The 56,529-nt window shown below is 66.6% G+C and carries 59 protein-coding genes and 1 riboswitch (1 of these 60 running past the window's edge); of the genes, 18 read left to right on the forward strand and 41 right to left on the reverse strand.

What is annotated here, in order from left to right; translation table 11 throughout:
- Positions 1-51 precede the first annotated feature (51 nt).
- Positions 52-627, reverse strand: a complete 576-nt coding sequence (locus ACFQZZ_RS09965) for a TetR/AcrR family transcriptional regulator (protein ID WP_378677205.1) — start codon at positions 625-627, stop codon at positions 52-54.
- 74 nt (positions 628-701) lie between these two features.
- Between ACFQZZ_RS09965 and ACFQZZ_RS09970 the strand changes: the two genes are divergently transcribed.
- Positions 702-1,862 (forward strand): agmatine deiminase family protein, encoded by a 1,161-nt coding sequence (locus ACFQZZ_RS09970; protein WP_378677208.1) that lies wholly within the window; start codon positions 702-704, stop codon positions 1,860-1,862.
- A 91-nt stretch (positions 1,863-1,953) separates the two neighbouring features.
- On the opposite strand, the gene ACFQZZ_RS09975 is transcribed toward ACFQZZ_RS09970, so the two are convergent.
- From ACFQZZ_RS09975 to ACFQZZ_RS10000, 6 genes are read right to left on the reverse strand one after another with little or no spacing between them, the layout of a single operon-like run.
- On the reverse strand, positions 1,954-3,126 hold the full coding sequence (locus tag ACFQZZ_RS09975) for a lipid-transfer protein (RefSeq protein ID WP_378677210.1): 1,173 nt from the start codon (positions 3,124-3,126) through the stop codon (positions 1,954-1,956).
- Positions 3,119-3,538 carry a MaoC family dehydratase gene (locus ACFQZZ_RS09980; protein ID WP_378677213.1) on the reverse strand — a complete coding sequence of 140 codons (420 nt, stop codon included), beginning with the start codon at positions 3,536-3,538 and terminating at the stop codon, positions 3,119-3,121. Before ACFQZZ_RS09980 ends, ACFQZZ_RS09975 begins: the two co-directional genes overlap by 8 nt.
- On the reverse strand, positions 3,535-4,479 hold the full coding sequence (locus ACFQZZ_RS09985) for a bifunctional MaoC family dehydratase N-terminal/OB-fold nucleic acid binding domain-containing protein (protein WP_378677215.1): 945 nt from the start codon (positions 4,477-4,479) through the stop codon (positions 3,535-3,537). The genes ACFQZZ_RS09980 and ACFQZZ_RS09985 overlap by 4 nt, the downstream gene beginning before the upstream one ends.
- Before the next feature lie 22 nt (positions 4,480-4,501).
- On the reverse strand, positions 4,502-5,662 hold the full coding sequence (locus ACFQZZ_RS09990) for an acyl-CoA dehydrogenase family protein (RefSeq protein WP_378677218.1): 1,161 nt from the start codon (positions 5,660-5,662) through the stop codon (positions 4,502-4,504).
- Complete coding sequence (locus ACFQZZ_RS09995; protein ID WP_378677220.1) at positions 5,647-6,747, reverse strand: acyl-CoA dehydrogenase family protein; 1,101 nt, start codon at positions 6,745-6,747, stop codon at positions 5,647-5,649. Before ACFQZZ_RS09995 ends, ACFQZZ_RS09990 begins: the two co-directional genes overlap by 16 nt.
- Positions 6,748-6,772: 25 nt before the next feature.
- Positions 6,773-9,001, reverse strand: a complete 2,229-nt coding sequence (locus ACFQZZ_RS10000; protein WP_378677223.1) for an acyl-CoA dehydrogenase family protein — start codon at positions 8,999-9,001, stop codon at positions 6,773-6,775.
- 148 nt (positions 9,002-9,149) lie between these two features.
- On the opposite strand from ACFQZZ_RS10000, the gene kstR reads away from it, so the two are divergent.
- From kstR to ACFQZZ_RS10025, 5 genes are all read left to right on the forward strand, one after another.
- Complete coding sequence (gene kstR / locus ACFQZZ_RS10005) at positions 9,150-9,800, forward strand: cholesterol catabolism transcriptional regulator KstR (protein WP_378677226.1); 651 nt, start codon at positions 9,150-9,152, stop codon at positions 9,798-9,800.
- Positions 9,801-10,086: 286 nt separating this feature from the next.
- Entirely contained in the window at positions 10,087-12,657 is a 2,571-nt protein-coding gene (gene otsB / locus ACFQZZ_RS10010) for a trehalose-phosphatase (protein ID WP_378677228.1), read from the forward strand.
- A 298-nt stretch (positions 12,658-12,955) separates the two neighbouring features.
- Positions 12,956-13,837: a metal ABC transporter solute-binding protein, Zn/Mn family gene (locus tag ACFQZZ_RS10015; RefSeq protein ID WP_378677231.1), complete on the forward strand. Its 882-nt coding sequence runs from the start codon at positions 12,956-12,958 to the stop codon at positions 13,835-13,837.
- Complete coding sequence (locus tag ACFQZZ_RS10020) at positions 13,792-14,832, forward strand: metal ABC transporter ATP-binding protein (protein WP_378677233.1); 1,041 nt, start codon at positions 13,792-13,794, stop codon at positions 14,830-14,832. The genes ACFQZZ_RS10015 and ACFQZZ_RS10020 overlap by 46 nt, the downstream gene beginning before the upstream one ends.
- A 29-nt stretch (positions 14,833-14,861) precedes the next feature.
- On the forward strand, positions 14,862-15,698 hold the full coding sequence (locus ACFQZZ_RS10025) for a metal ABC transporter permease (protein ID WP_378678330.1): 837 nt from the start codon (positions 14,862-14,864) through the stop codon (positions 15,696-15,698).
- 40 nt (positions 15,699-15,738) lie between these two features.
- Here the strand turns inward: ACFQZZ_RS10025 and ACFQZZ_RS10030 are convergent, their stop codons facing one another.
- Complete coding sequence (locus ACFQZZ_RS10030; RefSeq protein WP_378677234.1) at positions 15,739-15,915, reverse strand: hypothetical protein; 177 nt, start codon at positions 15,913-15,915, stop codon at positions 15,739-15,741.
- Positions 15,916-16,004: 89 nt separating this feature from the next.
- Here ACFQZZ_RS10030 and ACFQZZ_RS10035 point away from each other — a divergent pair, with 89 nt between their 5' ends.
- Together ACFQZZ_RS10035 and ACFQZZ_RS10040 are read left to right on the forward strand one after the other, a co-directional pair.
- Positions 16,005-17,180 (forward strand): acyl-CoA dehydrogenase family protein, encoded by a 1,176-nt coding sequence (locus ACFQZZ_RS10035; RefSeq protein WP_378677235.1) that lies wholly within the window; start codon positions 16,005-16,007, stop codon positions 17,178-17,180.
- 338 nt (positions 17,181-17,518) lie between these two features.
- Positions 17,519-18,328, forward strand: coding sequence for an enoyl-CoA hydratase/isomerase family protein (locus ACFQZZ_RS10040; RefSeq protein ID WP_378677237.1), 810 nt, complete (start codon positions 17,519-17,521; stop codon positions 18,326-18,328).
- Between the two features lie 10 nt (positions 18,329-18,338).
- On the opposite strand, the gene ACFQZZ_RS10045 is transcribed toward ACFQZZ_RS10040, so the two are convergent.
- The 6 genes from ACFQZZ_RS10045 to carD form a co-directional block, all read right to left on the reverse strand.
- Positions 18,339-18,617, reverse strand: a complete 279-nt coding sequence (locus tag ACFQZZ_RS10045; RefSeq protein ID WP_378677239.1) for a DUF4190 domain-containing protein — start codon at positions 18,615-18,617, stop codon at positions 18,339-18,341.
- Positions 18,618-18,695: 78 nt separating this feature from the next.
- On the reverse strand, positions 18,696-19,676 hold the full coding sequence (rlmB, locus tag ACFQZZ_RS10050; RefSeq protein WP_378677241.1) for a 23S rRNA (guanosine(2251)-2'-O)-methyltransferase RlmB: 981 nt from the start codon (positions 19,674-19,676) through the stop codon (positions 18,696-18,698).
- Positions 19,676-21,103 (reverse strand): cysteine--tRNA ligase, encoded by a 1,428-nt coding sequence (cysS, locus tag ACFQZZ_RS10055; protein WP_378677243.1) that lies wholly within the window; start codon positions 21,101-21,103, stop codon positions 19,676-19,678. The genes rlmB and cysS overlap by 1 nt, the downstream gene beginning before the upstream one ends.
- A gap of 66 nt (positions 21,104-21,169) precedes the next feature.
- Positions 21,170-21,637, reverse strand: coding sequence for a 2-C-methyl-D-erythritol 2,4-cyclodiphosphate synthase (ispF, locus tag ACFQZZ_RS10060; protein WP_378677246.1), 468 nt, complete (start codon positions 21,635-21,637; stop codon positions 21,170-21,172).
- Positions 21,638-21,639: 2 nt separating this feature from the next.
- Positions 21,640-22,338, reverse strand: coding sequence for a 2-C-methyl-D-erythritol 4-phosphate cytidylyltransferase (gene ispD / locus ACFQZZ_RS10065; protein ID WP_378677248.1), 699 nt, complete (start codon positions 22,336-22,338; stop codon positions 21,640-21,642).
- A 2-nt stretch (positions 22,339-22,340) separates the two neighbouring features.
- Positions 22,341-22,829 (reverse strand): RNA polymerase-binding transcription factor CarD, encoded by a 489-nt coding sequence (gene carD / locus ACFQZZ_RS10070; RefSeq protein ID WP_011206964.1) that lies wholly within the window; start codon positions 22,827-22,829, stop codon positions 22,341-22,343.
- Positions 22,830-23,292: 463 nt separating this feature from the next.
- On the opposite strand from carD, the gene ACFQZZ_RS10075 reads away from it, so the two are divergent.
- Complete coding sequence (locus ACFQZZ_RS10075; RefSeq protein WP_378677250.1) at positions 23,293-23,955, forward strand: hypothetical protein; 663 nt, start codon at positions 23,293-23,295, stop codon at positions 23,953-23,955.
- Between the two features lie 113 nt (positions 23,956-24,068).
- On the forward strand, positions 24,069-25,475 hold the full coding sequence (gene radA, locus ACFQZZ_RS10080; protein WP_378677253.1) for a DNA repair protein RadA: 1,407 nt from the start codon (positions 24,069-24,071) through the stop codon (positions 25,473-25,475).
- Between the two features lie 310 nt (positions 25,476-25,785).
- Here radA and ACFQZZ_RS10085 read toward each other — a convergent pair whose 3' ends face one another.
- Together ACFQZZ_RS10085 and ACFQZZ_RS10090 are read right to left on the reverse strand one after the other, a co-directional pair.
- The gene (locus ACFQZZ_RS10085; RefSeq protein ID WP_378677256.1) at positions 25,786-26,460 is read right to left on the reverse strand and encodes a hypothetical protein; all 675 of its coding nucleotides are present in this window, start codon (positions 26,458-26,460) and stop codon (positions 25,786-25,788) included.
- Positions 26,461-26,582: 122 nt separating this feature from the next.
- Positions 26,583-27,206: a carbonic anhydrase gene (locus ACFQZZ_RS10090; protein WP_378677259.1), complete on the reverse strand. Its 624-nt coding sequence runs from the start codon at positions 27,204-27,206 to the stop codon at positions 26,583-26,585.
- A gap of 153 nt (positions 27,207-27,359) precedes the next feature.
- Between ACFQZZ_RS10090 and ACFQZZ_RS10095 the strand changes: the two genes are divergently transcribed.
- Positions 27,360-28,253 carry an A/G-specific adenine glycosylase gene (locus ACFQZZ_RS10095; RefSeq protein WP_378678335.1) on the forward strand — a complete coding sequence of 298 codons (894 nt, stop codon included), beginning with the start codon at positions 27,360-27,362 and terminating at the stop codon, positions 28,251-28,253.
- Between the two features lie 38 nt (positions 28,254-28,291).
- Here the strand turns inward: ACFQZZ_RS10095 and ACFQZZ_RS10100 are convergent, their stop codons facing one another.
- The gene (locus ACFQZZ_RS10100; RefSeq protein ID WP_378677261.1) at positions 28,292-29,035 is read right to left on the reverse strand and encodes an alpha/beta fold hydrolase; all 744 of its coding nucleotides are present in this window, start codon (positions 29,033-29,035) and stop codon (positions 28,292-28,294) included.
- Positions 29,036-29,135: 100 nt separating this feature from the next.
- Here ACFQZZ_RS10100 and mhuD point away from each other — a divergent pair, with 100 nt between their 5' ends.
- The 4 genes from mhuD (at position 29,136) to ACFQZZ_RS10120 (ending at position 31,326) form a co-directional block, all read left to right on the forward strand.
- Positions 29,136-29,450, forward strand: coding sequence for a mycobilin-forming heme oxygenase MhuD (gene mhuD, locus ACFQZZ_RS10105; RefSeq protein ID WP_040686177.1), 315 nt, complete (start codon positions 29,136-29,138; stop codon positions 29,448-29,450).
- Between the two features lie 78 nt (positions 29,451-29,528).
- A riboswitch (cobalamin riboswitch) is annotated at positions 29,529-29,695 on the forward strand.
- Positions 29,696-29,725: 30 nt separating this feature from the next.
- A complete protein-coding gene (locus ACFQZZ_RS10110) occupies positions 29,726-29,920 on the forward strand; it encodes a CbtB-domain containing protein (RefSeq protein ID WP_378677264.1) in 195 nt (64 codons plus the stop codon).
- Between the two features lie 80 nt (positions 29,921-30,000).
- Positions 30,001-30,783, forward strand: a complete 783-nt coding sequence (locus ACFQZZ_RS10115) for a CbtA family protein (RefSeq protein WP_378678338.1) — start codon at positions 30,001-30,003, stop codon at positions 30,781-30,783.
- Positions 30,784-30,819: 36 nt separating this feature from the next.
- A complete protein-coding gene (locus ACFQZZ_RS10120) occupies positions 30,820-31,326 on the forward strand; it encodes a hypothetical protein (RefSeq protein ID WP_378677266.1) in 507 nt (168 codons plus the stop codon).
- 63 nt (positions 31,327-31,389) lie between these two features.
- Here the strand turns inward: ACFQZZ_RS10120 and ACFQZZ_RS10125 are convergent, their stop codons facing one another.
- The 3 genes from ACFQZZ_RS10125 to ACFQZZ_RS10135 form a co-directional block, all read right to left on the reverse strand.
- Positions 31,390-31,830, reverse strand: coding sequence for an OsmC family peroxiredoxin (locus ACFQZZ_RS10125; RefSeq protein WP_378677268.1), 441 nt, complete (start codon positions 31,828-31,830; stop codon positions 31,390-31,392).
- 174 nt (positions 31,831-32,004) lie between these two features.
- Positions 32,005-32,325, reverse strand: a complete 321-nt coding sequence (locus ACFQZZ_RS10130; protein WP_378677271.1) for a DMT family transporter — start codon at positions 32,323-32,325, stop codon at positions 32,005-32,007.
- Between the two features lies 1 nt (position 32,326).
- The gene (locus ACFQZZ_RS10135) at positions 32,327-32,974 is read right to left on the reverse strand and encodes an FMN-dependent NADH-azoreductase (RefSeq protein WP_378677273.1); all 648 of its coding nucleotides are present in this window, start codon (positions 32,972-32,974) and stop codon (positions 32,327-32,329) included.
- 110 nt (positions 32,975-33,084) lie between these two features.
- Here ACFQZZ_RS10135 and ACFQZZ_RS10140 point away from each other — a divergent pair, with 110 nt between their 5' ends.
- Entirely contained in the window at positions 33,085-33,723 is a 639-nt protein-coding gene (locus tag ACFQZZ_RS10140; protein WP_378677275.1) for a TetR/AcrR family transcriptional regulator, read from the forward strand.
- Between the two features lie 11 nt (positions 33,724-33,734).
- On the opposite strand, the gene ACFQZZ_RS10145 is transcribed toward ACFQZZ_RS10140, so the two are convergent.
- Both ACFQZZ_RS10145 and ACFQZZ_RS10150 read right to left on the reverse strand, forming a co-directional pair.
- Complete coding sequence (locus ACFQZZ_RS10145) at positions 33,735-34,598, reverse strand: ABC transporter permease (RefSeq protein ID WP_378677278.1); 864 nt, start codon at positions 34,596-34,598, stop codon at positions 33,735-33,737.
- Positions 34,595-35,497: an ABC transporter ATP-binding protein gene (locus ACFQZZ_RS10150; protein WP_378677281.1), complete on the reverse strand. Its 903-nt coding sequence runs from the start codon at positions 35,495-35,497 to the stop codon at positions 34,595-34,597. The genes ACFQZZ_RS10145 and ACFQZZ_RS10150 overlap by 4 nt, the downstream gene beginning before the upstream one ends.
- Before the next feature lie 147 nt (positions 35,498-35,644).
- Here ACFQZZ_RS10150 and ACFQZZ_RS10155 point away from each other — a divergent pair, with 147 nt between their 5' ends.
- On the forward strand, positions 35,645-37,033 hold the full coding sequence (locus ACFQZZ_RS10155) for a sensor histidine kinase (RefSeq protein ID WP_378677284.1): 1,389 nt from the start codon (positions 35,645-35,647) through the stop codon (positions 37,031-37,033).
- Positions 37,034-37,067: 34 nt separating this feature from the next.
- A complete protein-coding gene (locus ACFQZZ_RS10160) occupies positions 37,068-37,730 on the forward strand; it encodes a response regulator (RefSeq protein WP_378677287.1) in 663 nt (220 codons plus the stop codon).
- A 278-nt stretch (positions 37,731-38,008) separates the two neighbouring features.
- On the opposite strand, the gene ACFQZZ_RS10165 is transcribed toward ACFQZZ_RS10160, so the two are convergent.
- The 19 genes from ACFQZZ_RS10165 to ftsH all read right to left on the reverse strand — a co-directional run.
- On the reverse strand, positions 38,009-40,576 hold the full coding sequence (locus ACFQZZ_RS10165; RefSeq protein ID WP_378677290.1) for an ATP-dependent Clp protease ATP-binding subunit: 2,568 nt from the start codon (positions 40,574-40,576) through the stop codon (positions 38,009-38,011).
- Positions 40,577-40,844: 268 nt separating this feature from the next.
- Positions 40,845-41,786 carry an esterase/lipase family protein gene (locus ACFQZZ_RS10170; protein WP_378677292.1) on the reverse strand — a complete coding sequence of 314 codons (942 nt, stop codon included), beginning with the start codon at positions 41,784-41,786 and terminating at the stop codon, positions 40,845-40,847.
- A 74-nt stretch (positions 41,787-41,860) separates the two neighbouring features.
- Complete coding sequence (locus ACFQZZ_RS10175; RefSeq protein WP_378677294.1) at positions 41,861-42,523, reverse strand: DUF1772 domain-containing protein; 663 nt, start codon at positions 42,521-42,523, stop codon at positions 41,861-41,863.
- A 156-nt stretch (positions 42,524-42,679) separates the two neighbouring features.
- Positions 42,680-43,303, reverse strand: coding sequence for an FHA domain-containing protein (locus ACFQZZ_RS10180; protein ID WP_378677297.1), 624 nt, complete (start codon positions 43,301-43,303; stop codon positions 42,680-42,682).
- 222 nt (positions 43,304-43,525) lie between these two features.
- Positions 43,526-43,885 (reverse strand): Lsr2 family protein, encoded by a 360-nt coding sequence (locus ACFQZZ_RS10185; protein ID WP_378678341.1) that lies wholly within the window; start codon positions 43,883-43,885, stop codon positions 43,526-43,528.
- A 116-nt stretch (positions 43,886-44,001) separates the two neighbouring features.
- Complete coding sequence (lysS, locus tag ACFQZZ_RS10190; protein ID WP_378678344.1) at positions 44,002-45,468, reverse strand: lysine--tRNA ligase; 1,467 nt, start codon at positions 45,466-45,468, stop codon at positions 44,002-44,004.
- 297 nt (positions 45,469-45,765) lie between these two features.
- Entirely contained in the window at positions 45,766-46,188 is a 423-nt protein-coding gene (locus tag ACFQZZ_RS10195; protein WP_378678347.1) for a rhodanese-like domain-containing protein, read from the reverse strand.
- 8 nt (positions 46,189-46,196) lie between these two features.
- Complete coding sequence (locus tag ACFQZZ_RS10200; protein WP_378677300.1) at positions 46,197-46,817, reverse strand: cysteine dioxygenase; 621 nt, start codon at positions 46,815-46,817, stop codon at positions 46,197-46,199.
- 179 nt (positions 46,818-46,996) lie between these two features.
- The gene (locus ACFQZZ_RS10205) at positions 46,997-47,794 is read right to left on the reverse strand and encodes a type III pantothenate kinase (RefSeq protein WP_378677302.1); all 798 of its coding nucleotides are present in this window, start codon (positions 47,792-47,794) and stop codon (positions 46,997-46,999) included.
- Between the two features lie 5 nt (positions 47,795-47,799).
- Positions 47,800-48,219 (reverse strand): aspartate 1-decarboxylase, encoded by a 420-nt coding sequence (gene panD / locus ACFQZZ_RS10210; RefSeq protein WP_378677305.1) that lies wholly within the window; start codon positions 48,217-48,219, stop codon positions 47,800-47,802.
- Between the two features lie 15 nt (positions 48,220-48,234).
- Positions 48,235-49,188, reverse strand: a complete 954-nt coding sequence (gene panC / locus ACFQZZ_RS10215; protein ID WP_378677308.1) for a pantoate--beta-alanine ligase — start codon at positions 49,186-49,188, stop codon at positions 48,235-48,237.
- On the reverse strand, positions 49,188-50,126 hold the full coding sequence (locus ACFQZZ_RS10220) for a Rossmann-like and DUF2520 domain-containing protein (protein ID WP_378677311.1): 939 nt from the start codon (positions 50,124-50,126) through the stop codon (positions 49,188-49,190). Before ACFQZZ_RS10220 ends, panC begins: the two co-directional genes overlap by 1 nt.
- 158 nt (positions 50,127-50,284) lie before the next feature.
- Positions 50,285-51,277 (reverse strand): DUF6779 domain-containing protein, encoded by a 993-nt coding sequence (locus ACFQZZ_RS10225; protein ID WP_378677313.1) that lies wholly within the window; start codon positions 51,275-51,277, stop codon positions 50,285-50,287.
- A gap of 70 nt (positions 51,278-51,347) precedes the next feature.
- Positions 51,348-51,824, reverse strand: coding sequence for a DUF3180 domain-containing protein (locus ACFQZZ_RS10230; protein WP_378677316.1), 477 nt, complete (start codon positions 51,822-51,824; stop codon positions 51,348-51,350).
- The gene (folK, locus tag ACFQZZ_RS10235) at positions 51,821-52,366 is read right to left on the reverse strand and encodes a 2-amino-4-hydroxy-6-hydroxymethyldihydropteridine diphosphokinase (protein WP_378677318.1); all 546 of its coding nucleotides are present in this window, start codon (positions 52,364-52,366) and stop codon (positions 51,821-51,823) included. The genes ACFQZZ_RS10230 and folK overlap by 4 nt, the downstream gene beginning before the upstream one ends.
- Positions 52,367-52,560: 194 nt before the next feature.
- Positions 52,561-52,932, reverse strand: coding sequence for a dihydroneopterin aldolase (folB, locus tag ACFQZZ_RS10240; protein WP_378677321.1), 372 nt, complete (start codon positions 52,930-52,932; stop codon positions 52,561-52,563).
- Positions 52,929-53,756 (reverse strand): dihydropteroate synthase, encoded by an 828-nt coding sequence (folP, locus tag ACFQZZ_RS10245; protein ID WP_378678350.1) that lies wholly within the window; start codon positions 53,754-53,756, stop codon positions 52,929-52,931. Before folP ends, folB begins: the two co-directional genes overlap by 4 nt.
- Positions 53,757-53,818: 62 nt before the next feature.
- On the reverse strand, positions 53,819-54,430 hold the full coding sequence (gene folE / locus ACFQZZ_RS10250; protein ID WP_378678353.1) for a GTP cyclohydrolase I FolE: 612 nt from the start codon (positions 54,428-54,430) through the stop codon (positions 53,819-53,821).
- 175 nt (positions 54,431-54,605) lie between these two features.
- Positions 54,606-56,529 carry the 3' portion of an ATP-dependent zinc metalloprotease FtsH gene (gene ftsH / locus ACFQZZ_RS10255; RefSeq protein WP_378677324.1) on the reverse strand. Its footprint extends 476 nt past the window's final position, so only the last 1,924 of its 2,400 coding nucleotides appear in the window; its start codon lies beyond the right edge, outside the window; it ends in the stop codon at positions 54,606-54,608.

A 56,529-nucleotide genomic window follows, 5' to 3' on the forward strand; every position in this document is an offset into this window, starting at 1 on the left:
CTCCTCATAAGGCAGTGGTGCCGCTCCAACTTACGCAGACCGGCCCGATGCTCAGGATCCGATACCGAGTTCGAGTGGAATCGCGCCACGCAACAGGGCGTGGGCGCGGTCCAGGTCCATCGAGCCGCTCAGCCAGCGCATGCTGAGGCCTTCGACAAGGACGGTGAGGCGCTCGGCAGCGTCCTCGGGCGATACCACTGACGGGACACGTCCTGCGCGCTGCGCGCCACGAATGACCTCGCTCAGATAGTCGTTCCAGCGTGCGGTGGCGGCGCGAAGCTGGTCACGCAGTTCCGGCTGGAAGACAGCGGTCGCGCGGGATTCGCCCCACGCGGTGCTGTTCTCCACGATCAGCGGGGTGTCCTGCAATTCCAGGAGCAGCACCTCCTCGAGGTGACCGAGCGGATCGCCCACCGCATCAATCGACGGCTCGGTGTATCGCTCGGCCCGATTGCTGATGAAGTCCACGGTCTGGCTGAGCAATCCCGCCCGGTCCCGGAAGTGGTAGTAGATCAGCGAGGTCGAGACGCCGGCCGCTTCGGCAAGCTCCTCCACCCGCAGGCCTCGGATACCGCGCTGTGCGACTACCCGGGCCGCGGATTCCAGGATGTGATCGCGACGAGACATGATCCGATGCTACCGTGATCCTGACTGAAATTTTAGTCAGGAATTGAATCGGAGCCGACGCCATGGAGAACCACGTGTCCCGCCGCACTGCTTTGAGCGCCATCGCCGCGACCGGCATGCTCGCCGCCGGCGTCTCGGCATGCGGATCAGCCGACCCGTCCGACAGCGCAGCGCCCACTTCCCGCCGAGGAGCCACCCCGGCTTCGACCGATCCGTCGAGCTCTGGCCGCCGATTCGGTGCCGAGTGGGACAGTCACGCACGCACCTTCATGGCATGGCCGGCGCTCGAGTCCGTCTGGGGTCCGTACCTCGGCGGCGTCCGCGAGAACATCGCGGAGTTGGCGGCGGCCATCGCGGACTACGAATACGTCGTGATGCTGGCCAGGGCCGATCAGCGAGACGCGGCCCAGCGGGCGTGCGGCTCCGGTGTCGAGGTCATTTCGCTTGCGGTGGACGACCTCTGGGCCCGCGACACCGTGCCGGTTTTCGTCGAGCAGTCGGGCGAAGTCGTCGGCGTCGACCTCAACTTCAATGGCTGGGGCAACAAGCAGGTTCGCGACAATGACGGAAACATCGGCCGAAACCTTCTGCCGCAGTTCGGGATAACACGCGAGCAGGCCCCTTTGGTCTCCGAAGGCGGCGCGTTGGAAACCGACGGTGATGGCACCCTGTTGGTCACCGAGAGCTCGATCGTCAACGACAACCGCAACCCGGGCAAGAGCCGCGATCAGCTCGAGGCCGAGCTGAAGCAGGCCCTCGGCATCGAAAAGGTGATCTGGTTCGCGGGTGTCCGCGGCGAGGATGTCACCGACGCCCACATCGACTGCCTCGTCCGCTATGTCGCACCTGGAATCGTCCTGCTGAACAACCCCTTTCCCGGCGCACCCGCCGACTCCTGGTCCCGCTCGGCGGATCAGGCGCGGGCCGTCCTCGCCGAGTCCACCGACGCGCGCGGTCGCCGACTCGAGGTCATCGACCTACCCGAGCCCGACCCCGGCCGAATCACCGGCGAGGGCGACGAGTTCGTATCCAGCTATGCGAACTTCTACATCGGCAACGGTGCGGTATTCCTCCCCGAATTCGGCGACAAGCGCGCCGACGACCGCGCCGAGGGCATTCTGCGCGACCACTTCCCCGGCCGCGACGTTGTTGCGATACCGATCGACGACATCGCCGCGGGCGGCGGCGGCATCCACTGCGCCACCCACGACCAGCCGGGCCGACCGGCCGCTTGATCGCGAGCCGGGCTCGACGCCGGGACAGCGGCAGACACCTTCCCGCCACCCGGCGACGGCCATGCAATCCCGGCCTACGCCGGGATCGGAGTCAGTTGGCGCTGAGCACCAGGCCCGAGGTCGGCACGCCGGTTCCCGCGGTGACCAGGATGTTCCGCAGGTCTTGGACCGGGTTGACGGAGGTGCCACGGATTTGGCGGACGGCCTCGGCAATGCCGTTCATGCCGTGGATATACGCCTCACCGAGCTGGCCGCCGTGCGTATTCAGCGGAAGGCGGCCGCCCATTTCGATGGCACCGTCGGCGATGAAATCCCGTGCCTCGCCGCGCCCACAGAAACCGAGCTCCTCCAACTGCATGAGGACGAACGGGGTGAAGTGGTCGTAGAGGATGGCGGCCTGCATGTCGTCGGGCTGTAGTCCGCTCTGCGCCCAGAGCTGCTCGCCGACCAGACCCATTTCGGGGAGACCCGTCATAGCGTCGCGGTAGTAGCTGGTCATGACGTATTGGTCGGCGCCGGAACCCTGTGCGGCGGCGGCGATTACGGCGGGACGCTGTGGCAGGTCGCGCGCGCGTTCGGCGCTGGTGACGACGATCGCGACACCGCCGTCGGACTCCTGACAGCAATCGAGCAGGTGCAGCGGTTCGGCGATCCAGCGCGAATTCTGGTGGTCTTCCAGCGTGATCGGCTTGCCGTAGAAGAAAGCGTTCGGGTTCACCGCGGCGTGCTTGCGGTCCGCGACTGCCACCCGACCGAAATCCTCGCTCGTCGCGCCATAGACATGCATGTAGCGGCGGGCGACCATGGCCACCTGCGCGGCGGGCGTGCCGAGACCCTGCGGATACGACCAGCCCGCGTCGATACCCGAGGAGGTCGGCGCGGTGGCGAGGGCCGTGGAGAACTGGCCGAAGCGCGACACCGAACGCTCGTTGAACGCCCGATAGGCGACCACCACATCGGCAACGCCGGTGGCGACCGCCATCGCCGCCTGCTGGACGGTGGCGCATGCCGCGCCGCCGCCATAACCGATGTGACTGAAGAACTTCAGCTGCGGGATCCCCACGGCGCGGGCGACCGCGGCCTGGGTGTTGGTATCCATGGTGAACGTGGTCAGGCCGTCGACGTCGGCCGGGGTCAAGCCCGCATCGGCCAGCGCGGCGGTGACCGCCTCCGCGGCCAGCCGGAGTTCACTGCGCCCGGAGTCCTTGGAGAAGTCGGTGGCTCCGATGCCGACGATGGCGGCGCGGCCGGAAAGCTCAGTCATTCGAACTCCGATAGGCGATAACGGCTTTCGCCGTGATGTGGTCACCGAGGCTGTCGCGGCCGACGACGTCGATATGGATGTCGTCGCCGGAGACCTCGGTCACCGTGCCGGAAAGGGTCAGCGTGTCACCGGCATACAGCGGCACACCGAGCCGCAGCGCGATCGATTTCACGATGGCGCGCGGTCCGGCCCAGTCGGTGACGAAGCGCTGCACCAACCCGGTGTCGGTGAGGATGTTGACGAAGATGTCCTTGGAACCGCGGGCCACCGCCTTGTCCCTGTCGTGGTGCACATCCTGAAAATCCCTGGTGGCCAGGGCGGTGCTGATCACGAAGGTCGGATCAGCGGTGATGACCAACTCCGGCAGCACGGTGCCCACCTGTGCGGCGGCGGGTTCGACGGTGGCGGTCATGCCGTCACCCGCCAGACCGGCAGCACGACCTCGTCGTCGAGCTTGTCGAACTCCACCTCGACCGGCAGCCCGACCCGCACCTGCGCGGGGTCGATGCCGCGCAGTTCACCGAGCATGCGCACGCCTTCCTCCAATTCGACCAGTGCGACGACGAACGGCAGTTGCCGACCAGGCACCTTCGGCGCGTGATGGACGACGTAGCTGAATACTTCGCCGCGTCCCGAGGCGACCACGTAGTCGGTCTGTTCGGACTTGTCTTTCCAGATCGCCGGGATCGGCGGATGCCGCAGCGTGCCGTCCGGCAGCTGCTGGATTCGTAGCTCGCCCGCTGTGGTTCCGGCCCAGAAGAATTCGGTGTCCCAGGAAACCAGGGGTTTGACGCGGTCTCCGGCGGGCTCTTTCGGTGCGGGTGCGGCAGCGGTGCCTGGCACGAACTTCAATAGGCGGAAAAGCATCTCGGCGACGACCTCGTCGCCCACCTGCCAGCTGGTCTGGAAGGTGACGAACCAGCCCTCCCCCAGTGCGGTCCGCTTCGGGCCGCGGATGTCGTCCAGTCTGCTGGTGACGGTCAGCTGCTCACCGACATTCAGATACCGGTGGTAGGTCTGCTGGCAGTCGGTGGCGACCACCGAGGTGTAGCCCGCACTGTCGAGCAAGTCGGTGACCTGTGCCATCGGATCATCGGCAGGTCGAGAACCCTTGAGCCCGAACATGGTCCACACCTGCGCCATCGCCGGCGGCGCCACGATGCCGGGGTGGCCCGCGGCGATGGCAGCCGCCTCGTCGACGTAGATGGGATTCGAATCTCCCAGCGCCTCCACCCAGTTGTTGATCATCGACTGGTTCACCGGGTCCCGCCCGGGACGGGGCGCGCAGTCCCCCGCCGCGATAATGTGCTCGGCGGCGGCGGTGATCGCTTCCGGGGTCAGGGTTTCCGGCACGCGCGGCTCCTTTGGTTGTTCACTATCTCGGTACTCGCGGCAGTTGCAGCCCAGACGAGGCAACCAGCTCGCGCATCACTTCATTGACGCCGCCGCCGAAGGTCACCACCAGGTTCTGCTTGGTTCTGCGATCCAGCCAGATCAGCAGTTCGGCGGTGGCCGGATCGGCCGGATCGCCGTAACGGCCGATGATTTCCTCCGCCAACCGGCCCGCTTCCTGCAGTGATTCGGTGGAGAACACCTTGGTGGCCGACGCATCGGCGATGACGGTGGACTGGTCACCGTCGACGGTCGCGGCTACCTGCCAGTTCAGCAGTTCGTTCAGCCGGACCATGGCGTGGATGCGGCCGAGCGAGCGGCGCACGTCGGCCTCGGCGAGCACGCCGCGCGGCTGCGCCCAGTCGTGCACCTTGTCGTAGAGCTGCTCGATCTTGCCGGAGGGACCGAGGCTGACCCGCTCGTGATTGAGCTGGGTGGTGATCAGCCGCCAGCCTCGATTTTCCTCGCCGACCACCATGTTCGCCGGAACCCGGACATTGTCGAAGTAGGTGGCGTTGGTGTGGTGCGCGCCGTCACAGGTGATGATCGGAGTCCAGGAGTAGCCGGGATCCTTGGTGTCCACGATCAGGATCGTGATGCCGCGGTGGCGCGACTCGACCGATCCGGTGCGGCAGGCCAGCCAGACGTAGTCGGCCTCGTGTGCGCCGGTGGTGAAGATCTTCTGTCCGTTGATGATCCAGTCACCGGACTCGTCGCGAACGGCGCTGGTGCGCAGCGACGCGAGATCGGTGCCCGCCTCGGGTTCGGAGTAGCCGATCGCGAAATGGATATCACCGGAAAGGATTCCCGGCAGGAACTGCTGCTTCTGCTCGTCGGTGCCGAACTGCTGCAACGTCGGTCCGACCGTCAGCAGCGTGACAAGCGGCAGCGGCACATCGGCGCGCACCGCTTCGTTGAAGAAGATCTGCTGTTCCATCGGCCCGAAGCCCTGGCCGCCGTACTCCTTCGGCCAGCCGACGCCCAGCCTCCCGTCGCGGCCCATCCGGCGGACGACCGCGCGATAGGCGTCGCCGTGCCGGTTCACCGCCATCTCGGCCTCCTCTTCGGGAGTCACGAGATCGGCGAAGTACGCACGCAATTCGGCGCGCAGCAGGCGCTGTTCCTCGGTCAGGTCGATGAACATCTTGCCCCCAATCGATCGAGTCGGAACGATTCGCCACCGAGCCAGCGGGCGATGTCCTTGGCCTGTGAGTAGTAGCGATGCATCGGGTGGGTGATATCCACTCCGAGCCCGCCGTGCAGGTGATGGCACTTCTGCATGGCGGCGGGTAGTTCCGACGCCACGGTGTAGGCCAGGACATCGAGATCGTCGTCGATCCGCTCCTGGTGCGCGGTGCCGGCATCGTCCTGAGCCAGCGCCCAGTTCGCCGATACGGCGGCGGCGTGCAGGGTGCGCGAGACGACATACACATCGGCGATCTGCTGTGCCACCGCCTGGAATTCGGCAAGCGGCCTGTTGAATTGCCTGCGTGTACGCACATGCTCGGCGGTCAATGCGAGGGCGCCCTTCAGCAGCCCGTCCGCGACGGAGCCGATCGCGGCGACCGCGAATCGATGCAGCTCCGCGATGCCGCCGGGCAGCAACCGCTCGGCCGGAATCTCGACCTGATCGAGCCGCACGCTGCATTCGGGTATTCCGCCGGATACCGGTGACGGCGTCAGCGTGAGTCCCTCGGCATCCGATTCGACGAGCGCGATACCGGAATTTGTGGGAATCAGCAGCCAGCGCGCCTGCTCGGCGTAGGGCACGGCGACCTTGTGGCCGGTAATTCGCACCGAATCACCTTCGGAAACCGCTGTGCCGTTTCGAGCGCCCTGCAAGCAGACGCTAGCGGTCGTTTCCGGCTTGACCACGAACGGGTTGGCAGGCTCGCTCAACGCCGCCGTTAACACGGCACCCTTCGCTACCTCGGGGAATACCCGCTCGGCAACGCTGTCGGGCAGCATCGCCAAGAGCGGCAGCAGCCCGAAGCCGAGCGTCGACACGGCGGGCACCGCCACCGCTTCGGTGGCCAACTCGGTCAGCAGCACCGCCACTTCCGGCAGGCCCATGCCGTCACCGCCGAAACGCTCCGGCAACGCGACCGACAGCAAGCCGCTGTCGACGAGCTTCGGCCACAGCTCGATATCACGTGCCGGTTCATGTTCCAGCAAACTCACGACGACCTCGGCCACGGCGTCCTGGCCCTCGTCCCTGGTGAAGTCCACGCTTTTCTCCCAGTTGACTAGTCGACTAGCTGTCCGTGTCGCGGGGTAGTCCGAGGATCCGCTCACCAGCCACGGTCAACAGAATCTGCTCGGTCCCTCCTGCGATCGACAAACAGCGTGTGAGCAGGAACTCTTTTACCACTTCCGAGTCCTGCGCACCGATAGGACCTGCCGTTTCCACGGCGAATTCGGCAACCGCCTGGCGATGGCGGACACCGACGAGCTTGCGCACACTGCTCTGCGCGCCCGGATCACCGCCCGCCAGCATCCGCACTGCTGCGCGTTGCTCCAGCAACAATCCAGCGATCGCATCGGATACGAACCCGCCGAGCCGATCGTTCAGCAGCTCCGCGCCGGGGCCGGTCGCGGGCAGTTTGGCGATGAGCTCCTCGAGCACAGGCCCGATTCCATTGCCGCCCATGGCGACCCGCTCGGTCGACAGGGTCGAGCGGGCGATCTTCCAGCCGTTGTTCAGCGCGCCGACCACACAGTCGTCAGGCACGAAGACATCGTCGAGGAACACCTCGCTGAAGCGCGCCTCACCGGTGATCTGCACAAGCGGGCGTACCTCGAGCCCCGAGCTGCGCATATCGACAACGAAGTAGCTGATACCACGGTGCTTGGGCAGTTCGGCGTCGGTGCGGGCCAGGCAGATACCCCAGTTCGCCTTGTCGCCCAACGACGTCCACACCTTCTGGCCACGCAGCACCCAGCCGCCGTCGACCTTCTTGGCGGTGGTGCGCAGCGCGGCCAGATCCGAACCGGCCCCCGGTTCGCTGAACAGCTGACACCAGACGACCTCGCCGCGCAGTGTCGGCCAGGCGAATCGTTCGATCTGCTCCGGGGTTCCGTGTTGCAGCAGGGTGGGCACCGCCCAGCCACCGATCGCCAGATCCGGGGATTCCAGCCCCGCACGGCGCAGTTCTTCCGAAATCACCAGACCCGTCATCGGATCCGCGCCACGGCCGTACGGCGCGGGCCAGTGCGGCATGACAAGCCCGGCTTCGACCATGGCATCGCGGCGCTGCTCGGCGGGCAGCGCCGCGATCGCGGCCACCTCGGCGGCCAGTTCGTTCGCACTGGTGTCGTCGACGGCGACACCGTCGGCAGTGTTCGATTGGCGGCGTTCGCGGGACCCTTCGCGGTCACGCTCCGCTACCTCCTCCGGGTCCGTCGCTCGCGCCGCGGCGAAAACCCGGTCCGCTCCGGTGGTTCGGCGGCGTCCGGCGCGGGTCAGCTCGGTCACCCTGGCCCGCCAACGCGCGGAACCGCCGAGCAATTGCCGCAGGGCCACCGCTCGGCGCAGATAGAAGTGCGCGTCGTGCTCCCAGGTGAATCCGATGCCGCCGAGCACCTGGATGCAGTCCTTCGCGGTCTCGACCGCGGCATCCAGGGAAATGGCCGCGGCGATCGCGGCCGCGATGGACAGCTCGGCGCCGCCTTCGTCGACCGCGGCAGCGGCATCGGCCGCGACGGCACGGATCAGCTCGGCGCGGCAGAGCATCCAGGCGCACATGTGTTTGACCGCTTGGAAAGACCCGATCCGACGCCCGAATTGCTCACGCACCTTGGCGTATTCGACCGCGGTCTCCAGGCACCAGCCGGCCAGCCCGGCGAGCTCGGCGGTGACAAGCACCACCACGAGATCCTCGACCGGGTACGGCGACTGGAACATTCGCGCGGCCGGCACCCGCACCTCGGCGCAGTGCACCCTGGCCAGCGGCGTACTCGGATCCAACGGCGGCAGTGGTTCGACTCGCAGACCTTCGGCATCCGCTGGAATCAGGCACCAGCGCTGCCCATTCGGGGTGTGCACCGATAGCAGCACCGCGGTTTCCGATGCGGCACCGAGTACCGAATCCCAGACACCGGTGAGCAACAGCTCACCGGACGCTGCCGGTACGCTCACTCCGGATTCGACAAGGAAGTCGAGCGCGACTCCGCACGGCACGTCCTCATCGATGGCGCCCGCGGTGACCAGATTCGCCAATGCCGTTGCCAGCACCGGTCCACCGACCAGATCGTGTGCCGCCTGTTCGACCAGAACGGCGAGGTCGGCGACCGATCCACCCGCGCCGCCCGCATCCTCGGCGACCGCGACCCGGAAGATCCCGAGGTCTGCGAGCGCGGGCCAGTACGCGCGCCAGAAGTTTGTGGCGTCGTCGCGCATTGTTGCAATTGGACGGACCGATCCAGCCCATCCATGCATCGACTCCTGAACGGCTTTATGCTCGTCAGTGGTGGCGATGGTCACACTCCGTACCGCCTTTCCGGCGTGACTCCCACACCTAGAACATGTTCTAATATCCTAGCTGGGCGGAAGTCAAGAGACGACCTCGCCTTGCAGATCGAAAGCGCACGCAAAGCTAACGAAACGACGTTTCCGGAAAGGGCTCTCATCAATGGCCAGTCCCTCCCGATCCCAGCCTGCCGACTCGAGCACGGCACCGCCTACCGCGACGGTCACCACGCTCAGCGAGGACGAGCTGAGTTCGGCCGCACAGCGGGAACGCCGGAAACGAATTCTGGACGCGACCCTGGCGCTGGCCTCCAAGGGCGGATACGACGCAGTGCAGATGCGCGCGGTGGCCGAACGTGCCGATGTCGCGGTCGGCACGCTGTATCGGTATTTCCCGTCCAAGGTGCATCTGCTCGTCTCGGCGCTCTCGCGCGAATTCGAGCAGATCGAGGGCAAGCGCAAGCCTCTTGCCGGACAGTCGCCGCGCGAACGCATGCACCTGCTGCTCACCCAGATCACCAGAATGATGCAGCGCGATCCGCTGCTCACCGAGGCGATGACCAGAGCATTCATGTTCGCCGACGCGTCGGCGGCCGCCGAGGTCGACCGGGTCGGCAAGGTGATGGACCGGGTGTTCGCGCGCGCCATGAACGATGGCGAGCCGACCGAGCGCCAGCTGGCGATAGCGCGGGTTATCAGCGACGTGTGGCTGTCGAATCTGGTGGCCTGGCTCACCCGCCGCGCATCGGCGACCGATGTCACCGAGCGCCTGGAATTGACGGTGGATCTCCTGCTCGGCGAAAGCCGCAGCTAGGCGGTGGACTCGCCCGCGCGCGCCCGCGCGCGGATCCAGTTCATGCCAGGCAAATCCGTTACGCGGACTTACCACCACCGAGAGCACGAGCGCGGGCGGCGGACACAGTGAGACGGCCCACGCTGGCGTTGTGTAAGAGCGCGCCAGCTGGGCAGATCCAGTAGATGGCCGATGGACACGGACGCAATCATGCGCACGCATACCGGCGCGCGTATGTGCGGCAAATTAAACACAGTATTGTTCACCGCGCCCCCGAAAAAACTCCTCCGATCACTAGGTTGGATGCGTGAGCGCACAGGATCTGCCACTGGAACTTCGCCGTGCATTGTCGACGGTTGCGCGCGTGCCACGGCTCTTGGTCGCCTCGGACTATGACGGGACAATCGCGCCCATCGTGTCCGACCCGGCAAAGGCCTTTCCGCACCGGGAATCGGTGAGCGCCCTGCGTGCGCTCGCCGGCCTCACCGGAACGACCGCGGCCGTGATTTCCGGCCGCGCGTTGCGGGATCTCGCGGCATTATCTCGACTCCCGGTCGAAGTACAACTCATCGGTAGCCATGGCTCGGAATTCGATGTCGGCTTCGTGCACGCCATCGATAACGACGCCAAACAGCTGCTGCAGGAAGTGCAGACATCTCTTTCCCAGATCGCCGCGGACAATCCTGGCGCCTCGGTGGAGACCAAGCCGGCCAGCGTCGCGCTGCATGTGCGCAATGCCAGCCCGGAGATCGGTATCCGCGCGCTGAAACAGGTCAAACAGGGCCCGGCGTGCTGGGTCGGTGTGCAGGTGACCGAGGGCAAGTCGGTCATCGAGCTCGCGGTGATCCAGACGGACAAGGGCGTCGCGCTCGACACCGTTCGGCATCAGGAGGGCGCGTCCGCCGCGGTGTTCTTCGGCGACGACGTGACCGACGAGAATGCCTTCCGCATGCTCTCGGGCCCCGATGTCGGCATCAAGGTCGGCGAAGGCGCGAGCCTGGCCAAGTTCCGGGTGGACAACACCGAGTGTGTGTCCTGGGCACTGGCCTTCCTGCTCGAAGAGCGGCGCACCTGGCTGGCCGGCGCGAGCGCACCACGCATCGAGCGCCTGACCATGCTCGCCAGTCCGCGCTCGGTCGCGCTGCTGACCCCGGACGCGACGGTCACCTGGTTCTGCCATCCGGAACCGGATTCGGCCGCGGTGTTCGCACACCTGCTCGGCGGACCGGAAGCGGGACACTTCACCATCGCGCCGGAACGGCCCGGCCTGCCGCTCTCGCAGCGCTACAACGACGGCACCATGACCGTCGAAACCCGTTGGGCCAGCCTGCAAGTGGTCGACTACCTGCCCCACGATGTAGCGCCGACCAGGACCGACCTGACGCGAGTCATCACCGGTGACGCGAAGGCGGTCGTCACCTTCGCGCCCCGGCCGGAATTCGGCCAGGTGCCGGTGACCATCGAATGCGAGCCGACCGGGCTGCGCGTGCTCGGCACCAACGACCCGATGGTGTTGCGCTCCCCCGGCGTGGAATGGGAGATCCTGACCGACGGCACGCACAACTCGGCGCGCGCCGTCGTCGACCCGTCGCACGGTCCGATTGTGCTGGAAATGCGCTGCGGCACACAGGATCTCGCGCCCGCAATGAGTAGCGAGCCCGAACGGCGCAGGGACGCAGAGGATTACTGGTCCAAGTGGGCGGCGAAGCTCGAATTGCCGCCGCTGAAGCCGGATCTGATGAAGCGCTCGGCGCTCACCTTGCGCGGCCTGGTGCATTCGCCGTCCGGCTCGATCCTGGCGGCCGCGACCACCTCGCTGCCGGAAGACATCGGCGGCGTACGCAACTGGGACTACCGGTACTGCTGGCTGCGCGATGCCTCGCTGACCGCACAGGCGCTGGTTTCGCTCGGCTCGCTGCACGAGGCGGAGGAATTCCTCGGCTGGGTGCATCGGGTGCTGGAGACACTGCCCGGCCCGGAGCGTCTGCACCCGCTGTACACGCTGTACGGCGAGACACTGCCACCAGAGGCATCGATCGACCAGTTGCCCGGTTACGCGGGTTCACGCCCGGTGCGCGTCGGCAACGCCGCGAATATGCAGGTGCAGCTGGACGTTTTCGGTCCGATCGTCGATCTCATCGCATCGCTGGCGCACGGCCGCGAGCACAAGGGCATCACCGATCCCGCCGACGCGCTGCCGGATGCCGACTGGGAACTGGTGCACGCCATGGTTTCCGCGGTGCGGCGGCGCTGGCAGGAACCCGACCACGGCATCTGGGAGATCCGCGGCAATCCGCGCCACCATGTGTATTCGAAGGTGATGGGCTGGCTGACCATCGATCGGGCGATCACGCTGGGGCAGAAGTTCGATCGTCAGGTCGATCCGGCCTGGGTCGTGTTGCGCGACGCCATCGCCGACGAGGTCAAGACCAAGGGCTGGAACGAAGAGGTCCAGTCCTACACCGCCGCCTACGACGGCACCGACCTGGACGCGGCCACGCTGCACATCGGACTCAGCGGGCTCATCGATCCCTCCGACCCCCGGTTCGCGGCAACGGTCGTGGCCACCGAGGCGGAGCTGCGCAGCGGCTCGACGGTGTACCGGTACCACCACGACGACGGCCTGCCCGGCGGCGAGGGCGGTTTCCATCTGTGCGCGGCCTGGCTGGTCGAGGCGTACCTGCTGATCGGCAAGCGCTCCGACGCCGAGGCGCTGTTCGCTCAGCTGGTCGACGTCGCGGGCCCGACCGGCCTGCTCAGCGAGGAGTACGACCCGGTCGCCGAACGCTCGCTCGGCAACCACCCGCAGGCCTACAGCCACCTCGGCCTGCTGCGTTGCGCCCAGCTGCTCGGCAAGCCGGTGGAGGCGCTCGTCTAACCGCTTCGAAACAGCACCGCCAGCGACTGCTTGCAGGTCGCTCGAAAGCACACCGCCAGCGACTGCTTGCAGGTCGCTCGAAAGCACACAGCCGGGCCCGCGAACGAATCACCTGTTCGCGGGCCTGTGTTGTGTCCGGGGTGACGCAGGGAACACCGACTCGTGTCCTTGCGGTCTTCTTGCTAAAGTAAAACGGTAACGATTTCCATTATGATCTAGAGCACTGCCGCTAGCGACTACTTGCAGGTCGGTCGGAACAGCACTGCGAGATCTAGAGTGCCGCCAGGAGTACCCCCGCGTGAGAAGACGAATTGCCATGAAATTCGCAGGCATCACCGTGGGAGTGGCCAGCGCCCTTGCCCTCACCGCCTGCGGCGCCTCGAAGGACTCCGATAAGCCGAACGTCGTCGCTTCGACCAACGTGTGGGGCGGCATCGCAGCGACCATCGCGGGGCCGGACGCCACCGTGACCTCCATCATCAGCGATCCGTCGGCCGATCCGCATTCGCACGAGACCTCGGCCGTGGAGTCCGCCGCGATCAGTGATGCGGATCTGGTCGTCTACAACGGCGGCGGCTACGACGAGTTCATCGAGAAGGCCGTGGCCGGCCAGGACAAGCGCACCGTCGACGCCTTCGAATCCCGCACCGACAAGAGCGACGAGAACGAACACGTTTTCTATGACCTGAGCACCGCTGGCACCGTCGCCGATCGGATCGCCGCCGCGCTCGGCGAGATCGACTCGGCTCACGCCACCGCCTACGCCGACCGTGCCGCGGCATTCAAGAGCCAGCTCGGCGCGATCACCGCGATCGCCACCAAGATCGCCGCCGAGCATCCGAAAACACCGGTGCTGCAGAGCGAACCGCTCGCGCACTACCTGCTGGTCGCCGCTGGCACCGAGGATCTGACCCCGCACGAGTTCCAGGAAGCGATCGAGCAGGAGACCGATCCGGCGCCCGCCGCCGTCGCCGCCACCCAGGATCTGCTGACCGGCAAAAAGGTGCGCACGCTGGTCTACAACATCCAGACCCAGGACAAGATCACCAAGGACCTGCGCGGAATCGCACAGTCCGCTGCGATCCCCGTTGTCGAGGTGACCGAAACCCTGCCTGACGGAGTGGATTACATTCAGTGGCAGACGAAGAACGCCCAGGCTCTCGCTGCGGCGCTGAGCTGATGCCGCCCGGAGGCCGGGTCGATGTGGCCGGGAACCGAGCCGATGCGGGCCGGGGACGAGCCGACACGAGTGAGGTAACCGCGCTGACCGAAAACGCCGCACCCGTCGAACAGCGGCTGCCATCGCGCACGCACAGCGGTTCGGCCGCCGTCCATCTCGATGCCGCCAGGCTGTCGTTCGGCGACCGCACGCTGTGGCGAGGACTGGATCTCGACGTCCAGCCCGGCGAATTCGTCGCGGTTCTCGGTCCGAACGGATCCGGCAAGACCTCACTGCTGAAGGTGCTGCTCGGCCAGCTCGCCCTCGACTCGGGAACCGCCGAAGTCGCGGGCGCGCCCGCGCGGGCGGGCAATCCCGGTATCGGCTATGTGCCGCAACAGAAGACCATCGATGCCGGTGTCCAACTTCGCGGTGTCGACCTGGTCGGGCTCGGCGTCGACGGGCACCGCTGGGGGCTCGGACTGCGCGGTCGTGCGGAGCGCAAGCGCAAGGTCGCGGCCGCCATCGCCGATGTAGGCGCCGAGAAATTCGCTTACGCGCCATTGGAATCCATGTCCGGCGGCGAACAGCAGCGGCTGCGGGTCGCGCAGGCGCTGGTCGGCGATCCCAAGGTTTTGCTCTGCGACGAGCCGTTGCTCAGCCTGGACCTGGCCAATCAGCGGCTGGTGTCCGAGCTGATCGATCGGCGCAGGCGCACCCACGACACCGCGGTGCTGTTCGTGACGCACGAGATCAATCCGATTCTGCCGCTGGTGGATCGGGTGCTTTACCTGGTCGACGGTAAGTTCCGGATCGGCACTCCGGACGAGGTGATGACCTCGGCGGTGTTGTCGGAGCTGTATCAGACCGAGGTCGATGTGCTGCGGGTGCGCGGCAGGCTGGTCGTCATCGGCACCGGCGACACCATGGACGCGCTCGGCGCGGCAGGCGCCCAACATTGCCACGGCACACCGCTTTCCGAAACCCAGATCGAGTCGAGCGGGGTTCGTTCGTGATCGACAAGCTCTCGGGCGTGCTGTCGAAGATGTTCGACTTCTCCACCACCGCCAACCTGATCTCCTACTCCTTCGTCCAGCAGGCCGTGCTGGCCGCGGCGCTGCTCGGGCTGCTGGCGGGCGCCATCGGCCCGCTGATCATCAGCAGGCAGATGTCGTTCGCGGTGCACGGCACCAGCGAACTGTCGCTGACCGGTGCGGCCGCCGCGCTGCTCGCCGGAATCGGGGTCGGCCTCGGCGCGATCGTCGGCTCGGTAGTGGCGGCGGTGCTGTTCGGCGTGCTCGGAACCAAAGCACGGGAACGCGATTCGGTGATCGCGGTGGTGCTGTCGTTCGGGCTCGGGCTCTCGGTGCTGTTCCTCTGGCTCGGTCCAGAACGGGCCGGATCGAAGTTCTCCCTGCTGACGGGTCAGGTGGTCAGCGTCGGCTACAACGGTCTCGCGCTGCTGGCGACCTGCACCGTGCTGGTGCTCGCCGTGCTGGCCATGGTCTATCGGCCGCTGCTGTTCGCCAGCTCCGATCCGGAGGTCGCACTGGCCCGTGGCGTACCGGTGCGGGCGCTTTCGGTGGTGTTCGCCGTGATGCTCGGCATCACGGCCGCGTTCGGCGTGCAGATCGTCGGCGCCCTACTGGTGCTCGCGCTGCTGATCACACCGGCGGCCGCGGCGGCGCAGCTGACCGCGAATCCGGTGCGCGCCACCGTGCTTGCCGTGGTGTTCGCCGAAATCGCCGCTGTCGGCGGCATTCTTTTGTCGCTTGCGCCCGGCGTCCCGGTGTCGACCTTCGTCACGACCATCTCGTTCCTGATCTACCTGATCTGCCGCATCGTCGGACCACGGCGCCGCCAGGTCGCCCGCGTCCACTGAGCGGGCCTGGCGCCCGACGCGCGGCCGAACGCCGATCAATTCACGAGGCGGGCCGCTCGACCCGGTAGCGATGCAGAACGTTGTCGGAGCCATCGAAGGTCCGAGTATCGATGAGGTGCAGCGCCGGGGAGTTCTCCCGAAAGATCGGCGTCCCAGCGCCGAGCGGCGCGGCCCCGACCATCGGGTGCGGTTCATCGACCAATCCGTTGGCGAGCATCGGAGAGAGCTGAGGGCGGGTGCCTTCAGTAGTGGGGTGCGGGTTTCGTATGCTCGACGGACGCGCCCCCGAACGATTGGTGACCAACGATGATCGACTTCACGATTCCCGCCGAACTCGCCGCCGAACGCGACCGGGTCCGGCAGTTCGTCATCGACAAGATCGTCCCCTACGAGCGCGACCCTCGGCTGACCTCGCACGGACCCACCGATGAGCTCCGGCAGGAACTCGTCGAACTGGCTCGCGCCGAAAAGCTGCTGACCATCCAGGCCCCGGAGGCCCTCGGCGGGCGCGGCCTGACACACATCGAGCAGGCCGTGATCTACGAGGCGGCGGGCTGGTCCACCCTCGGCCCGGTCGCCATGAACTGTGCCGCGCCCGACGAGGGCAATATGTTCCTGCTTTCCAAGATCGCCAACCCGGAGCAGGTCGAACGCCACCTCGCCCCGGCCGTCGCCGGACACCAGCGCACCGTCTTCGCGATGACCGAACCCGATGGTGCGGGCTCCGACCCGGGCCAACTGGCCACCACGGCGACCTTCGACGGCGAGAACTTCACCATCAACGGCCGCAAGTGGCTGATCACCGGCGCGGACGGCGCCAAGACCTGGATCATCATGGCCAAGGTCGCGCCGAACCCGCACGTTCCGGAGGGCCCGACGCTATTCCTGACCGACGGTGACCAGCCCGGCATCGTCATCGAACGCACCATGAACACGATGGACCGCAACTACGTCGGCGGGCACGGCGTCGTCCGCTTCGACAACCTCACCCTGCCCAAGTCGGCGCTGCTCGGTGAGACCGGCCAGGCACTGCGCTACGCCCAACTGCGGCTGGCCCCGGCCCGGCTCACCCACTGCATGCGCTGGCTCGGCGCGGCCGAGCGGGCGCAGAGCATCGCGGTCGACTACGCCAAAACCCGCACCGCCTTCGGCAAGCCGATCGGCGAGCACGAGGGCGTGTCGTTCATGTTGGCGGACAACGAGATCGCGCTGCACCAATGCCGCCTGACCATCTGGCACGCCTGCTGGCTGATGGACCAGGGCGAAAAGGCGCGGCACGAAAGCTCGATCGCCAAGGCCTTCGTCTCCGAGGAGCTGTTCAAGGTCACCGACCGCTGCGTGCAGGTACTCGGCGGCATCGGCATCAGCGACGAGACAGTCGTCGAAATGATCTTCCGCGACATGCGTGCCTTCCGCCTCTACGACGGCCCCACCGAGGTCCACAAGTACGCCATCGGCCGCAAGGTCTTGCGCAGCAGCTGAGAGTCGCAGGCAGGGGCAGCATCTCAGCCGCGTACTCGACCACCACAGAGCGAGTCGTAGAGCGACGTTCACGACCACTCGCGACACAAGCGCATCCAACAAAGTCGCGAGATAACCACCGACGCACCCCTCGCCACGACATCGTCTTCCGAGCGAAGCGAGACCGAGCCCTAGAGTTCGCGGCCCGTCTCGCTTCCGAGTGGGCGAAGCGCATGCGCCGCAGGCGCGAGTCTCGCCCGCTCGGAAGCGAGACCAAGGGGGCCGCGAACACGCGGTGCCGAAGGCACCGCCAAAAGACACAGCCCGCCGCCAAACAAACTCCACTAACATCCAGTGGCATGAGTCCGGAACTGCTCGTCGATGTCTCAGCGGGCATCGCGGTGCTCACGCTCAATCGACCCGCTCAGCAGAACGCCGTCACCCCGGCGATGGCTGCCGAACTCAGTGCCGCGCTCGAGCGCTGCGATGCCGAGGACGCGATACGCGCGGTCGTCATCACTGGCACGCCGCCCGCGTTCTGCGCGGGTGCGGACCTGTCCAACCGGGTCGGTGATGTCAGTGCGACCATCGACCCGCCGCCGTGGCGAGTGCGCAAACCGGTGATCGCCGCGGTGAACGGCCACGCGGTCGGCATCGGGCTAGCGCTGGCGCTGCAATGCGATCTGCGGTACATGGCACAGGACGCGGTATACGGCCTCAACCAGGTACGCCGTGGCGTGCTCGCCGACGGCTACGCGCACTGGACGCTGCCGCGTCTGGTCGGCATGGCCAATGCCGCGGACATCATGCTGACGGGCCGGACCTTCGACGGCGACGAAGCCAAGGCGATGGGCCTGGCCAACGGCTGCCTGCCCGCGGGCGAGGTGGTGCCGACCGCGCTGGCGATCGCGCACGATATCGCAAACGGGTCGGCGCCGCTGCCGGTGGCGTTGTCCAAGCGACTGCTGTGGGAGGGGCTCGGGATGAGCCCGACCATGGTCGGGCAGCTGGAGGGCGACCTGAACGAGCACGTCGCCAAGAGCATCGACGGCGGCGAGGCGATGGCGGCGTTCCGTGATCGCAGACAGCCCAACTGGACCGGCAGCATCAGCGAGGAATGGCCCGCGTGGGACAGCAAGGGCGAGGCCAACCGCCCAAGCCTCGATTGACGCCTGACGCCTACGCGTTGCCGTTGATCATGATCAACAGGAAGAGCACGGCCCAGCAGATCATCAGGATCGTGCCGATGATGCCGAGGATGTACCCGACCATCACCTGAGCACGGCCACCGAAGGCGCCGCCGGATTCCTCGATCTGATCGAGCGCGCGCTTGCCGAGCGCCCAGGCCACAGGCCCCAGGAGGCCACAGCAGATCAGACTCGCCGCGCCCAGGAACAACACAGCCGTCGCGTTCGGATGTTCGACCGGCTGGCCGATGGGCTGGTTGGGTATCACCACCGCCCGAATTCTACGGGGCGAGAGCCACTTTGCCGCTCAATGGCGTGCCCGAGTTGCCGGACCGTTTGACGGCGTCGCTCAGGCGCGGCGCTGGCGGGCGATCTCGGAGAGCACCACGCCCGCCGCGACGGAGGCGTTCAGCGATTCCACCGGGCCCGACATCGGGATGCCGAGGATCGAGTCGCAGGTCTCGCGAACCAGACGCGAAAGGCCCTTGCCTTCCGAGCCGACCACGATGACGGTCGGCTCGCGGCCGTCGAAATCGTCGAGGGTGGTGTCGCCGCCCGCGTCGAGGCCGACGATCTGGAAGCCCTGAGCGGCCCAATCCTTCAGTGTGCGAGTCAGGTTCGTTGCGCGGGCGACGGGCAGCCTGGCCGCGGCGCCTGCACTGGTGCGCCAGGCAACCGCGGAAACGCTCGCACTGCGGCGCTGCGGGATCAGTACACCCTGCCCGCCGAACGCCGCCACCGAGCGGATCACGGCACCGAGGTTGCGCGGATCGGTGATGTTGTCCAGCGCCACCAGCAGGGCGGGCTCCGCCGAGTCCCGGACCCTGGCGATCAGATCGTCCGGGTGCGAGTACCGGTACGGCGGCACCTGGAGCCCGACGCCCTGATGCAATCCGTTGGCGCTCAGCCGATCCAGATCGGTGCGCGGCACCTCCAGGATGGAGATGCCGGCGTCGGCAGCGATCTGCACGCTCTCGGACAGCCGTTCGTCGTTCTCGGTGCCGACCGCGACGTACAGCGCCGTCGCGGGGACGCCGGCGCGCAGGCATTCGACGACCGGGTTGCGCCCGAGCACCATCTCCGGAGCGTCGTCGCTCTTGCGGCCTGCCGCGCGACCCGCCGCACCGCGTGGGCCCGGCCGCCCCTTCGCCTCGGCTTTCGCCTTGGCCGCGGCCCGCTTGGCCGCAGGATGCTTTGTCCGCTCGACGGCGGGTGGCGTCGCGCCACGCCCTTCGAGGCCGCGGCGTCGCTGACCTCCGGAGCCGACAACGGCGCCCTTCTTGGTGCCGCCCTTACGAATTGCGCCTCGACGCTGCGAGTTGCCTGCCATCAGTTCGCCTTTCCACTCTGCATCGCGCCAGGCGATGATGTTGTAGCGGCCAGCGACCATTCCGGACCGTTCGGGGTGTCTGTCACTTCGATTCCGGCGGCTTGCAACCGGTCCCGCGCCGCATCGGCGCTCGCCCAATCCTTGTCCGCGCGCGCCTGCTGGCGACGCTCGAGTTCCGCACGCACCAGCACGTCCAGCGCGTCGAGTGCGGACGAGTTGTCCTCTGGGGTGAACCAGTGCGGGTCGAGCGGGTCGACCCCGAGAATGCCGAGCATCGCGCGCAACTGTCCGGCCAGATCCCGAGCGGTATCGATCGAGCCCGCCTCGAGTGCCTTATTGCCCTCGTGGACCACGGAGTGGACCTCGGCGAGTGCCTTCGGTACGGCGAGGTCGTCGTCGATGGCCGCGGCGAACGCGTCGGTCCACTTCCCGACCGGGATCTCACCCGCCCGCTCCACGACGCGATGGACGAATGCCTCGATGCGCTGATAGGACTGCGCGGCGTCGTGCAGCGCCTTGTCCGAGTACTCCAGCATCGAACGGTAGTGCGCGCTGCCGAGATAGAACCGAAGTTCCACGGCCCGAACCTGTTTGAGCACATTCGGCACCGAGAGCACATTGCCGAGCGACTTGGACATCTTCTCGCCGCCCATGGTCACCCAGCCGTTGTGCAGCCAGTAGCGCGCGAAACCGTCACCGGCGGCCTTGGACTGGGCGATCTCGTTCTCGTGGTGCGGGAAAACCAGATCCATACCGCCGCAGTGGATATCGAACTCGGGGCCGAGATAGAACTCAGCCATCGCGGAGCATTCCAGATGCCAGCCGGGGCGGCCGGGTCCCCACGGTGACGGCCAGGACGGCTCACCCGGCTTGGCCGCCTTCCACAGCGTGAAGTCACGCGCGTCGCGCTTGCCGTGGCCGAGGCTCTCGCCCTGGTGCACGTCGTCGAGCCGATGGCCCGACAGCTTGCCGTAGTCCGGATAGCTGAGCACGTCGAAGTAGACGTTGCCCTCCGAGGCGTAGGCGTGCCCGCGCTCGATGAGCCGCGCCATCAGGTCGACCATCTGCGTGATGTGACCGGTGGCTCGTGGCTCCGCCGACGGCGGCAGCACACCGAGCAGGCAGTATGCGCGGTCGAAGGCTCGCTCATAGGTCGAGGCCCATTCCCACCACGGCCGGTCGGCTTGGCTTGCCTTGGTCAGGATTTTGTCCTCGATATCGGTGACATTCCTGATGAACCAGACGTCGTAATCGTGTGCCAGCAGCCAGCGCCGCAGCACATCGAACGCGACTCCGCTGCGCACATGGCCGATGTGCGGTTCACCCTGAACGGTGGCGCCACACAGATACACCGAAGCACGGCCGGGGACTAGTGGCGCGAAATCGCGCACGGTCCGCGTGTCGGTGTCAAAGAGGCGCAGAGTCACGACCGTCGATACTAGCTGGTGTACCTGCTGGTTCATGGCCCGGCTCGGGGTGTGACCGGCCGGATGCTATACCCGCGTCTCCAGCAACGCGGTAGCCACTGCCGCGACACCCTCGCCGCGACCCGTGAGACCCAGTCCGTCCGTGGTTGTTCCGGAGACGGAGACCGGTGCGTCGAGGAGTTTGCCGAGCACCTGTTGCGCCTCGGCGCGGCGGGGACCGATCTTGGGTCGGTTGCCGATGACCTGCACCGCCGCATTGACGATGCCGAAGCCGGCTTCGTCCAACAGCCTGCGCACCTCCTCGAGCATCGCTGCGCCGGAAACGCCTTCCCACTCCGGCCTGCCGGTCCCGAATACCGCTCCCACATCGCCGAGCCCGGCCGCCGAGAGCAACGCGTCGCACAGCGCGTGCGCCGCGACATCACCGTCGGAGTGTCCGGCGCAGCCGTCGTCGCCGTCGAAGAGCAGTCCGGCCATCCAGCATGGGCGGCCGGGTTCGATCGGGTGCACATCGCTGCCTATGCCGACACGCATGGTCACGAGGTCCTCGCGTTCATGCTGTCCAGCACGGCTTTGGCGAGTAGGAGATCGAGTGGAGTGGTGATCTTGAAAGCCAAGGGGTCTCCGGGAATCGTGCGCACCTGGGTGCCGAGCAATTCGACCAGCCCGGCGTCGTCGGTGGCCTGCACATCGGTCGCGTAGGCAGCGCGCAACAGATCCGCCGCGAATCCCTGCGGGGTCTGGATGGCGCGCAAGCCCGCGCGGTCGGGGGTGCCCGTCACTGTGCCGTGCGAGTCGACGGACTTGATGGTGTCGACGACGGGCAGCGCGGGGACCACCGCACGGTGGCCCGCGCGCAACTCCGCGGCCACTCGTGCGATCAGGTCGGGCGGGGTCAAGGCTCGAGCGGCATCGTGGACAAGGAAGTAGGAGGCATCCGGTGCCGCGCCGATGCCGGCGCGCACCGAGTCGGTGCGCTCGGCGCCGCCGATGACCACCCGTACCGAGTCCGAGGGAGGCAGCAGGGCGACGGCGCTCTCCACGAATTCGGCAGGGACCATGACCACGACGCGGTCGACCGCCCCGGAGGCGATCAGGCCGTCGACAGCTAGCCGGACCATGGGTATGCCGCCGACCGCGACGAACGCCTTGGGCGTGGATTCACCCAAGCGCACGCCACGGCCGGCGGCAGGTACCAACGCAACGACGGAACCGCCGCTGTGTAGATCATTCACGGTCAGGAAGCCGCTGCGAGAACCTCATCGAGCAGCGTCTCGGCCTTGCCGTCATCGGTGCCCTCGGCAAGCGCAAGTTCACCGACAAGGATCTGACGAGCCTTGGCCAGCATGCGCTTCTCACCTGCGGACAGACCGCGATCCTGCTCACGACGCCACAGGTCGCGGACGACCTCGGCAACCTTGTTCACATCGCCGGAGGCGAGCTTCTCCAGGTTGGCCTTGTAGCGGCGAGACCAGTTAGTCGGTTCTTCGGTGTGCGGCGCCCGCAGCACCTGGAAGACTCGGTCGAGACCCTCCTGGCCAACTACGTCTCGCACGCCGACATATTCGGCGTTCTCTGCGGGAACGCGCACAGTCAGGTCACCTTGGGCGACCTTCAGGACCAGATACTCTTTTTGCTCACCCTTGATGGTGCGAGTCTCGATAGCTTCGATCAGCGCCGCTCCGTGGTGGGGGTAAACGACGGTGTCTCCGACCTTAAAAATCATGTGTCCCGTGCCCCTTTCGATGTTCACAGTTTAACATGCGACTCGGTAACGGCGCGATCAACTGTGCAGGTCAGGGCCACAACGAGCGTATCGCGGGGGTTGACAGAACCCACCTGGTGTGCATTACGTTGTGCCAGAACGAGTTATCGACCGGCACGGTTTCCACGTCGGCCGATCGGCGCGGCCAGCAGCACGCCCGCAACTCGACGTTTTCGAGCGACCCGCAATCAGTCGCACGGACCCTCTCGAGCGACCTGCAAGCAGTCGCACGGACCCTCTCGAGCGACCTGCAATCAGTCGCTACGGACCCTGACATTCGATCGAACTGTTACCAACCACCCGCGAGTCGCGAGCCCCCGCGCCCGCGCTGTCGAGCCAACTACTACGCTCCCTAGTTACTACTCTCCCTAGCGGAGTGTGCCCGGTCGACATGGAGGGACAACCCGTGACTGCCCTGAAAGCTGTGACCGCCTCGAAGGGGGCGCGACGTCGCATGGCGACAGTTGCCGCACTCGCTGCCGGAGCGGCGCTCGCACTGTCCGGCTGTAGTGCGGGCCAGATCGCGCAGACCGCGGAGCAGGTCGCCGCCGTGAACGGCAACCAGGCCGACATCAACAAGATCTCGCTGCGCAACGTGCACATCGTGTACCCGGGCGAGGGCTACACCAACGTCCAGGGCGCCAAGGCGCTGATCGCGCTGTCGATCATCAACAACAGCGAGTCGGTCCCGGACGAGCTCACCAGCGTCACCACCGAACTCGGTCCCGTGAAGGTCAGCGGGCCCGCGGGCGACGCGAAGTTCGAGATCGCACCGCAGCAGACCGTCGTCGCGGGACCGTCCACCGTCGCCGCCAAGCCCGACGCCCACGGCGCGGCGCCGACCACCGGGCACGGCGCGCCCGCTGCTGGCGACAAGCCGTCCATCGACCCGGCCGCCAAGCCCGCGACCATCGAGATCAGCGGTCTGACCAGGAACATCACCCCTGGCCTCACCTACTCCGTGAAGTTCAACTTCAAGCAGAACGGCACCATTCAGGTCCAGGTACCTGTCGATGCCGGTACCGCGACCGAGCGACTCGAGTCCGACAAGTCCGGCCCGGGCGAGCCCGCCAAGGGCGGACACTGAGCCAGTTGTGACCCGCCGTCGCGCGGGGTGAATACGGCTGTCGCGCATTGCGCGGCGGCCGTTTTCCTTTTCTGTCAGGCCCGGTTGTCGGACGTGGTCCGTAAGGTGCGCCTGTGGCAAAGACCAAGTCGATCTTCCAGTGCTCGGCCTGCAGGCACGAGGTCGCCAAGTGGGTGGGCAAGTGCCCTGACTGCGGCGCATGGGGCACGGTGAACGAGATAGCCGCGTCGGCGGGCGGCGCGGGCGCACCCGCCGGGCGCCGGGCGATGCTGCCGAGCACCGCCGCGGCGCCGATCTCTCAGATCGATTCGAAGGTGACACAGGCCAGGCCGACCGGCGTCGAGGAACTCGATCGCGTGCTCGGCGGCGGCATCGTTCCCGGATCGGTCGTGCTGCTCTCCGGTGAGCCGGGAGTCGGCAAGTCGACGCTGCTGCTCGAGGTCGCCCATCGGTGGGCGAATCAGCGCGAGGAGAAGTCGTTGTATGTCACCGCGGAGGAGTCGGCGGGTCAGGTCCGGCTGCGCGCCGACCGGACCGGCGCGGTGCACGAACGGGTGTATCTCGCGGCGGAGTCGGATCTTTCGGTGGTGCTCGGGCATGTCGAGCAGGTGCGTCCGTCGCTACTTGTCGTCGACTCGGTACAGACCATGCTCGCCCCCGACGTGGACGGGACCATCGGCGGCGTCACCCAGGTGCGCGCGGTCGCGTCCGCGCTGACCTCGCTGGCCAAGGCCAGTGGAATCGCGGTGCTGCTGGTCGGGCACGTCACCAAGGACGGCAACATCGCGGGCCCGCGCACCCTGGAACACCTGGTGGACGTCGTGCTGCAGTTCGAGGGCGACAAGAACTCCACGCTGCGCATGGTGCGCGGAATCAAGAACCGATTCGGCGGCGCCGACGAGGTGGGCTGCTTCGAACTGCACGACGACGGCATCGCCTGCGTCACCGACCCGTCGGGGCTGTTTCTGCATCACCGCACGGATTCGGTGCCCGGAACCGCGGTCACGGTGGCTATGGACGGCAAACGACCGCTGGTCGCCGAGGTACAGGGCCTCACCGTGAACACCGAGATTCCGCAGCCACGTCGGGCGGTCAGCGGACTCGACTACAACCGGGTCGCGATGGTCCTTGCCGTACTGCAGAGCCGCGGTCGGGTGTTCCTCGGCAAGCACGACGTGTACGCCGCGACGGTCGGTGGCATGCGACTGCTCGAGCCCGCCGCCGACCTGGCCATCGCACTGGCCATCGCCAGCGCCGAATCCGACATCGCGCTACCACCTGGCTGGGTGATCCTCGGGGAGGTCGGCCTGGCAGGCGAAGTCCGCAAGGTAACCGGACTCGCGCGCAGGCTGGCCGAGGCCGAAAGGCTCGGCTTCACCACCGCCCTCGTCCCGCCCGGGTTGGAGCGATCGAAGAGCGGCATGAAAGTCCACGAAGTCACCGACCTGAGATCGGCCATCCGCCTCGCCAGCCTGCGTAAGCCACGCAAAGCCGCTGCCGAAAAGGTCCCAGACTTCTGATCAGACCGTTCATCACCGCACCCCTGCCCTACCCCTCACGGAGCGAGTCTTAACTTACGAAGCGGTTTGCACCCACCCACCCACCTTCCGCGCACCGCAAGCGCATCCAACAAGGCCGCAGGCATCGCCACCAACACCCCCACTCGCCACGACCCCGTCTTCCGAGCAAAGCGAGACCGAGCACTAGAGTTCGCGGCCCGTCCCGCTTCCGAGTGGGCGAAGCGCATGCGCCGCAGGCGCGAGTCTCGCCCGCTCGGAAGCGAGACCAAGGGGGCCGCGAACACGCGGTGCCGAAGGCACCGCCATAAACTCAAGCAATATTGAACGGCTCTACCGAGCTGCGCACCGAACCCAGCTGCGCGACAACGGCATACGCGCCCGCGGGTACCGGGACGCGGTCGCCTGCGCAGTTGGGCTGCGAGGTGGACCCCGACCAGGTAACGGTGAATGCCGCCTGCTCACCGCGATTCAACGTCCGCACGTCCGGCTGCCCGTCGGGGTAGCAGTCGGTGCTCGACCACAGCCTGCGCTGGCCGTCGAGGGTGAGCACGGAAACCTGCTGCAGTCCAGAGCCGACATCGCGAGAACACGGCGCCGTCGAAATATTGGTGATCACGATGCCGAATACCGGGGTCTCACCGATTTTGTAGGTGGGCTGCTCCACTGTCACCCGCACCGCGAGCGACTGATCCGGGCACTGTCCCTGCGCCACCGGGACGCCGCTCGGGGCCGCCGACGCGCTACCGGAGGGCTTCGGCACACTCGATTCCGCGCTGGTCGACGGCTTGACCGACGACCCGTCGATGGCCGTGGTCACCGACGACGAGCTCGCCGCAGCCCTCGTGCTCCCGGGGGCATTGCCACCGCGCGCGAACATGACCACCAGCCAGATCACCAGCGCGAGCGCCACGACCAGGATTCCGATGGCGAGAACGCGGCGACGCCAATAGATCTCCGGAGGCAGCGGTCCATTCGGTTCCAGCACGCCTCAACGGTAAGGGCACGATCGGGCGCAGCGACTCAGGACCCCGGCGTGTCGGGGTGGAAAACGCGAACGTGGCGGCCAAGTTTGGGCCCGCACGCTGGGAAAATGCTTGGGTGATCGATTCAGACGAGCTCACCGATGTTGCCGACGACACGCTGCAACTTCACCCGACCGTCTGCCAGCTTGTATGTGACACAAGCGATCGCACACTCGCCGGTGGCCACGCGCTGCGAAATGATCATCGAGCGCTGCATGAGCAGCCTGCTGGTCTCCACCACGTGCCTGGCCTCCATCTCGTCGACGGTGGACAGTCCCTCCCTGCGGCCGATCAGAATCGACGGGGTGACCCGCTCGACGACGCTGCGAATGAACCCGCCGGGTACCTCGCCGCCGTCCAGCGCGTCGATGGTGGCCTTCACCGCGCCGCAGCTGTCGTGCCCGAGCACCACGATGAGTGGCACGTTCAGCACCTGCACGCCGTACTCGATCGAACCGAGCACCGAGCTGTCGACCACGTGGCCGGCGGTGCGCACCACGAACATGTCGCCGAGGCCCTGGTCGAAGATGAGCTCGGCCGCGACGCGAGAGTCACCGCAACCGAACAGGATTGCGGACGGGTGCTGGCCACTGACGAGCTTGGCTCGGTCGACGGCGCCCTGGCTAGGATGCAGCAGGCTGTCGTTGACGAAGCGCTCGTTTCCCTCACGGAGGGATTTCCAGGCACTGATCGGATTGGAATCAGGCATACCGTTCATTGTGCACATGACTTTGGTTACCAGCGAGTTCGGTTCGTTACGGGTTGGCAAATATCGACTGACCGAAACACACGAGGAACGGTGAGGGCGGTGCAGAAGGGTGGCGCAGCGCACAACAGCGTGGGTGCACTGATCAAGAACAAGATTGCACTCGATGGCATCGATGCTGAAGTGTTGCTGGATTGGTATGAGCAGACCGCGCGGGATCTGCCGTGGCGCAGGGCCGAGGTGACGGCATGGCAGATTCTGATGAGCGAGATCATGCTGCAGCAGACGCCGGTGGTGCGGGTGGAGCCGATCTGGCGCGAGTGGGTGGCGCGCTGGCCGGTGCCATCGGCCATGGCGGCCTCGTCGCAGGCCGAGGTGCTGCGCGCGTGGGGCAAGCTCGGGTATCCGCGCCGCGCGCTGCGACTGCACGAATGCGCGCGGATGCTCGCCGAGCAGTACGGCGACGAGGTGCCCGCCGATGTGAACCTGCTACTCGGGCTGCCCGGAATCGGCGCGTACACCGCGCGTGCGGTGGCCTGCTTCGCCTACGGTCAGCGAGTCCCGGTGGTGGACACCAACGTTCGCCGAGTCGTCGCCCGCGCGGTGCACGGCCGCGCCGAGGCGGGCAACCCGTCTTCGCGCGATCTGCCCGAGACCGAAGCGCTGCTGCCCGAGCAGATCGACCGGGCCGCGGTATTTTCCGCCGCGTTGATGGAACTCGGCGCGACGGTGTGCACCGCACGCACCCCCGACTGCAACCGCTGTCCACTGCCGCGGTGCGCGTGGGTGGCCGCGGGCAGGCCGGTATCCGAGGTGGTTCGTCGCACGCAGAAATACGAAGGCACCGACCGGCAGGCGCGCGGCAGGCTGCTCGACGTACTGCGTGCTGCGACCGGGCCGGTGGAACGGGTGCGCCTCGACTTGGCTTGGACTCGCGATCCCGGACAACGTGACCGCGCATTGGATTCACTGCTCATCGACGGGCTGATCGAACAAACCGCGGAGGGCCTGTTCGCACTCGCGGGCGAGGGCGGGCACCCCGCCTGTTGACGGCCACTCACCGCGGCCCGACTACGCATCGGGGCCGACTACGCACCGAGGACTCGACGCAGAAACCGCTCGACCGCCGCGCGATATCGCTCGGGTTGGTCGTCGTGCACCAGGTGGCCGGAATTCGGGATCTTCACGTACGCGGCGTCGGGGTGCACGATGGCCATCTGCCACATCTGCCCCTCCGGAGTGATGGTGAATTCGCCCTCGATCAGCAGTGCGGGCACCGTGATCGCCTTCCATTGCGCCCAGAAGTCGCGGGTGCCCCACTCCTCGGAGATATCGCGGAAAGCGGCGACCGAACCGTGCAGCCGATAGCCGTCCGGCCCGTGTTCGAACGAGTTCAGGAAATACCGTCCGGCCACCGGGCCGAAGAAATCCAGCACCGCGCGCTCGTCCGGAAACGGCGGCCATGCCTCGATCATCGCCGCCCAATCCTGAGCGGTGCGTCCGGTGAAATCCGGTGCGATGTCCTCGACAACCAGCGCACGCACCCGCTCCGGATACTGCGCCGCGAAGACCCAGCCGTGCAGTCCGCCCATTGAATGCCCGATTACCACCATGGGCTCGGAGATCTGCGCGGTCGCCGCGGCCAGGTCGTCGACGAAGGCCTCGGTGGTCAGTTCGTCTGGCGCCGGTCGACCATGCCCCGCGGCGTCGAACGTATAGACATGCCCGTGTCCCCGCAGCCATTCCAACTGGTCGCCCCAGGTGCGGGCGCTGCCCATCAATCCGTGTAGGAGCAGGATCGGCACCCCTACGCCACCTTCGTCATGCAACACAGTGTTGATTTTGCTTTGTTTGGATGCGCTTGCGGCGCGCTGGTCGCAAAAGGCGGCGCTCCAGGGCTCGCGCGTGATCGGGAAACGTATTGTCGAACGCATGGCAGTTGTGAAGATCAATGCAATCGAGGTTCCTGAAGGCGCGGGGCCCGAGTTGGAGAAGCGGTTCGCTCATCGTGCGCACGCGGTCGAGGGCTCGCCCGGGTTCCTCGGGTTCCAGCTGCTGCGGCCGGTCGCCGGGGAAAACCGGTACTTCGTTGTCACCCAGTGGGATTCGGAGGAGTCCTTCGCGGCGTGGCGAGACGGGCCCGCGCGTGAGGCGCATGCGGGCGAGCGGCAGAAGCCGGTTTCCACGGGTGCGTCCCTGCTGGAATTCGAGGTCGTGCTGGACGTCGCCGCGAAGTCTGCCTCCTGACCGAGACGCGCGCACCCGGCTGCCGACGCGGCCGGGTGACACGCGTACCGCGGCGTGGGTATCCCGTCGGCGGTGTTGACGGCGGGTGCCTCCAGGTGTCACAGTTCGAATGACAAACGCGATGGTGACGTGGTAATTCCGGTGCGAATCCGGAGCGGTCGCGCCACTGTGTTCCATGCATCGAGGGGTCATTTCGAGCCCAGGTGCCGGAAAGCCAGACACCGGCACCATCGCACCGACCACTCGACGGGACGCGCATCCCTAGGAGGATTCGAATGGCCATCGCGCATTCACCCAGCCGGGCAACCGATTCGCTGGCAACGCTGCTCGTCGCAGTAGGTGTCGTTCTTCTCGCACTCCTCACGCTGTACTTGGTCGGCTTCGACCAGGGCGCCATCTCGCGTAGCGGGATGTACATGCATGAGCTGATGCACGACGGACGTCACTTGCTGGGTGTCCCGTGCCACTGAATTCACCAACCCCGCCGACTCCGTCGGCTGCCGTCCCCCTGAATTCACCCACCCCGCCGACTCCGTCGGCTGCCGTCCCCATGCTCGGTTCGCTCAAAACCCTACTGTTACGCGGCCTGCTGGCCGGCCTCATCGCCGGTCTGCTGGCAGGCACGGTGGGCTACTTCGTCGGCGAGCCCAAAGTGGACGCCGCCATTGCCATCGAAGAGGCCAACTCCGCCAAGGAAGAGGCAGCTCAACCCGCCGAGTCGACCGCAGGGCATTCGCACGGCGACGAGGAAGAACCGCTGGTGAGCAGAACCGGGCAGAAAGCAGGTCAGTTCCTCGCGCTCGGCCTCGCCGGAATGGCGTTCGGCGCCATCTTCGCAGCGGTCGCGCACTTCGCCCGCCGGTACACCACGCTGTCCGGGCCGAGGCTCGCGATCGGCCTCGCCATCGGCGGCTGGGCCGCGATCGTGGCCGTGCCGTTCTTCAAGTACCCCGCGAACCCGCCCGCGGTGGGTGATCCGGAAACGATCAACGAACGCACCTGGCTGTGGGTGGCGGCGGTACTGCTCGGCCTCGCGGCCGTCGGGATCGGCGTGTTCGTCTACAAAGCCCTTACCGCACAGCTCGAGACATTCCGGCTCATCGGAGGTGTCGCGGCCTTCGTGCTGATCGCTGCGGTCGGCTATATCCTGCTGCCCGGCGTGAACGAGGTGGCGGCAGACTTCCCGGCCAGCCTGCTATGGGAGTTCCGTGCCGCCTCGCTGGCCGAATCTGCCACGTTGTGGGCGTGCCTTGGCCTCGGCTTCGCGGCACTCACCGAATTCGCAATGCGCACTAGCACTCCGGTACGAGAGCAGGTCGCTACCGCGGGCTGATCCGGAGTTCGGCGTATCGAAGGCAGTGTTGGTCTCATGACCGGCACTGCCTTCTCCGTCTGGCCAGCACCCTTGCGCGCCGACCATCCCGTCCGCCCGCCGCGCGCTATTTCGGTGGCGTTCACCGGCCTCGTCGTCGCGCTGCTCTGCGGCGTCGGCGAGGCCCTCACCTATGTCGCGGTAAAGCTCGACAGCCCGAACGCCGATGTGGGCTCGCTCGCCACCGGTCTAGCCATGCGCGGCTGCATCTACCTGGTGGTTCTCGCCGTCGCCATCCGGATGACGCACGGTGCCCGCTGGGCGCGCGTCGTCCTCACCATCGGCATCGGCGTAGTCGGCCTCGCCTCGCTGATCATCGAGCCCGCGGCCGCCACGTTGTCCGCCAAGGAAATCGGCGACCTCTTCGACAACCTCGGCCCGTCGGCGGTGATCAACGGAATCTTCCGAACCGGACATGTCCTCGCCGTCCTGATCGCGATCCCCGCGATGTACCACCCCAGCGCGCGTCGCTACTTTCGCGCGGCGGCCCGGTCGTCTTCGTAAAACCACTCGGTTCCTCGCACATCGGGCAGGTGCGAGGAACCGGGAAGTCATACGAGGACTTGTTTACGCGAGGGCGGCGTCCAGGGTGATGTTGTCGACGCCAGCCAGAGCCTTGCTGACCGGGCAGCCTGCCTTCGCGGCGGCCGCCGCCGCGGCGAAGCCGTCGGCGTCGAGGCCGGAGACCCGGCCGCGGACAGTCAGCTTGATACCGCTGATGCGGAATCCGCCGTCCGGGTCCGGGCCGAGGGTGACGTCGGCGGTGACATCCAGGCTCTCCGGGGTGCCGCCCGCGTTGGCGATCTGCGCCGAGAGTGCCATCGCGAAGCACGAGGAGTGCGCCGCCGCGATCAGTTCCTCCGGGCTGGTCGTGCCGTCGGCATCGTCGGCGGCACGCTTGGGAAACGACACGTCGTACTTGCCGACTCCAGAGCTGGCCAGCTCGACCTGTCCCGAACCCTCCTGCAGGGTGCCGGTCCAAGCGGTGCGCGCGGTACGTGTGGGCATCACGGTCCTTTCACTGATGTTCGGAATCTCGATCCGCTCGAACCTACGCTTATCCGCCACTCCACGTCTCTAGGCCATACCTACAAAAGTTGGGTGCCGCGAGATCTGCGCTCAGGTCCTACGTGGAGTGCTGGTTGGGTTTTGGGCGTTGGACGCTACCGCCGCATCCGGCTGTTACTCCGGGTTGGTGACGCGGGCCAGCACGATGCCGCCGAGGATCAGCGACAGCGACAGCAGGCGGCCCGCGCTGAGCGGGTCCTTGTTGACGACGATGCCGAGGCCGATCGCGCCGACGGCGCCGATTCCCGTGAAGATCGCGTAGGCGGTGCCGACGGGGAGGGTCTGCATGGCGCGGGACAGCAGGTATACCGCGACAGCTCCAAGGACGAAGCAGATGACGGTGGGGACGAAGCGGGTGAAGTTTTCCGTCGGTTTGATGCTCTGCGACCAGATGATCTCCACTAGACCTGCGACGCCGAGGACGATCCAGTTCATGTCAGTACTCCTTGGCGAGGTTGCCGGCCGCCTCGATGGCGGCGGCGTAGGACGCGTCGTGCTTGCCGCGCAGTTGCGCCATCAGCGGGTCCTGGCGGGAGTTGGCCAGTTCGGCGTTCACGAAAACGGTGTCTTCGACGGCGTAGTGGCCTGCGAAGAAGTCACGCAGAAAGCGCTCCTGGTAGTCGTACGCGGCCTTGGGAGCACCCGGTGAGTAGGACCCGCCGCGGGCGGTGGCGACGACGAATCGCCTGTGTCCCAACGACATCCGAGGGAAAGTCACCTGATCCAGCCAAGCCTTGAGCGAGGCGGGGATCGAGTAGTTGTACATCGGCGTGCCGATCAGGATCACGTCGGCGGCCAGCAGTTCCCTGAGCAGCGGGGCCGCGATCGCCAAGGCATTGGCCTGTGCCGGGGTGCGCACCAACTCCGGGAGGCGATCCAGGTCGGTGCGGCCGAGGGCGAGCACCGTATCGCACAACTCGGTCCATGCCTCACCGATGAACGGCACCGGATGGGCCGCCAGATCCCGGTAGACGTAGCCGCCTTCCGGATTCTCGGCGCGCCAGGCCTCGGCGAAGGCGGCACTCACCGCTCGGCTGATCGACCGACGGCGGGCGCTCGCATCGAGATGCAGCAGTGTGCTCATTTTCCGACCTCCAATTAACTGGACATTATGTCCATTTCGCATCCACAATGACGTTAGGCGATAAGTGGACATCCTGTCCAGTTGTTCCCGAGTCGACTACAGTCGCAGACATGGAACCCCGATCTGACCTGCTCACCGGCGTTTCGCTGGGAGCGACGACGCCATCGGAGGCGACCACGCCCCCGCCCGCCGAGCGCACCGACGCGGCGCGCAACCGAGCCAAGGTGCTGGCGGCCGCCGCCGAACTGTTCGCCACCCGCGACCCGCGCACCGTGACGATGGACGACATCGCCAAGGCGGCGGGCGTCGGGCGCGGCACGCTGTATCGCCGTTATCCGGACAAGAATTCGATCGCCGTCGCGCTACTGGACGAGCACGAGCACGCGCTGCAGGAGAAATTGCTGCGCGGCGATCCGCCGCTCGGGCCCGGCGCACCCCCGGACGAGCGGCTCGCGGCCTTCTACGCGGCAATGGTCGAATTACTGGAAGCGCATGCGCATTTGGTGCTCGGCGCCGAGACCGGAGGGGCGCGGTTCCGAACCGGCGCATACGGGTTCTGGTATCTGCATGTGCGGGCGCTGCTGGTCGCGGCGGGCGTAACAGATCCTGACGCGCTGGTGGATCCGCTACTCGCGCCGCTTGCCGCAGAGGTATTTCAGCACCAGCGTGGACGCGGGCTGAGTGCCGCGCAGATTACGGCGGCACTGAACAAGCTGGCGCATTTCACCATCGGCGCGGCCACGCGTTGATCGGCTTTTGATCAGGCCATGTCCCGCCGATGCACCAGCCACAGTGTGCCCGCGACGAACACCATCACATAGACCGCAAGCGCGATCAACGACTCGGTCCGCGACAGAATATCGAGCACGCCCGGTGTCGCAGGCCCCTGCACCGTGCGCATCGCACCGGCCATCGAGCCCGCGGCCGTGCCGGGCAGATGATCGGTGATCACCTCGATCGGCGCGAAGATGCCAGCGACGCCACGCAGCAGGTTCTCCACCACCAGCACCCAGACCAGGCCGAGTCCGACGGCCAGCGCGGGACCGCGGGCGATTGCTCCGATCAACGCGCCTGCCAGCGTCCACATCCCGAGAATCGCGACGCCGGTAATGATTCCGTTCACCGTCTGATCGAAACCGGGCAACGTGAGCGACTGTGACTGCGACACCGCGATGATCGACGCAACCCCGATATCCGCCGCGAATGCGACGCACACCAAGGCGACCACCACGAACGCCAGGCTCATTACCGCACCGCCGACCGCGGCAACCCGCGAAGGCCCCTGGGTGAGCGCCGTTTTCCACGTGCCCCAGCCATATCCGCTTCCGATGGTCAGCGCACCGAGAATGAGCATCAGCGCACCACCGAACATTGCCATGCCCTGGGTGAAGATTTCCGGGACGGCCGCGGGCAGCATTTGCTGCAGCAGCACATCTTTCGGCAACCCATCCGACATCTGCGACGATTCGCCCGAGCTATAGGCGAGGTAGTTGAACAGGTACGAGAACGTGAGATTCAACAGAATCCAGGTTCCGAGAATGATCCAGAACGCGGGCCACTTCCGCAGCCGAAGCAGCTCCGCTCCCGTGCACGCCATCAGGTCTTTCATTGCCCGCCCGTTCATTTCGCCGCCTCCAGCCGAGTCATTTCGAAGAAGACTTCTTCGAGTGACTTCTCGTCGATCCGAAGTTCCAGCAGATCCGCACCGGCCTCGACCACCGCGCGAGCGACTGCCGGTGCGGTCTCGACGCCGGATTCGATCCGAATACCGCCCGCCGTCAGCAGCGCCGAACGGTCACCGACCACCCGCCGCACCGCGGGGAAGGCCAGCTCGAGCGGCTCGGCACGCAGCAATAGCGAAGAGGCGCCGCGTAATTCGGCGACGGTGGATTCCACAAGCAGGTTGCCGCCGGAGATCACGCCGACCCGGTCGCAGATCTCCTGTACCTCGCTGAGCATGTGACTCGACAGCAGCACGGTGTGCCCGTCACCGGCGAGCGTGGTGATCAGCTCCCGCATTTCGGCCATACCCTGCGGGTCGAGGCCGTTGGTCGGCTCGTCCAGGATCAATAGATCGGGACGACCGAGCAGGGCCGCTCCGACGCCGAGGCGCTGCTTCATGCCGAGGGAGTAGGTGCGGAACTTGTCGTCGGCGCGGCCCGCGAGACCGACTCGGTCCAGCGCCTCCTCGACGTCGGCGCGGCCGCGGCCACGGTATTTCGCCAGCACCCGCAGGTTGTCGCGGCCGGATAGGTAGGGATAGAAGCCGGGGCCCTCGATGAGGACACCGATCCGGCGGACCGCCGCCGGATCGCCCGGCGGATGGCCGAGCACTTTCGCGGTGCCGCCGCTCGGGCGGATCAAGCCGACCAGCATGCGCAGCGTGGTCGTCTTGCCCGCCCCGTTCGGGCCGAGGAATCCGTAGATCTCGCCTGCCCCGACACTCATGCTCACGCCGTCGACGGCGGCGTGGGCGCCGTAGCGTTTGGTCAGCCCTGCGGTGACCACGGTGGAATCTGTCATGCGTCGAGAATCCGCCAACGGCCAGGTCCGCCACATCCGTCGCGCGGCGCGTATCGCCGTACGTATCTGGGCCTACGCCCGTGACGTACCCAGCGAATACGCAGCGCGGCGGACGCTGAGCGGGGTGCGGCCTAATAGGCTGCAGGGGTGACAGCGCCAGGGGAATCGAAACGTGGCCCGGTCGTACGGGACTGGGTCCTCGCGTTCGCCGTCGGGGTGATCCAGCTTGCCGGGGGGCGTAATGCCAACTTGCGCCAAACCGGCGTGCACTCGCTGGACATGGTCGGCTATGCGCTATTGCTCGTCGGACCTGTTGCGCTCCTTTTGCGGCGATCGCGGCCGCTGCCCGTGCTGCTGGTGACGATCGCGTCCTGCGCGGTATATCTCCTGCGCGGATACGGCTACGGCCCGATCTTCATTTCGCTGGTGATCGCCTTCATCTCCGCGGCGGTCATCGGATCGCGTTGGTGGACATATCCGATCGTGCCGATCGGCTATCTCGCGTTGGTCTGGCCGCTGCCCACAGTGGTCGGGCACCCCGCCGACCCGTGGCTGGCGTTCGGGATGATCGCCTGGCTCGGCGTGCTGATTTCGATCGCCGAGGGCATCCGACAGCGACAGGCGGTGCTGGTGGCGCGCAGGCAGCGAGCCGAGGCCGCTCGCCGCGACGAACAGGCGCAGCGGCAACAGCGGGCCAGCGAGGAGCGTCTCGCCATCGCACGCGAGATGCACGATGTGCTCGCACACAGCCTTTCCCTGATCAATGTGCAGTCATCGGTGGCGTTGGAACTGTTCGACAAGAAGCCCGAGCAGGCCGCGTCGGCGCTTGCCGCGATCAAGACCGCAAGCAAGGACGCATTGGCCGAGGTGCACACGTTGTTGCACTCGATCCGCACAGGCGCGACGGCCGCCGAGATGGATGACGCACCTGCCGAGCAACCGCGCGACCGGATCAACGGCACCGCACGAGGGTCCGCGGCGGGCCGCGATGCCGACCGCGATTCGAGGCGGGCGCAACGCAATTCGGGTGCCGCGGACCGCGGGCCGACCGACGAGCAGGCAGCGCCGCTCCGTCCGCCTCCCGCACCACGGGCGCCGGCGCCGAGCATCGAGGATCTGGACACCCTGCTGCAGCGGGCACGCACGGCGGGGTTGACCGTGGACACGCGGGTCATCGGCACCGCACACCGACTGCCGAGCGTGATCGACGTGGCGGCGGCCAGGATCATCCAGGAATCGCTCACCAACGTGGTGCGGCACGCGCCCGGCGCCGCGGCAACGGTGACTGTGCGCTACACGGCGGAGTCGGTCGACATCACCGTCGACAACACCCGCCCCACCGGCACTCAATCGAGGTCGGGATCCAGCGGGGGCAACGGCGTTATCGGCATGCGGGAGCGGGCGCACGCTCTCGGCGGCGCACTCACCGCGGGTCCACGGCCGAGCGGCGGGTTCCGGGTCGCCGCCCGGCTACCGTCCACGGTGCAGGCACAGGACGCGGGCAACCCCAGCGGTTCCACCACCCAGGAGGTGTGATGACAGACCATCGCAGCGGGAATCAGGAGCCGCGGTGAGCATCCGGGTGCTCGTCGCCGACGATCAGGCGCTGGTACGCGGTGGTTTCGTCGCGCTGCTCGAGGCCCAGGACGGCATCGAGGTGATCGGTGAGGCCGACAACGGCGAACAAGCCGTTCGGATGACCCGCAGCCTCGCCCCCGACGTGGTGCTGATGGACATCAGGATGCCGATCCTCGACGGACTCGCCGCCACCAGAATGATCGCGGAGGATCCGAAGCTCGCCGAGGTGAAGGTGGTCGTGCTGACCACCTTCGAACTCGACGAGTACGTCTTCGAGGCAATGCGCGCGGGCGCAACGGGTTTCCTGGTCAAGCACACCGAACCGGCCGACCTCGTGCGCGCCGTCAGGGTGGTCGCCGCAGGCGATGCGCTGCTGTCCCCCGGCGTCACCCGCCGCCTGATCGCCGAATTCTCCGCACACGCCAAGCAGCCACCGCCCGCCGCTTTCACCGAGCTCACCGACCGCGAGCGCGAGGTGATGGCCCTGGTTGCCGAAGGCCTCACCAATGCCGAAATCGGCGAGCGCCTCTTCATGAGCCCGGCCACCGCCCGCACTCACGTCAGCCGAATCCTGATGAAGCTCGACGCCCGCGATCGCACCCAACTCGTCGTCATGGCCTACGAATCCGGTTTGGTCCGCCCCGGCTGGCAATAGCGGCCGATTTTCCCGGCTCGGCTTCACCGCTGACGGACTGCGGGCGGACGGCGCGGCGGGTGTGCTGGACTCGACCCGCCTGCCGTCGCCGAGGTACTCGAATCCCGAAGAGAGAAGTACGGAATCGACGAACTCGTCGTCCCCGGCGAGCTCGCCCGCGACTTCGCGCCGGTCCTGACCAGGTTCGCGCGATAGCCCGATTCAGCAGTTACAAGACGTGAAAAAGGTCGTCCCCCACTGGATTCCAGTGGGGGACGACCTTTCGATGCGGCGGGAGCTTATTCGCCCGAGGCAGCTGTCTCGGGAGCGCCTTCGCCTGCGGCGGTGGCGGTCAGCACGACTTCCGGCTTCTCCTCGGTCGCGGGCTCCTTGGTCAGCTTCGCCTTACCGGTGAAGGTGAACTTGGCGTCCTCGCCCGAGCCTTCGCCGTCCCAGCCCTCGACGTCGACCACGATGGTCTGGCCTGGGCCGATCTCGCCGAAGAGGATCTTCTCCGAGAGCTGATCCTCGATCTCGCGCTGGATGGTCCGACGCAGCGGCCGAGCGCCGAGCACGGGATCGAAGCCACGCTTGGCCAGCAGCGCCTTGCCCTGCGGAGCCAGCTCGATCGCCATGTCCTTGTTCTTCAGCTGCGTGGCGACGCGGTTGATCATCAGGTCCACCATCTGCACGATCTGGTCGGTCGTGAGCTGGTGGAAGACGATGACATCGTCGATACGGTTGAGGAACTCGGGGCGGAAGTGCTTCTTCAGCTCGTCGTTGACCTTGAGCTTCATCCGCTCGTAGTTCGAACCCTCGGCGCTGCTCTGGGTGAAGCCGAGACCGACTGCCTTGGAGATGTCCGAGGTACCGAGGTTCGAGGTGAAGATCAGCACCGTGTTCTTGAAGTCCACGGTCCGACCCTGGCCGTCGGTGAGACGACCGTCCTCCAGGACCTGCAACAGGGTGTTGTAGATCTCCTGGTGGGCCTTTTCGATCTCGTCGAACAGAACCACGGAGAACGGCTTGCGGCGCACCTTTTCGGTGAGCTGGCCGCCCTCTTCGTAGCCGACGTACCCGGGAGGGGCACCGAACAGCCGCGACGCGGTGAAGCGGTCGTGGAACTCGCCCATGTCGATCTGGATGAGCGCGTCGTCGTCGCCGAACAGGAAGTTCGCCAGCGACTTGGCCAGCTCGGTCTTACCGACACCGGACGGACCGGCGAAGATGAACGAACCGGACGGACGCTTCGGATCCTTCAGGCCGGCCCGAGTGCGGCGGATCGCCTTGGAGACGGCCTTGACGGCATCCTCCTGGCCGATGATCCGCTTGTGGATCTCGTCCTCCATGCGGAGCAGACGGGTGGTCTCCTCCTCGGTGAGCTTGAAGACGGGGATGCCGGTCCAGTTGGCGAGCACCTCCGCGATCTGCTCGTCGTCGACCTCGGCAACCACGTCGAGATCACCGGAGCGCCACTGCTTTTCACGCTCGGCGCGCTTGGCGACCAGCTGCTTTTCCTTGTCGCGCAGTCGGGCGGCCTTCTCGAAGTCCTGCGCGTCGATCGCGCTTTCCTTCTCCCGACGCGCATCGGCGATCTTGTCGTCGAATTCGCGCAGGTCCGGCGGAGCGGTCATGCGACGGATGCGCATCCGCGCACCGGCCTCGTCGATCAGGTCGATCGCCTTGTCCGGCAGGAACCGGTCGTTGATGTAGCGGTCGGCCAGTGTCGCCGCGGCCACCAGGGCACCGTCGGTGATGGAGACCCGGTGGTGCGCCTCGTAGCGGTCACGCAGACCCTTGAGGATGTTGATGGTGTGCTCGACCGTCGGCTCGCCCACCTGCACCGGCTGGAACCGGCGCTCCAGTGCGGCGTCCTTCTCGATGTACTTGCGGTACTCGTCGAGGGTGGTCGCACCGATGGTCTGCAGCTCACCACGGGCCAGCTTCGGCTTCAGGATCGAGGCCGCGTCGATGGCGCCCTCGGCGGCACCCGCGCCGACGAGCGTGTGCAGCTCGTCGATGAACAGGATGATGTCGCCGCGGGTGTTGATCTCCTTGAGCACCTTCTTCAGGCGCTCTTCGAAGTCACCGCGGTAGCGGCTACCCGCGACCAGGGAGCCCAGGTCGAGGGTGTAGAGCTGCTTGTCCTTGAGCGTCTCGGGGACCTCGCCGTTGACGATGGCCTGCGCCAGACCCTCGACGACAGCGGTCTTACCGACACCGGGCTCGCCGATCAGCACCGGGTTGTTCTTGGTGCGGCGGCTCAGCACCTGCATCACGCGCTCGATTTCCTTCGAGCGGCCGATGACCGGGTCGAGCTTGCCTTCGAGCGCGGCCTGGGTCAGGTTGCGACCGAACTGGTCCAGCACCAGCGAGGTGGACGGGGTGCCCGTCTCACCGCGGGAACCGGACTCGACCGGCTCCTTGCCCTGGTATCCGGACAGCAGCTGGATGACCTGCTGGCGCACCCGGTTGAGATCCGCACCCAGCTTCACCAGCACCTGCGCCGCGACGCCCTCACCCTCACGGATCAGGCCGAGCAGAATGTGCTCGGTGCCGATGTAGTTGTGGCCGAGCTGCAGCGCCTCGCGCAGACTCAGCTCCAGCACCTTCTTGGCACGCGGGGTGAACGGGATGTGACCGGACGGAGCCTGCTGGCCCTGACCGATGATCTCCTCCACCTGGCTGCGCACACCCTCCAGCGAAATACCGAGGGACTCCAGCGACTTCGCTGCGACACCCTCGCCCTCGTGGATCAACCCAAGCAGGATGTGCTCGGTGCCGATGTAGTTGTGGTTGAGCATCCGGGCCTCTTCTTGGGCCAGGACAACGACACGCCTCGCGCGGTCGGTGAACCTCTCGAACATCGCTCCCTCACTCTCCTGCTTCGACGTCTATGGCGTCCGACGCTTCAGTGTTCGACTGTGGCGCCAGCCTGCCATGAAGCCCGGGGGTTGCGGCCCCCGCCTCTACTCTAGTTGGCAGGGGTTCCCACCGCCTCCAGTCCACCCTATTGCGGACCAGCGACGGCACGGTCATTCACTCATAACGTGAACGTTGCGGGATTCGTTTCCACTGAGGTTTTGCCCTCAGCGAACAGCGACCGGATTCGACCCGCAATCCGCGGTGTGGGAGTTAACCGGTAAACGGGGGCACGAACTCGCACCCGACGTCCCGCAGGTGGGAAGGGTCGAGGGCATTGAGTACTAAGCTGGCGGCGCGTGGGCTGCCCGCGATCGCCAGATGGTCGGAGAAGTCCAGCGCACACCCGTCCTGGACAACGATGTTAGTGGCGTTCGGTCCGGGGACCATTCCCGAGGTGTAAGGGACAACGATCTCGTCGTATGCGGTCACGATGTTGGTGTAGGTGATGGTCGGCACGTAGACACCGTCGCTGTTGAGCTGAGTCAGGAAGGCCGAACCCTGGACGAGTTGCACGCAAGCCTGGCACAACGAACCCACCGTCGCCTCGAATGCGGGGCCGAGGCCGAGCCGGTCGGCGAACGCGGCGATCTCGCCGGCGCCGCCCGCATTGGAACCGCGCCAGGCCGGTGCGATCGACACATATTTATCGATCTTGTCGACGCCGCCGAGCCGCTTCGCGTAGTAGCTCGGCATTACCGTGCCCTGCGAATGACCGACTACATCGACTTTGCTCGCGCCGGTCGCCGCGAGGACGCGGTCGACGAAGGCGCCGAACTGCGCCGCGCTCTGCTCCATCGGGAGCATCCCGCCGACCGCTGAGATGGGCCATGGCAGCTCATAGGCGCCGTAGGTCAACGAGTACACGCAGTAGCCCGCATCGGCCAGCAGCGGCACATACACGCCCCAATTCGTCTGTGCGCCACCGCCGGTGCCGTGCGCGAGGACCACGGGATTCGGATGCTCGGCACTCGGGCGGCAGGACCAGTCGTTGGAGCCGGGCAGCGAGCCACCGTGGTCGATGAGCTCACTCGGGATGCCGGAGAAGAAGTTGTAGTCGACCGGATAGTGCTCCGCATGCGCAGAACTCGCCGCGCTGATCCACAGCGCGGCGAGCAGAATTGCGATTAATGCGGCGCCTGGAGCCCGTCGCATGAAGCCTCCCAGATTAGAACGTGTTCTAGGAAACTACCGCGCCGACAGCCCAGCAAGGGCGGAATTGCGGAGTATCAGGTCCAGCGGTGACCCGGGGCGCCGAACTGACCGGGGTACTGGCCGTGCACCTGCTGCGCCGAGAACTGTCCCGGCACCTGCGACTGCTGCGGCGCCGGCTGGGCGACGAAGCGGCCTTGCGCCGAATCGACGGCCGCCCCGGTCGCCGACGCGGTGTTGCGGGCGTGCTGCATACCGGCGACGAACAGCGCGCCGATCAGCACGAGGAAGGCCAGAGTGTGGAGGATGGCGCGGACGGTATTCCAACGGACCCACGCGGATTCGAAGTCGGCACGGACCTGTGCCAGATCGACGATCGCCGCCGGATCACCCGCGCCGGCGAGTTGATCGTTCAGCGGGACGTTCAGTCCGGAGGTCACCGCGAAGGCAATCACATTGAGCACCAGGGCGACTGCGATCCAGATGAGCGTGGTGCGATGGTCCTTGCCCAGGTGCAGTGCCGCCGCAAGGAGGCTGAAGGCGACGGTGCCCATGAACCCGATCATGAACGCGGGATTGATGATCACCACATTGATCTTCTGCATCACGTCGATCATGGTCCGATCGTCGGTGCGGTTCAGCGCGGGCATCACCGAGTTGACGTAGCTGAAGAACAGGCCGGCGATCAGGCCGGTGGCGAAGGTGGCCGCCACCAGTGCGGCGATTCGAAAGGCGGTCATGGGTTCTCCTCCGTGAAAGCTGTCGGAGTCCTCATCGCTCCGTTCATGACTCATAGTCAACAGTTTCCGAGCACAGCTCCCCATGGCTGAGACGCTCGGCCGACTACGCGATCGTCTACTCCCGCCGCGGCGGGAGTAGACCGAGGGAAAGGCGGCTCAAAGATCCCGGTCGGAAATGAGCCCGCTCTGCATGGCCAGGCCTGCCAGGCGAACCCGTTTGAGGTTCTGCGGCAGGCTTTCCACGCCGAACTTGGCGAACAGCGCCCGCAGATGCGTCTTGATCGCGTCGACGCTGAGGAACAGCTCGTCGGCGATCTGCTGATTGGACGCGGGAGTGGCGAAGCCGGCCCCGTTCTTGTACGGGCGGCACAGTGCGATCAGCACCGCACGCTGGGTCTCGGTGAGCGAGCGCAAAGTCGGTATCGAGCCGGTCGAGGTCCGGGTTGCCTCGTCGACAACACCCCCGAAATCATGGAAGGACACCAGCGAGGTTCCGACCCGAATTCGGTCACCGGCTATCAGCCTGCGCCTGCCGACCAACCGCTCGCCGTTGATGAATGTGCCGTTGCGAGACAGGCCGTCGTCGACGATGGTCCAGTGCGCGCCGAGGTACTCGACCGCGGCGTGCAGCCTGGAAACCTCGGCGTCCCACGGCAACGCCAAATCGGCCTGCGGGGAACGGCCGATGGTGACGCGCTGCTGATCCGGGGTGAGCATCAGCTCCTGCTGACGCCCATCGCCATCGGTGAACCGCAACAATGATCCGACGAATGCAGTCACTGCGCCGATACCTCAACTCTCCATACCGTCAGTGACATCGTCCGCACAGTTCCATGGTGCCGCGTCCCGGTTCAGCGAGCAAGATCGGCTCGGCCCGGCTCGACCCGGCGCGGCAGCGTCACTGCTTCAGGCCTTCTTGCCATATCGAAGACCTATCAAAAAATGAAGCCGCCGCCCGGGCGTCGCACGATTTGCCCGGGCGGCAGCCCGAAAATGAGAAACTCAGGCCTTCGCGGCCTTGTTGTACGCATCGGTGATGTCCGCGGAGATACGACCACGCGCGGATACCTTGTGGCCATTACGGCGCGCCCACTCGCGAATTGCAGCACTTTGTTCGCGATCGATGGAGACCCGGCTCTTCGGGCTTCCCGCCGCCGCGACCGCAGCCTTGACACGACGCCGACCACTGACGCGGCGAGCACTCGAAACCCACTCTTCCAGCCCGTCGCGCAGCTTCGCCGCATTTGCCGTCGACAAGTCGATCTCGTACGACACACCGTCGATCGCAAACTCGATGGTCTCGTCCGCGATGGACTCACCGTCGACATCATCGATCAGGCTTACGGTGACCTTCTTTGCCATGAGATGAACGTCCTCTCGAAATCGTGCGACCCGCATACTAGGCCGATTACCCGAGGCAAGAATACCCCGAATTTCGAAAATTCCAAGACGGGGACCTTCGGTATGGAATCAGATGGTCAGCGAGTGACTGGACGCACAATTGGGAACAGTATCGTTTCGCGGATTCCCAATCCTGTCAGTGCCATCAACAACCGATCGATTCCCATACCCGTACCCGTTGTCGGAGGCATGCCGTGCTCCATCGCGGCAAGGAAGTCTTCGTCTAGGACCATCGCCTCGTCGTCACCCTGCGCGGCCAACCGCGCTTGGTCGACGAACCGCTCGCGCTGGATCACCGGATCGACCAACTCCGAATAGCCCGTTGCCAACTCGAAGCCGCGCACATAGAGGTCCCACTTCTCGGTAACTCCAGGCTTGCTCCGATGCTGTCTGGTGAGCGGTGAGGTCTCGACCGGGAAGTCGCGCACGAATGTGGGGGCGTACAACTTGTCGCCGTACTGGTGTTCCCACAGTTCTTCTACAAGTTTGCCGTGGCCATAGCCCTTGTCTTCCGGAATTTCCAGACCGACGCGATCGGCAAGTGCGCGCAATTCTGAAACCGACGTTTCGGGAGTGACCGAGACACCCAGTGCATCAGACAGTGACGGGTACATCTCGACCGTCGCCCACTCGCCGCGCAGATCATATTCGGTACCGTCCGCGAGGGTCACCACCTGCGTGCCGAACACCGCCTGCGCAACTTCCTGTACCAATTCTCGGGTCATGCGCTGCGCATCATCGTAGGTACCGTATGCCTGGTACGTTTCCAGCATCGCGAACTCCGGCGAATGCGTAGAGTCCGAACCCTCGTTGCGGAAGTTCCTGTTGATCTCGAAGACCTGCTCCAGGCCGCCGACCACGCACCTCTTGAGGAACAGTTCCGGCGCAATTCGCAGGTAGAGGTCCATATCGAGGGCATTCGAATGGGTACGGAACGGCCTGGCCGCCGCACCACCGTGCAGCGTCTGCAGCATCGGGGTCTCCACCTCGAGGAAACCACGGCGCTCCAGCGCATCGCGCATCGCACGAACGACCGCGACCCTGGTCCGCGCCATTTCCCTGGCCTCGGGGCGCACGATCAGATCGACATAGCGCTGCCGAACCCTGGACTCCTCGTTCATCTCCTTGTGCGCGACCGGCAGCGGCCGCAGCGACTTGGCCGACATTGACCAGGAATCGGCCATAACGCTCAATTCGCCGGTCCGCGACGAGATGACCTCGCCGTGCACGAAAACGAAGTCACCGAGGTCGACATCGGACTTCCAGGCCGCGAGCGCATCGGCGCCGACACCGTTCAGGCTGATCATCGCCTGCAGCTTGGTGCCGTCGCCCTCCTGCAGTGTCGCGAAACATAGCTTGCCGGTATTACGCATGAATATGACGCGGCCCGCGACACCGGCCTGCAGGCCCGTCTGCGTGTCCGGCGCCAACTCCGGATAGGCCGCCCGAATTTCGGCGAGGGTATGCGTGCGCGGCACGACCACCGGATATGCCTCACCGCCCTGGGCGAGCAGCCGCTCGCGCTTCTCCCTGCGAATCCGTATCTGCTCCGGCGCGTCATCTACTTCCGGCGCGGGAGGGCTTGATTGCTCCGCAGGAACCGAACCCGCAGAGCGACCGGACGAGGGCGTGTTCGGGGTGCTCACATCCAACAACACTAGCGGGCACCGGAAATCGTTTTGCGGGCCGCCCAGCCACTACTGCGGAGTAACGCGTCGGTACCGGTTCCCGCGCGCGACCTCGGCCGGTTTTTCGCAGGCCGAGATCGCCCGCCGGTCCCGCTGTGCCACGAAACCTACTGTGCCACGGAGTATTTCGAGATAGAACTAAATCGACGGCAATTACAGCGAGGCGAGCGAGTCGACCGCACGCGCGAAGTGCGGCGCCCGGATTCCGATGGTAAGCAGGCTCGCCGCCTTCATCGCCTGGTAGCCGCCGATCACATCGGTCGCCCGATGCAGTCCGAGTTGCTGCAACGCGGCGGCGGCGAGACTGGAGGTATAGCCCTCCGAGCAGACGATGATCCATTCCACATCGTGATCGGCGGCCAGCGCCAAACGGGCGGAACTGGTGGGATCCAATCGCCATTCCAGCACATTCCGCTCGATCACCAGGGCGCCGGGCAGCGATCCTTCGCGACCGCGCTGCGCCTGGGGTCGGATGTCCACCAGAATCGCGCCCCGTTCGAGCGCCTTCGGCAATTCGAACGCATAGATCCGGTTCAGCTGGGCCCGCGCGTTGTCGAGTACCTGATCGATGGTCAAACGGGTCATTACATATCACCTTCGGGCTGGTCGGTGAGGACAGTTCGGGTGCGCCGCAGGGTGCCGTGGCCGGTGACCTCGTAATAGGACATGGCGGTGAGCGGGGGCGAATAGGCGTGCACGCTGAGCGTCGGATCGAGGGGGCCGACGGATTCAACGGTGTTGTCGGTAACCGGACGCGGTCCGGCGGGTGCGCGCATCACGTCGTGCACCCAGCCGATCGGGAAGGAGGCTTGATCGCCCGCGGTGAGCGTGCGCCGGCGCAATTCCGTTCCGTTCCAGCGGTATTCGGAAAGGGCGCCGCTCAGCACGGTCAAGGCGCCGAGAGATCCGGCGTGGTCGTGCAATTCGGTGGATTTGCCAGGGGTCCAGCTGATCAGCCAGACATCGACCTCGTCATCGGCGAGCAGCCTGGTCGCCCAGCGCTCGTCGGACGGCCACACCCCCTCGGTCGGGAGCAGATGGTCGTAACGGCCGCTCAGCACATCCTCGGCGCCCTCGTCTGTCAGCCGAAGCAGATCGGCGGGACGCAGGCGGGTGGGTAGTGCGGGCGCGACAGCACGATCCAACGGCGGGGTGGCCGAAAAGGCGTCCCGGGCGGAAGAAAGGGAAAGAACGGAAGAACGCATGAGCGAATCTCCAGGAGATGTGTCAACGGTCGAGGGACTAAGTCAGCCTCGAACGGTCGAGGCCAGGTCAGCCTCGACAACACTCCTGGGTGCGCACGCGGAAATTCACGATTGCGAGTGTAGCAGAGCCTCGGCCGCCACCCGGATGCCCTTTCCCAGCGGTGGAAAGCCGGGGGCCATCAAACAGTTCCCTTGCGGCGCTGGTTGCGTTCGTAGACCAGTCGCAGGCCGGTCAGGGTCAGGTGCGGCTGGTGGTGATCGATTGTTTCCGACTCGGGCACGATCAGCGGCGCGCTCGCACCGGTCGCGACGATCGTCACATCGTCACCGGCAAAGGCATCGAATTCGTCGCGTATCCGATCGATCAGGCCGTCGACAAGGCCTGCGAAACCGAATATCGCGCCGGACTGAATAGCTTCCACGGTGTTCTTGCCGATCACCGAGCGCGGGCGGGCCAGCTCCACCCTGCGCAGTGCGGCGCGCTCGATCAGCGCCTCGCTGGAAATCTCCACACCCGGCGCGAGCACCCCGCCGAGGAATTCACCCTTCGCCGAAACCAGATCGACGGTGGTCGCCGTGCCGAAATCGACCACGATCGCGGCGGTGCCGTAAAGATGATGCGCGGCAAGGGTATTCACGATGCGGTCGGCGCCGATTTCCTTGGGATTGTCGACCAGCAGCGGAATTCCGGTGCGCACACCGGGTTCCACCACCACGTGCGGCACATTCTCCCAATAGCGGTGAAGCATCGTCCGGATCTCGCGCAGCACCGGCGGGACCGTCGACAGCGCAGCGACCCCGACAATTTCCGCCACCTGCGCGCCGACCAGCCCGCGTACCTGCATGGCGAACTCGTCCGCGGTCAGCAGCGGGTTGGTATGTATCCGCCAGTGCCTTGCCAGCTTGGCATGGCTGCCGCTGCCGGAGAAAAGGCCCAGCTCGATGCTGGTGTTGCGGACATCGATGGCCAGCAGCATGGCCGTCAGACGACGGTCAGTGAGCGCGGGGTGACCAGGCCGGAGCCCTCCGGCGCATGCGCCGGATCGGAGCCGAGGTCGGTCGGACGATTGCGGTCATCGACAAATACGACCTTCGGGGCGTACTCGCGGATCTCGGCCTCGTCCATCATCCCGTAGGCGATCAGGATGACGAGGTCGCCAGGGTGGACCAGATGTGCAGCGGCGCCGTTGATCCCGATCACGCCGGAACCGCGCTCGCCCGCGATCACATAGGTCTCCAACCGAGCGCCGTTGTCGATGTCGACGATGCAGACCTGCTCGCCCTCGAGCAGATCGGCGGCGTCGAGCAGATCCTGGTCGACGGTCACCGAGCCGACGTAGTGCAGGTCGGCGTGGGTCACCGTGGCACGGTGGATCTTCGACTTCATCATGGTGCGCAACATCGTCGTCGCCCTTTCCTAAATGTTGGCCTGGGCAGGCTGGGAGTCGTCCGCGGCTGCGCGCGAATCGGGAAGAGTGGGGTGGCCACCGTCTATCGGTGCGCCGAGCGCTACGGCCGTGTTGTCGATCAGCCGGGTGGCACCGACCTGGGCCGCGACCAGCAGTCGGGCATTTCCGTTGGCGGGGGCGGGACCCAGGGTCGAGGACCGCAGTTCGAGGTAGTCGACCTCGACGCCTGCCGCGGCATCGAGGACACCACGCGCCGCGGCGAGCACGGCGTCGGCGCCGAGGCCACCGGCATGCTTGCCCGCGGCCAGCGCGGCCGACAGCGCCAGCGCGGATTCACGCTGCGCCGCATCGAGATACCGGTTGCGAGAGGACAGCGCGAGACCATCGGGCTCGCGGACCGTCGGCAGCGCAACGATCTTCACGTCGAAGTTCAGATCCCGAACCAGCTGACGAATCAGCGTGAGCTGCTGGTAGTCCTTCTCACCGAAGAACGCCTCGGTCGGTTTCGCGATTTGCAGCAGCTTCGCGACCACGGTGAGCACACCCGCGAAATGCGTCGGGCGGCTCGCGCCTTCCAGCTCCGCGCCGACCGGTCCGGGGTGCACGGTGGTCCGCATGCCGTCCGGGTACATATCGGCCGGGCTCGGCGCGAACACCAATTCCACGCCCTCCCCGCGGAGCAGCTCGACATCGGCGTCCAGGGTGCGCGGGTATTTGTCCAGGTCCTCACCCGCGCCGAATTGCAAGGGATTCACGAAGATCGAGACGATCACGACCTGGTTGGTCCGCTTGGCGCGGCGCACGATCTCCAGGTGCCCCTCGTGCAGCGCACCCATCGTCGGCACCAGGCCTACGGTGCGGCCGACGCCGCGCAGCGCCTTCGAAACCGCCTGGATCACCGCGGGATCGTGGTGCACGGTCAGTTCGCCCGGCCGGAAGGTACCGCGCAATTTCGGATCCATTATCGGCGTCCTTCCAACAGTTCGATCAGGGCGGGATCGGTCTTGGCGCGCTCGGCCGTGCGCAGCGACATCGCGCGATAGCCCGCTGCCAGCCGGACATCGACCGATTCCAGCGCGGTGAGATGCGCCACAACGGCGTCCGCGTCGCCGCGCGCCACCGGGCCGGTGAGCGCGGATTGGCCGCGGCGCAAGGCATTGTCGAGGGCGGCCGAAGCCAGCGGGGCAAGCAGCCGCTCCGCCAAACCGTTCGGCTGATCGTCGACGATCTGCTGGCCGAGCAGGCCGGGCCCCGACAGCGCCGTGCGCAGCGCATCGACCGCGTCGACGATCACCGTGACGAGGTGGTTGCTGCCGTGCGCCAGCGCCGCGTGATAAAGCTGGCGGTTCTCCTCCTGGACGCGGACCGGTTCGCCGCCCATTTCGATCACCAGGGCCTGCGCGATGGCGAAGCCGACCTCGTCGGCCGCGGTGACCCCGAAGCAGGCGTTGCCGAGCCGGGCCAGGTCCTCGTCGTGTCCGGTGAAGGTCATCGCGGGATGGATGGCCAGCGGCAACGCGCCCGCCGCGGCCAGTGGGGCAAGCACGCCGACGCCATTGGCCCCCGAGGTGTGCGCCACGATCGTGCCCGGCCGCACCACGCCCGCGGACACGAGACCGCGCACCAGCCCGGCCAATTCGGTGTCGGGCACCGCGAGCAACAACAGCTCACTGCGGGCCGCCACCTGTTCAACGGGCAGGATCTCGGAATCGGGCAGCCGGGTACGCGCCCGCTGCACGGAAGCATCGGAAATCGCGGCAACGCCGAACACCACATGTCCGGCGCGCTCGAGTGCCGCACCAAGTGCCGAGCCGACACGTCCCGCCGAGACGATTCCGACCGTCAGTCGTGCGGGCGCCGGGTCGAAGCCCGCAGGCTCGTTGCCAGAACTCGAGGTCAACGTTGTCCTCTCGAAGTGCGATGGCCGGACACGCGTCCGTCCAAGCGCTTGATCCGTTCCAGTCCCGCCATGCGGGTACCGGACGTTACGTCACGAGGATATCGGCCACGGGTTTGCCGATGCCATGCGGTACCGGCGTGATTTACACCGCAGTAGGTCTACCGGCGGCCGTTTTCCTCGGATTGCAGGTTGGCCATGATCTCGGCGACCGAGAGACGGCGCGAGGAATTGCCGGAGTCCACGTCGGGGTCGACGCGGCGGCGCCTGCGAGAGCTCGGTGTGCCGACGGCCGGCGCCGAGGTGGTCGAGCGGGGCTGCGGGGTCGGCCGTGGTGCGGCGGGCTGCGGCGTCGGCTGCTGCTGCTGGATGGGCTCCGGGGTCGGGGGCTCTTCGGTGAAGGCATCGGCCCAACCGGCCGTCGCCTGCAGCGGCCCGGTGTGCCGATCGTCATCGATGTCGACGACGGTGATCTCGGCGTCGCTCAGGTCGTCGTCGGGCTCGAGCGGTACCGCGGCGGTCTCGGCGGTGACCGGTTCGTCGAAGGGACTCGCGAACATCGGCTGCTCAGGATGATCGGCGACGAACACCGGAGTGACGCTGCTGCGTGGTTGCTGAGCCGCCGCGAAACCCCAGCCGTCGGCATTCCCCGAGCTATTGTTCGCCGAGTCGCCGAGCGCACTCGGCAGCTCCTGGATCCGGGTCGCGTCGGCCCGCAGTGCGGGCCGGTCCATCGGCAGATCGCCGTCGAAGAGTCGCTGCAGGCTTTGCCGGAGCACGGTGAGTTCGGCCCGAAGCGCGGCGAGCTCGGTGGCGTCGGCGCCCACCTCCGCGCGCACCCGCGACTCGATGCCGAGCTCGTATTCGCGGCGGGCGGTGATCTCGCGCTCCAACTGGAGCTCGTAAACCGTCTGCAGGTCGCGGACCTTCGCCTTATCGATCGTGGCCTCTTTGCGGTACCGCGTCGCGGCCAAGGCGCCCACAACGGCCGCCCACAGGGCCGCAACCAGCCCGATTCGAACAAATTGCAGGCTGTCGGTGAAAACTAGGAAAACGCTGGCAACCAGACCGAGCAGAATCAAGACACCAATGAACAATTTTCCCGCATCGTCCCGCCGACGACGGGAAGTGCTGCTACGGGAGGGTGAAACCATGGACGCCAGGGTAGCTTGGATGGCGAGCCGCGCCCAGAATACGGTGCGGCTATTCCGGCGAAAATATTTGCTATGTGGTTGCTGGATCGTCTGACGGGTCATCGGGCGCACGGCAGCAATACTCGAGCCACAGGGCCGCAGCAACCAGCGCAACCCCCGCCATCATGCCGACGACCGCACTCGGACTGTCCGCCGCGGCCGCGCGCAGCGTCCCACGCTGTGGCAGCACCCAGCACAGGAAGCCCAGCCAGACACCCGCGGCGAGTGACCCGACCTGCGCGGACGCCTTGGCGAGCGCGACCGCACGGGCCGCGGTGATCGGATGTAGCTGGTGGGTGCCGTTACCGATCTCGTGGTCGTTGACACGGCTGCGGATCACGAAGGCCAGCGCAACCTCGATTGCCGCCACCGGATACAGCGACGCACCCGCGTAAACCGAGATCGGCGGGAAATTGCTGTAGGCCAGCCGGGTGGCGACCCACGCGATGACCGCGGCGATGACGACATTCGCCAGCAGATCCCAGATTCGGGTCGGCTTGAGCTTCATGACGACGCCCCCTCCGAGGGCTCGGCCGATGCCAGCGAAAACTCGGTCGGTCGCACGCCCGCGCGCTCGGCGGCGTCGAGTCCGTCGAGCAACTCGCGCACCCGCCGCGGCGTGCCGTCGACCTCGATAATCGCGTCCGGCTCCACGTCCAGCCATGGGATGAGGACGAAGGCCCGATTGTGCGCTTGTGGATGCGGCAGCGTCAGCTCCGCATCCGTACTGCGGCATGCGACGCCGTCCGCTTCGGCGCACCAGATCACATCGACGTCGAGAGTCCTTGCGCCCCAGCGCACCTCGCGCACCCGGTCGGCGGCCTGTTCCAGCTGCCAGCCGCGGTGCAGCCAGTCTCGACAGCCGAGTTCCGGATCATCAACCAGCACAATGGCATTCAGATAGTCATCCTGTTCGACCCCGCCCCACGGCGCGGTCGAATACACCGGTGACACCGCGACAACCCGTGGTCCGAAGCCCTCGACCACGCTGCGCAGATGCGCGAGCCGATCCCCCAGATTCGACCCGATCGACAGCACGGCCCTGCTCACGACTCCACCTCGCTGACGCTCGGCTCCGTCGTGCGCGAGGCGCACTGAGACATGGTTCGCTCGCTGCGCTCACTCAAGACTCCACCTCGCTGACGCTCGGCTCCGTCGTGCGCGACGCGCACTGAGACACGGTTCGCTCGCTGCGCTCACTCACGACTCCACCTCGCCACTGATCGGCGCATCGCCGTGGAGTCTCACGCCGCGTTCTCCCGGTACCGCGCGGTGACTACGCGGACGTCCGCGAAGGTATGCGGGATCGGCGCGGACGGTTTGTGCACGACCACCTCGACCGACTGAATACGCGGGTCGGTCATCACATCGTCGGCGATCTCGGAGACCACCGTCTCGATGAGATTGCGCGGCGGGCCCTTGATGATTCGCACGGCCCGTTCGGCGAGCTGGCCGTAGTCGATGGTGGCCGCGAGATCGTCCGACGCCGCGGCGACGGAGAAATCGACCGACACCGTGAGGTCGACGACGAACTCCTGCCCGTCACGGCGTTCGTGCTCGAAAACTCCGTGATGGCCGAAAGCGCGCAGGCCGCGTAGCTCGATTCGGTCGCTCATCGGTCCGCTCCTCGTGAATTCTGCCGGGCAGCGCGTTGCCAGGCGTCGGTGACGGCAATGGCATCCAAAGAGGCGCGGACGTCGTGCACCCGCACACCCCACGCGCCGTGCTGGGCGGCCAGCGCCGAAATGGTAGCGGTGGCGGTCTCGCGACCATCCGGCGGGCGCGGGCCCGCGGCATCGGCGAGCAGCGCGCCGAGGAAACGTTTGCGCGACGCACCGATGAGAATCGGCAATCCATTGCCGACCAGCTCCGGCAGTGCACCGAGCAGGGCCCAATTGTGTTCGGCGTTCTTGGCGAAGCCGAGGCCGGGATCCAGGATCAGCCGCGACGGATCGACACCCGCCGCGACGGCCAGATCCACCTGCGCGGACAGCTCCGCGAGCACCTCGGCGACGACATCGTCGTAGTGGTCAGCGGGCCCGGTGTGCCGATAGTCGGCCCCGGCCCGCCAGTGCATGAGAATCCACGGAGCATCCGCCGCCGCGACGACTTTCACCATGTCGGGATCGGATCGGCCGCCCGATACGTCGTTCACCACGGAAACTCCGGCTGCCAGTGCCGCATCGGCCACACTCGCTCGCATGGTGTCGACGCTGGTCGGCACACCCGCGGCGACCAGTCCACGAATTACGGGAACCACCCTGGCGGCCTCGGTCTCCGGATCGATCCGGATGGCGCCGGGGCGGGTCGATTCGCCACCGACATCGACGATGTCGGCACCCGACTCGAACAGTTCGACGCCGTGCGCGATGGCCAGGCCGGGGTCGAGGTATCTGCCGCCGTCGGAGAAGGAGTCACTGGTGACGTTCACGACGCCCATCACCACACAGGAACGTCCCCCGCGCGGAGTGACGCTCTCGAGACCGGACACCGCGAACTCGCTCACTTCCGCAGAATGAGATCGAGGGCCTCGGCACGCGAGGCGGCACTTGACTGCAGCAGACCGCGCACCGCGGAAGTGGTTGTGCTCGCACCGGGCTTGCGGATGCCGCGCATCGCCATGCACAGGTGCTCGGCCTCGACCACTACGATCGCGCCGCGCGGATCCAGCTTGCGCATGACGGCGTCGGCGATCTGGCTGGTCAGGCGCTCCTGCACCTGTGGGCGCTTGGCGTAGAGATCGACCAGCCTGGCCAGCTTGGACAGCCCGGTCACGCGGCCGTGCGTGCCGGGGATGTACCCGACGTGCGCGACACCGTGAAAGGACACCAGATGATGCTCGCAAGTCGAGTACATCGGTATGTCGCGCACCAGCACGAGCTCCTGATGGCCCTCGTCGAACGTGGTGTTCAGCACCGAATCCGGCTCGATATAGAGGCCGGCGAACGTCTCCCGGTAGGCGCGGGCAACGCGAGCCGGGGTGTCGATCAGGCCGGGGCGGTCGGGGTTCTCACCGACCGCCAGCAGCAACTCCCGTACCGCGGCTTCAGCGCGGGCCTGGTCGAACGGCCGGCCTGTCTCCAGCGCAATGAGTTCCGGCTTGGTCACAGCCAACTCAGAACTGTTGTGCTCACGGTTGTCCGACTGGCCGATCTCCGACTGGCCATTGTCCGACTCCGCAAGCGCGTGGCCGCCGACGTGATTCTTGGCCGACAATCGAGGACACCTCCAAAATCTCGGATGCCGGCAATTACTCGGCACCCCGATGGTCGAGCCTAATCGTCACGTGTCAGTGCCGACCGTTCGGTCCATCCCAATCGTGGTTTTCGCCCTCGTCGTTCGAGTTGCCCCGACCCGGCTCGTCGTAGCCGCCCTGGTCACCGCGGCCCGCGCCCGGCTGTGCACCGGACGGCTGGTTCCACGGCTGCTGGTAGCCGTGCCGCGCCTGCGGCTCGCCCTGACCCTGCCAACCGCCGCCGTAGCCGGGTTGCCCGGACTGCTGCTGCGGCTCGTCCCGCGGCGGCCAGCCCGGCGCCGACCAACCGGCCGGGGCGCCGTAGTCCGGCCGCGAACCGTGCGTCCCGCCGCCCTGGCGCGGGTAGGCGGCAGTCGGGGTCTGGGGTGCCGGGTAACCGGGCGCAGGCGGTGCGGGATAGCCGTACTGCGGTGGGTTCTGGTAGACGGCCTCCGGATAGCCGTTGGCCCCGGCGCCTGCGGGCACCGGCGGCACGATGGACTCCGGCGGCGGCCACGGCTCGCCACGCTCGGCGGCCAGCTCGCCCGGCGTCTTCACCGGCGGCTTGTCCGAAGGCAGCCGTTCACCGAAGTCGTTGAACGCGGTGATCCGCGGCCGCTTGTCCACCGTCGCGAGGAGCTCCTCGAGATCCTTGCGGTGCAAGGTCTCTCGCTCCAGCAACGCGGTGGCCAGCACGTCGAGTACGTCGCGGTACTCGTTGAGAATCGCCCACGCCTCGGTGTGCGCGGCCTCGATCAGGTTGCGCACCTCCTCGTCGATAGCGCCGGCGACCTCGTGCGAGTAGTCCGAACCCATGCCCATCGAGCGGCCGAGGAACGGGTCACCCTGCTCCTGGCCGTAGCGCACCGCGCCGAGGCGAGCACTCATGCCGTATTCGGTGACCATGGCTCGCGCGATCTTGGTGGCCTGGTCGATATCCGAGGACGCACCGGTGGTCGGCTCGTGGAACACCAGTTCCTCGGCCGCGCGGCCACCCATCGCCATCACCAGACGGGCGATCATCTCCGAGCGGGTCATCAGGCCCTTGTCGTCCTCGGGCACCGTCATGGCGTGACCGCCCGTGCGACCGCGGGCCAGGATGGTGACCTTGTAGACCGGCTCGATATCCGGCATCGCCCACGCGGCAAGGGTGTGGCCGCCCTCGTGGTAGGCGGTGATCTTCTTCTCGTGCTCGCTGATGATCCGGCTCTTGCGGCGCGGGCCGCCGACAACGCGGTCCACCGACTCTTCGAGCTGCACGCCGGTAATCACCGCGGCGTTCTCACGTGCGGTGAGCAGGGCAGCCTCGTTGATCACGTTCGCGAGGTCGGCGCCGGACATGCCGACGGTGCGCTTGGCCAGACCGTCCAGATCAGCCTCGGGTGCGATCGGCTTGCCCTGCGAGTGCACCCGCAGGATCGCGCGCCGACCGGCCAGGTCGGGGTTGCTGACCGGGATCTGCCGGTCGAACCGGCCAGGACGCAGCAGCGCGGGGTCGAGGATGTCGGGGCGGTTGGTCGCCGCGATCAGGATCACGCCGGTGCGGTCGCCGAAACCGTCCATCTCGACCAGCAACTGGTTGAGGGTCTGCTCACGCTCGTCGTGACCACCGCCGAGGCCCGCGCCACGCTGGCGGCCGACCGCGTCGATCTCATCGACGAAGATGATGCACGGGCTGTTCTGCTTGGCCTGCTCGAACAGATCACGCACCCGAGAGGCACCGACACCGACGAACATCTCGACGAAGTCAGAACCGGAGATGGTGAAGAACGGCACGCCCGCTTCGCCGGCAACGGCGCGGGCAAGCAGCGTCTTACCCGTGCCGGGTGGGCCGTACAGCAGCACGCCCTTCGGGATCTTGGCGCCGAGAGCCTGGTAGCGAACCGGGTTCTGCAGGAAGTCCTTGATTTCGTAGAGCTCTTCGACGGCCTCGTCGGCGCCGGCCACATCCGCGAATGTGGTCTTGGGCATGTCCTTG

The organism is Nocardia sp. GCM10030253 (genome assembly GCF_042675075.1).
Taxonomy (GTDB): domain Bacteria; phylum Actinomycetota; class Actinomycetes; order Mycobacteriales; family Mycobacteriaceae; genus Nocardia.

Coding starts and splice junctions, on each gene's coding strand:
- ACFQZZ_RS09965 (WP_378677205.1), bottom strand. CDS start 627: ATGTCTCGTCGCGATCACATCCTGGAATCCGCGGCCCGGGTAGTCGCA.
- ACFQZZ_RS09975 (WP_378677210.1), bottom strand. CDS start 3,126: ATGACTGAGCTTTCCGGCCGCGCCGCCATCGTCGGCATCGGAGCCACC.
- ACFQZZ_RS09980 (WP_378677213.1), bottom strand. CDS start 3,538: ATGACCGCCACCGTCGAACCCGCCGCCGCACAGGTGGGCACCGTGCTG.
- ACFQZZ_RS09990 (WP_378677218.1), bottom strand. CDS start 5,662: ATGTTCATCGACCTGACCGAGGAACAGCGCCTGCTGCGCGCCGAATTG.
- kstR (WP_378677226.1), top strand. CDS start 9,150: ATGGCCAGTCCCTCCCGATCCCAGCCTGCCGACTCGAGCACGGCACCG.
- ACFQZZ_RS10025 (WP_378678330.1), top strand. CDS start 14,862: ATGTTCGACTTCTCCACCACCGCCAACCTGATCTCCTACTCCTTCGTC.
- ACFQZZ_RS10030 (WP_378677234.1), bottom strand. CDS start 15,915: ATGCTCGCCAACGGATTGGTCGATGAACCGCACCCGATGGTCGGGGCC.
- ACFQZZ_RS10035 (WP_378677235.1), top strand. CDS start 16,005: ATGATCGACTTCACGATTCCCGCCGAACTCGCCGCCGAACGCGACCGG.
- ACFQZZ_RS10040 (WP_378677237.1), top strand. CDS start 17,519: ATGAGTCCGGAACTGCTCGTCGATGTCTCAGCGGGCATCGCGGTGCTC.
- rlmB (WP_378677241.1), bottom strand. CDS start 19,676: ATGGCAGGCAACTCGCAGCGTCGAGGCGCAATTCGTAAGGGCGGCACC.
- ispF (WP_378677246.1), bottom strand. CDS start 21,637: ATGCGTGTCGGCATAGGCAGCGATGTGCACCCGATCGAACCCGGCCGC.
- carD (WP_011206964.1), bottom strand. CDS start 22,829: ATGATTTTTAAGGTCGGAGACACCGTCGTTTACCCCCACCACGGAGCG.
- ACFQZZ_RS10090 (WP_378677259.1), bottom strand. CDS start 27,206: ATGCCTGATTCCAATCCGATCAGTGCCTGGAAATCCCTCCGTGAGGGA.
- mhuD (WP_040686177.1), top strand. CDS start 29,136: ATGGCAGTTGTGAAGATCAATGCAATCGAGGTTCCTGAAGGCGCGGGG.
- ACFQZZ_RS10110 (WP_378677264.1), top strand. CDS start 29,726: ATGGCCATCGCGCATTCACCCAGCCGGGCAACCGATTCGCTGGCAACG.
- ACFQZZ_RS10115 (WP_378678338.1), top strand. CDS start 30,001: ATGCTCGGTTCGCTCAAAACCCTACTGTTACGCGGCCTGCTGGCCGGC.
- ACFQZZ_RS10120 (WP_378677266.1), top strand. CDS start 30,820: ATGACCGGCACTGCCTTCTCCGTCTGGCCAGCACCCTTGCGCGCCGAC.
- ACFQZZ_RS10125 (WP_378677268.1), bottom strand. CDS start 31,830: ATGCCCACACGTACCGCGCGCACCGCTTGGACCGGCACCCTGCAGGAG.
- ACFQZZ_RS10130 (WP_378677271.1), bottom strand. CDS start 32,325: ATGAACTGGATCGTCCTCGGCGTCGCAGGTCTAGTGGAGATCATCTGG.
- ACFQZZ_RS10135 (WP_378677273.1), bottom strand. CDS start 32,974: ATGAGCACACTGCTGCATCTCGATGCGAGCGCCCGCCGTCGGTCGATC.
- ACFQZZ_RS10140 (WP_378677275.1), top strand. CDS start 33,085: ATGGAACCCCGATCTGACCTGCTCACCGGCGTTTCGCTGGGAGCGACG.
- ACFQZZ_RS10145 (WP_378677278.1), bottom strand. CDS start 34,598: ATGAACGGGCGGGCAATGAAAGACCTGATGGCGTGCACGGGAGCGGAG.
- ACFQZZ_RS10150 (WP_378677281.1), bottom strand. CDS start 35,497: ATGACAGATTCCACCGTGGTCACCGCAGGGCTGACCAAACGCTACGGC.
- ACFQZZ_RS10165 (WP_378677290.1), bottom strand. CDS start 40,576: ATGTTCGAGAGGTTCACCGACCGCGCGAGGCGTGTCGTTGTCCTGGCC.
- ACFQZZ_RS10170 (WP_378677292.1), bottom strand. CDS start 41,786: ATGCGACGGGCTCCAGGCGCCGCATTAATCGCAATTCTGCTCGCCGCG.
- ACFQZZ_RS10175 (WP_378677294.1), bottom strand. CDS start 42,523: ATGACCGCCTTTCGAATCGCCGCACTGGTGGCGGCCACCTTCGCCACC.
- ACFQZZ_RS10185 (WP_378678341.1), bottom strand. CDS start 43,885: ATGGCAAAGAAGGTCACCGTAAGCCTGATCGATGATGTCGACGGTGAG.
- ACFQZZ_RS10200 (WP_378677300.1), bottom strand. CDS start 46,817: ATGCGTTCTTCCGTTCTTTCCCTTTCTTCCGCCCGGGACGCCTTTTCG.
- ACFQZZ_RS10205 (WP_378677302.1), bottom strand. CDS start 47,794: ATGCTGCTGGCCATCGATGTCCGCAACACCAGCATCGAGCTGGGCCTT.
- panD (WP_378677305.1), bottom strand. CDS start 48,219: ATGTTGCGCACCATGATGAAGTCGAAGATCCACCGTGCCACGGTGACC.
- panC (WP_378677308.1), bottom strand. CDS start 49,188: ATGGATCCGAAATTGCGCGGTACCTTCCGGCCGGGCGAACTGACCGTG.
- ACFQZZ_RS10225 (WP_378677313.1), bottom strand. CDS start 51,277: ATGGTTTCACCCTCCCGTAGCAGCACTTCCCGTCGTCGGCGGGACGAT.
- ACFQZZ_RS10230 (WP_378677316.1), bottom strand. CDS start 51,824: ATGAAGCTCAAGCCGACCCGAATCTGGGATCTGCTGGCGAATGTCGTC.
- folB (WP_378677321.1), bottom strand. CDS start 52,932: ATGAGCGACCGAATCGAGCTACGCGGCCTGCGCGCTTTCGGCCATCAC.
- folP (WP_378678350.1), bottom strand. CDS start 53,756: ATGGGCGTCGTGAACGTCACCAGTGACTCCTTCTCCGACGGCGGCAGA.